Here is a 55569-nt window from a genome sequence, read left to right as displayed (position 1 = left end):
CGCCCTGAGGAACCGTTACCCAACCACATTTTGCCAGCCGCGCCGCCAGCGCCAACCGACATGCCAGCGCCAAACGAAATGCCAGCGCCAACCGAAATGGAGGCCGATCATGCCCAAGATCGTTCCTGAAGACAAAGCCCGGCAGGGACGCTGGGGGTGGCACACCTTCCGTATCTTGATCGCTGCGCTGCTTTTGGCGTTTATCGCCTGGGGCATCGCCGAGATCTATGGCAACATGATAGACCGGACGCCGACAACCGAACAGGGCGAGCTTCCCAGGAATGAGCAGGGCGAGATTCCCAGAGGCTGAAGCCTTCCGATCGACTGTGCCGGGATGCATCACGCTGCCCTCGCCTGGACGGCGCGCGCCGGGACGAGAACGTTCAGCGCACCAGGATGAATTTCCATCGTCGTTTCGCGGTCAAGCCTGACCAGTTCGCCATCCATGACGGCGCGAAATTTCTTCGCAGCCGAGTGGAGTTTCAAAACAGCCCGGTCAGCCTGGTGGATCTCCACATGCTCGCTGTCGCGCCATTTGCCGCGCGCCATGTCGAAGAGGACCCTGACCAGTTCGCCACGCCGCCGCGCCACCGTGACATAGATGCCGAGCACGCCGCCGGCGGGATTGTCGGCATAGGGCAGATGACCCTCACCGAACAGATTGTTGGTGATGCCGATGCCGGTGGTGCGCGTCACGATCTCGGCCTCGCCGATGGTCAGCGTCACCTTCATCGCCGAAGGGTTGTTGATCGCCGCCCAGGCAGCCTTTGCCGAGGCCCGCATCTTTCCCAACCGCGAGCCATACTCCATGGCTTGGCGAAGCTGGACCATCCTAGCATGCATGCCGATCGAGAATTGATGCACGAATGGCTTGCCGTTGGCGGTTGCCATATCGACTGCAATAACCTCACTGTCGGCAAAGGATTTCACGGCCGCGTCAAGGGTTTGTGGAATGCCGAGCCCGCGCGCGAACAGGTTCATCGTGCCAGCCGGTAAAATGGCAAGCGCTTTCTTGCTGCCCATCAACCGAGCCGCCGCGGCCGAAATGGTGCCGTCGCCGCCACCGGCCAGCACAATGTCGACACCATGCCTGGAAGCGATGCGGTCCAGCGTTGCGACAATGTCCCTGCCGGCAACGATTTCGATATCGATGCGGTGGCCTGCTGCCTCCAATGTCTGGCGCATTCGGTCGGTGAAGGCGGAGAGATCAACCGTTCGCAGGGTGCCGCCCTCCTGGTTCAGCACCGCCGCAAATCGCATTCCCCCGCTCCGATTTTTCTTGGCTACCATTGGATAATCATCGGCCGTAACAGACCGAGCCATGGGCCGAAACGGGGCGGTTGAAAAAAAGTTCCGCAGCTCTAACGAAAATACAGGAGCCAATCTCACCCGGCCAAACGCATAATTGAGCGCGATTCGGGTGGTTTTTTCACAACGCTCGCCCTGGTGTCGGAACAACGGCGCGGTCACGACGTTGTGAATGTGTAACGCCGCGACCGATCTCCCCTGCTCGCGGCCAGAGATAACGCACGAGGAGGATTACGATGATCCGCACCCTTTTATCCACCACCGCACTGGCAGCGTTGATTGCGACCGGTGCGTATGCGCAGGAAGCCACCACACCGGCGCCCACCCAGGACCCGGCGGTCCAGGAGACCGCTCCGGCGGCTCCCGTTGCGCGGGCCGAGGGCAGCCTGATGACCAATATCATTGGTGAATCCGTCTATAACGGCACCGGCGACGATGCCGAGAATATCGGTGAGGTCAGTGATGTCGTCTTCGATGAAAACGGTCAGGCGAAATCCGTCGTCATCGGCGTCGGCGGCTTTCTTGGCGTCGGTGCCAAGAATGTCGCTTTCGACTACAACAAGCTGCAATGGGCCGAACGGAATGGCGACCGCTGGCTGATTGCCGAAACCACAAAAGATGAGTTGACGGCTCAGCCGGACTTCGATCGCAAGCCCTATGATCCGGCTCCTGCGGCCACCGACACCACGGCTACGGCTCCCGCTCCATCGACCTCGACGGATACAACGGCGCAGAATGCTCCGGCGGCTCCAGCCGATAGCGCCGCAGCTCCGGCCGAACCTGTGAAGAGTGCCGACGGCAACCTTGCCACGAATATCATCGGCGAAACCGTCTATAACGGCACTGGCGACGACGCTCAAAACATCGGCGACGTGAACGACATCGTTCTGGCCAAGGATGGCAAGGCCGAGTCGCTGATCATTGGCGTCGGCGGCTTCCTTGAGGTTGGCGAAAAGAATGTCGCCTATCAGTTCGACAAGGCCAAGTGGGCGGAGAGGGACGGCGACCGCTGGCTGGTCGCCGAGACCACGAAGGAAGACCTGGAGGCGCTGCCGGAGTTCGACCGCGAGCCCTATGATCCCGCCCCGGCGACAACCGCATCGACTGACGCGGCGACGCCGGCGCCAGTGACCACCACCCCTGCTGTCAATGCGGCTCCAGCCCCGGCGGAGAAGACTGCGGAAGCTCCGGCGGCAACGCCTGAACCCGCTGCTCCGGCTCCAATGGACAAGACAGCCGAGGCTCCGGCGACGACGCCAGACCCGGCTGCTCCGGCACCGGCGGACAAGACAGCCGAGGCTCCGGCTGCAGCAACGCCTGACCCGGCTGCTCCGGCACCGGCGGACAAGACAGCCGAGGCTCCGGCTGCAGCAACGCCTAACGCAACCCCCGACCAGACGAAGACCGCGGCGATCGACAAGTCGGCGCTGACCGAAATGCCGATCAACGAAATCCGCTCCGAGGATTTGGTTGGAACCACGGTCTATGGCGCCAACGATGTCAACGTCGGTGAGATTGGTGACGTCGTGCTGACCGGCGACAAGAAGGTCGACGCCGTCATCATCGACGTTGGCGGTTTCCTCGGCGTTGGCGAGAAGGAAGTGGCGATCGGCATGGACAACCTTAAATTCATGACCGACAAGGATGGCAATCGCTATCTCTACACGAACTTCACCAAGGAGCAGCTCGAGGCGCAGGCCTCCTATGACAAGGCCACATATGCGCAAAACCGCGACACCCAGCGCATGATGATGCGTTAGCTTGCGCCAACGATGAAAGAGGCCCGCGCCCGCCACCGCGCGGGGCGGTTTATGTTGGGGAAGGTGGGCGGCCGCGGGGAGTTGGGGCAGCGCCCGCGGCGGGTGGTGGTGTTGGGCCCCCCCCGCCCCCCGCCCCCCCCCCCCCCCCCCCCCCCCCCCCCCCCCCCCCCCCCCCCCGCGCGGCGGCCCCCCCCCCCCCCCCCCCCCCCCCCACACACCCCCCCCCCCCCCCCCCCCGGGGGGGGGCCTTTTCATGATGGGAAAGGTGGCAGGCCTCGGTCAGTTCGGCAAGCGCCAGCGACTGATCGAGATGTTCGGCCCGCCAGGCAAGCAGCCTTTCGGCCAGCTCCAGCCGGACCGGCAGATAGGCCGGATCGGCAGCGACATTGCTCAGTTCGTCCTGATCCTTCTCCAGGTCGAACAGCAGCGGCGGCAGGCCGCCGGCGAAATGTACATATTTGAATTGTTTCGTGCGGATGACCGCCAGATTGCACTGGCGCGGACCGATGCCGAAATAGCGCTCGGCATCAGCGTCGGCAACCGAGCGGAAATCGAACTCCCAATGCGCGGCCTCGCGCCAATTGTCCGGCTCCCCGGCATCCAGGAACGGCTTCAGCGATTGTCCGTCGAGATGCGGCGGGAATACCTCGCCAAGCAGATCGAGCAATGTCGGCGCTATGTCGACTGCTTCGGTGAAGCGGTCCACGCTGGCGCCGGCCGCCTTGCGGCGACGCGGGTCGCGGATGATCAGCGGAATATGAAAACTACCGTCGAAGAAGCCGCCCTTGCCCAGCATGAAATGGTCGCCCATCATCTCGGCATGGTCAGAGGTCAGCACGATGATGGTGTCGTCCCAGGCATCCGCCGCCTTGACCACCTGCCAGATGCGGCCAAGCTGCGCGTCGACTTCCGAGATCATGCCGTAATAAAGCGCGCGGATGCGGCGAAAATTGTCGTCGCCCCAGTCGCGCACCTTGCCCTCTGCGCCGGGGCGGAAATTTGCCCGCTGCTGCTGCCCAAGTTCATAGGCAAGGTAGGGGTGGCTCTGCGCCTCGGCCTGCCAGTTCGCGGCGCGGCGGAAGGTTGTTCCGTCGGCTGGATGATACATCTTGTTGTAAGGCTCCGGCACGATGAAGGGCGGATGCGGGCTGAGGAAGGAAAGATGCGCAAACCACGGTGTACCGCGCTCCTGTTCGCCGAGCCAGCGGACGAATTCGCCGGTCAGGAAGGCGGCTGGGGTCTCGTCCTTCGAGTAGACGGGCGGTGAGGTGGTCACGGCGCCGTCCGTCGTGGCAGCAACGATTTCGTCCGCTGGGCGATGGATATCGGGAAAACCGGCGCTGCCGCGCGCCTTGAGCCATGACAGCCACGGTTTCTGGTGCTCCGGCAGGAGTTGGCGCACGGTGAAGCCGGGCAGCACGCCTTCATAGCTTTTCAGCCGCGGGTCGCCTGGCGTCAGCGTGCGCGGATCGGGCGACACGTCGGTATAGCCGAACAGCGTCGGATCATAGCCGAGACTGCGTGCCGAGAGTGCGATGTTGCCATGGCGAGCGTCGAGCGGCGTGCCGTTGCGGCAGACGCGGTTGTTCATCTGGTAAAGGCCGGTGTAGAGGCAGGCGCGTGCCGGCGAGCAGGGCGCCGCCCCGCCAAAATGCTGTCGAAACAGCACACCCTCGGCGGCGAGCGCATCGGCATTCGGCGTTCGCACCACCTTGTGGCCTGCCGCCGACAGGCAGTCGCCGCGCCACTGGTCGCAGGTGATCAGGAGAACATTCGGGCGTCTGTCTTTTCTGACCAATGCTGGTGTCCTTCATTGAAAACCTGTCGCGAATACCTGCCGATCACGGGAGCCGAATTTTTGTTGCGACACAAGCCTCAGGTGTTCGCAAAATGGTGAACAAAAGTCGCTTTATTGTTCACTTATAGAGCACAGTCTATTCTGTGTTTGCGGCCTTTGCCGCCGGCTGACGGCTCCTCATATTGGCGTGGACCGCGGCATGGGCCGCACAGGACAAGGAAGGAGCAGGAAGATGCTCAACCAGATCAGGGGTCTGCATCACGTCACCTCGATGGCCAGGGATGCGCGCCAGAACAACGAGTTCTTCACAAAAAAGCTCGGCCTGCGCCGGGTCAAGAAAACCGTCAATTTCGACGCGCCGGATGTCTACCATCTCTACTATGCCGACGAGCTCGGCACGCCCGGTTCGGTGATGACCTATTTTCCGTTCCCCAACATCGGCAAGGGCCGCCACGGCGTTGGCGAGGTCGGCACCACGGTCTATTCGGTGCCCGAAGGCACGCTTGCCTATTGGGAAAAGCGTTTTGCCGATGAGGGCGTCGCCGGGCTGTCGCGCGAAGAGAGCTTCGGCGACAAGCGCCTTGGCTTCGCCGGTCCCGATGGCGACGGGTTTGCGCTGGTCGAGAACAAGGCCGACACCCGTGCGCCATGGGCGAAGGGCGATGTTCCGTCCGACGAGGCGATCCGCGGCTTTCACTCGGTGTCGCTCAGGCTGAAGGACGGCGGCGCCACGGAAGAGCTGCTGAATTTCATGGGCTATGAGGAAGTCGACACGTCCGGCACTGTAAAAAGGCTGGCGCTGAAGGACGGCAACGGCGCCAACATCGTCGATATCGAATTGCTGCCGGGCGCCGCTTTTGCCGATCTCGGCGCCGGCTCGGTCCACCACGTCGCCTTCGCTGTCGAGAACCGCGCCAAGCAGCTCGAAGTGCGCAAGGCGCTGATGGACACCGGCTACCAGGTGACGCCGGTGATCGACCGCGATTATTTCTGGGCGATCTATTTCCGCACGCCGGGCGGCGTGCTGTTCGAAGTCGCCACCAACGAGCCGGGCTTCGATCGCGACGAGGACGCCGCCCATCTCGGCGAGGCGCTGAAGCTGCCGTCGCAGCACCAGCATCTGAGGCCCTATCTCGAGCAACATCTGCAAAAGCTGGAAGACTAAAAGCGCATCGCGTTTGACCAGGTTGGGCGACGCGCTTTTAGTTTGGTTTTGTGCATGTCGTCATCGCAAAACCGCTGCGCACTTTTGCGCGACATGCATTAAGGACAAGGCCATGAGCAAGGACGCTTACACCTATAGGACACTGCCGGGTTCGCCTGATGGATCGCTGCTCTTCGTCTTCCACGGCACCGGGGCCGACGAGAACCAGCTTCTGTCGCTCGGGCGTGATCTCGCGCCGCAGGCGACTATCGTTTCGCCGCGCGGCGATGTCTCGGAAGACGGTGCTGCGCGCTTCTTTCGCCGAACCGGCGAGGGCGTCTACGACATGGACGACCTGGCGCGGGCGACGGACAAGATGATTGGCTTCGTCAAGGCGCATATCGGGGCGCATGTCGAGGCGTCAAAGCCCGCGTCGGTGCTTGGCCTCGGCTATTCCAACGGCGCCAACATCCTGGCCTCGGTGGTGTTCGCGGCGCCCTCTCTGTTCGACGCGGCGGTGCTGATGCATCCGCTGATCCCATTCGAGCCGGAAATCGAGGGAAGTCTCGCCGGCCGCCGCATCCTGGTCACAGCAGGCAGGCGCGATCCGATCTGTCCGCCCAACCTGACGTCGCGGCTAGAAGCCCATTTGCGCGCCGATGGCGCCGATGTCACAGTGGAGTGGCACGACGGCGGCCATGAGGTGCAGTCGAACGAGATCGAGGCGGCGCGGCGGTTCCTGTCCGCTACGCCGGCAGAAGCAGCGTAAGCAATGCCTGACCAATTGCCGGAGGTCGAACTGGAGGATCGCGGTTCCAAGGGCCGTTATCTCCTGCGCAGGCCTGACGGCGCCGAGGCGGAGATGACTTTTACCAAGGTCGGCGAGCACCAGATCATCATCGACCACACCGAAGTGCCGGATGCGTTTCGCGGCCAGGGCGCGGGACTTAGGCTCGTTACCCGCGCTGTCGAGGACGCGCGCGCGGCGGGCAAGAAGATCATTCCGCTCTGCCCGTTCGCCAACGCCCAGTTCCGGCGTCACCAGGAATGGGCCGACGTGCTGAAGCAATAGCGCCGGTCCTGGCGCCAGTGGCTCCCCCTTCTCCCCTTGTGGGAGAAGGTGGCCGAGCGAAGCTCGGTCGGATGAGGGGTGCTCCAGCTTGGCACCGACAGCACTCCGTCCAACACCCCTCAACCGTCTCGGCGCTGCGCGCCGATCCACCTTCTCCCACAAGGGGAGAAGGCAAGAACGCGCCCAAAGCCCTTCGCCTTCAATTCGGCGTCCCCTACCCGATCGTTCGAGCGCTCGTCTTGCCTAGTGGGTATTGCCTTGCCTAAGTAGGATATTGCCCGCCCGACCAATCGAACCGAAATGATCCCTTGATGACCGAAACCGATCTTGTTCCCGTCTTCGACGGCCACAACGACACGCTGCTCAGGCTCTATCAGTCGAAAGACGCGGATGTCGAAAAGCTGTTCATCGGGGGAACATCGGGTGGCCACATCGACCTGCCGCGTGCGAAACAGGGCGGCTTTGCCGGCGGCATGTTCGCAATCTTTCCGCCGCCGGTCGAGAAATCCAAGCGCAGTGCGGTTCCTCCCGCGCCAAGCGATATCGAGCCCTTGCCGCCCGAAATTCCGCGCGCCGACGCGCTTGCTTCCACCATCGCCATGGCCTCGATCCTGTTCAGGCTGGAACGAGCGTCGGCGCTCACCGTCTGCCGCAGCGCCGGCGATGTGCGAAACGCGATGGCGCAAGGGTCGATCGCAGCGGTGTTCCATATCGAAGGCGTCGAGGCGATCGACCCCGAACTGACCATGCTCGACGTGCTGCATGCGGCCGGCTTGCGCTCGCTCGGCATCGTCTGGAGCCGCCCGAACGCTTTCGGCCATGGCGTGCCGTTCCGTTTCCCGTCGACGCCCGACACCGGACCTGGCCTGACCGATGCCGGCAAGGCGCTGGTCAAGGCCTGCAACCAGCTCGGCATCATGGTCGATCTTTCGCACCTCAACGAGAAGGGGTTTCGCGACGTCGCCGAGATCAGCGACGCACCACTGGTCGCGACCCATTCCAATGTCCATGCGATCTGCGGCCATTCGCGTAACCTCACCGAATGGCAGCTCGGCGCGATCCGCGACTCGGGCGGCATGGTCGGGCTGAATTTCGCGACCGGGTTTTTGCGCGAAGACGGCAGGATGAATGCCGATACCAGTCTCGACGTCATGGTGCGCCATGTCGATTCACTGCTGCAGGCTTTGGGCGAAGACGGCGTCGGGCTCGGGTCCGACTTCGACGGCGCCATGATCCCGGCTGTGGTCGGCGACGTCACCGGCCTGCCGAAGCTGCTCGACGCGTTCGCCGCGCGCGGCTTCGGTCGCGCGCTGATCGAGAAGATCGCCTACCGCAACTGGATAAGCATGCTGGAAAAGACCATTGGCTAAAGCGGGTCGCCCGGCGGAGCAGCCAGCAACCTGCAATTCGATCGAGCGGGGTTTGATGATCTCGACAGGACCGTTGTCTCCGAAGCTCAAGCCGCGGATGATTGCGGACTTCGAGACCTTCAGGGCCGGCTCTTGAAGCGCCAGACCGTACGAACCGATGTCGCGATCGTCGGCGCCGGCTTTACCGGCCTGTCAGCCGCGCATGAATTGAGCAAGGCCGGCATCGATCTTGCGCTGCTCGAGGCGCGCGGCCGCGTCGGCGGGCGGGTCGAGTCCCAGTGGAACGGGCTTGGCGAGCGGATCGACAGCGGCGGTCAGTTCCTGTGCGAGGACATGCCGGAACTGATGGCCCTGGTGCGAACGCGCGGCAAGACGTTGGTCGAGACCTATGCTAAGGGCGAGTTCGTTGCCCAGCCGCTGACCGGCGCAAAGCAAGTCGAGCGAATCTACCACGCCTCGATGTCGATCCGCGACCGCATGAACGCGATCGCACCGGGCGATCCGGCTATCGCCGGCTTGACCGTCGCCGCATGGCTCGATCGCCAGAACGATCCCGGCGAGGCCAAGGCGGCTTTCCGCTCGATGATCGAGGGCCTGTGGTGCCAAGCGCTTGAAAAACTGCCGCTTTGGCACCTCATCGACAATGACCGCCGTATCACCAACGAGGTGTCGGAGCTGCAGTATTTCGTCCACGAAACCATGCAGTCCCTGGCGGATGATCTGGCTGGCGATCTCGGCAACCGCCTGCGATTGAACACACCGGTCAGAACGATCGAGCGCAGACCGGGACGCGTTCGTCTCGCGTCGACGACGGGCTCGATCACGGCTCGAATAGCGCTGATCGCCATGCCGCCGATGATGGCTTCGAAGCTGGACTTCGCGCCGCCGCTGCCGGCTGCCTTGCAAAAGGCTCTCGGCGTCTGGCAGAGCGGCGCGGTGATCAAAGTACAAATGCGCTATGCCACCGCGTTTTGGCGCGCCAAGGGCCTGAGCGGCATGGTGATGTGGCGCGATCCGCCCGCACTTTTTGCCTGTGACGCCAGCAAGGACGACGGCCACCCCGCGTTGGTCGTCTTTGTCGGCGGGCCGCTTGCCCTCCGCTGGCGGGAACTTGGAGATGCCGCGTTGCGCACCGAGGTTACGGCGCGGCTGCAGCAGGCGCTCGGCACGGATGCAGGCAAGTTCACCGATTTCAGCTGTCGCGACTGGACCGATGATCGCTGCAGCGGCGGCGGCTACGCCGATCTCATCATCGATACAAGCGCCACCGAGGCCGAACAAACTATCCTGGCCGGCGAGCCGCCGGTGTATTTTGCATCTTCGGAATTGTCGCCGTCGTTTCCGGGCTATGTCGAAGGCGCAATCGTGGCTGGGCGCATTGCGGCACAGAAAATCCTCAGGGAATTTAATCTGCAGTAATCACCAGCGCCCCATGGTGCAGGCGAGGGCGTCTCAAAGTGGCGACCGGACGTCGCCGGGCCGGAGCGGCGGCGCGATTTGATCCCGCGCCCCTGCGATGACCGGATGTGCCCGCCGAAATCCCGTTTCAAAGCTGTTACACGGTCAGTTTGCGTGCGTCGTTCGTCCGTTACAAGGTGCGACTAAGTTCGTTTCAACAAAAAAAGAAGATCGACGAAGGGAAGCGCGATGTATACGAAAATCCGGACTGCCTGCAATGACCGCCGTCTGCAAGCGCTGAAGGGCAAGGATCGGCGGCCGAAGCTGGCGCTGCGCCAGCGCGCCAACGACCATCCGATGGCGCTGTTCGTGGTGCTGGGCGCCGCCGCGTTCGCCGGCATGGCGTTCGCGCCGACTGTTGGTCCCGCCTTTGCTTCACTGAACCCGCCGGCAAACATCGTCAAGGGCGCCCCGACCACGACCAAGACCGCGCGGCTGCCGATGCCGGAGATCGATTTTGTCTGCAAGGGGCAGGCCTGGGGCGCCGAGAGTGCGGAGTGCCTGCGCGTCATTGCTGAGCAATCCGGCATTCACAAGGCCCGCGCGGTTCGCGTGATCGCCAATGCCGCGCCGCTGACCGATACGCCGAACGTTTTTTGATGCCCGAGCGACCCTCCAGCGCTCCAGGCAGGCTCCCGCCGCATCCTCGGCCGGGAGTCTTTTTTCTCTGGAAAGCCCCTTTGTTGAGCATCGGATTTTTTCAAAAACCGATTTCCACCAGTCCGAAGTCCTAGCTGCCCAATGCGGCCTGCTCGGCGATGGCCGACAGCACCCCGCGCACGTCCAGCGTGCTGAACGGCTTTTCCAGGATCTGCGGCCGCTGCGGCGCCGGCAATGCCTCGATTTCGGCTTTCGCGCCGATCAGGTCGCCGGTGACCAGAACGAAGCGCCGCGCCAGATCAGGCTTTTCGGCGAGCAGTTCGCGATAGATCGATATGCCGCTGGTGCCGGGCATGCGCAGATCGGAAAAGACGATGTCCGGCGGCATATGGCCCGACAAGGTCGCGGCAGCTGACGCCCAGGCCGGCACGATCCGCGACTTGATGCCCATCAACTCCAGAATGTCGGACAGCGAGGCGGCGACATCCGGCTCGTCGTCGATGATCAGGGCGTGGCGCAATCCGCTCGAGCGCGACGGGCTTTCGCCGGCGGCGGCCGCGCCGCCGGCGATCGCCGGCAACTGGACAACGAAACGGGCGCCTCTCGGCAGAACTTCCTCGAACCAGACATTGCCATTGTGCCGTTCGATGATCGATTTCGAAATCGACAGGCCGATGCCGGTGCCGACGCCGACCGGCTTGGTGGTGAAATACGATTCGAAGATGCGAGAGCGTATCGCTTCCGGCACGCCCGGCCCGTTGTCCTCGACCGAGAAACAGGGATTGCCGCAATCGCTGCGAAACGTGCGAACCTTGATCAGCCTGTCGCCGCCGATGCCGGCCAGAGCGTGCTGGCTGTTGATGAGGAAGTTGGCGGCAACTTGCGTCACATGGTCGGCGTCGGCCATGGCCAGCAGCGGGCCGCTGGCGAAATCGGTATCGATAATGATGCCGGTCGACCTGGCGCCGTAGGCGGTCACCTCGAGTGCCGCGCGGACCACCTGGTTGAGGTCGGTCTCGGCCTGCGACGCCGGATGCAGGCGGACCATCGAGAGGAAGCTCTTGACGATGCGGCCGCAGCGCTCTGCGGCGGCGCGCACCTTTTCGGCGCGCACCTTGGTCTGCGGGTCTGAAGCGAACTCGTGTAACAAAGTCGATTGGGCGACGACCACGGCAAGCGGGTTGTTGAGCTCGTGTGACACGCCGGCAAGCAGCGAGCCCATCGCCGCCATCTTCTCGTTCTGGTGCAGCTTTTCGCGCTGGCGGCCGATCTCCTCCTCGGCACGCAATTTGTCGCGGAGGTCGCGGATCGAGCCGAAGATCAGGCGGCGGTCGGCGACCCGCATCTCGGTTGCCGTCAATTCGATCGGAAAGACCTCGCCGGCAGCATTCTGGGTGACGGTCTCGATCCGCTGCCCGACCATCGGCGCGCCGCGGCCCGACATGTATTCGGCGCCCGACACATAGCCCTTGCGATAATAGTCCGGAACGACGGTGTCGAGCAGGTCCTTGCCGAGGATGTCGCTGCGCTGGTAGCCGAACATCTTTTCGGCGGCCGGATTGAACTCGATGATCGAACCGGTCTCGTCGATGACGATGATCGCGTCGAGCGAGGCCTGCAGCATGGTGCGGCGGATGACTTCGCTGGCGTGGGCATCGGAAAGCGATCGTTCGATGGCGTCGCCGATGGCCAGCGCCACGATGTGCAGCGTCGCCACTTCCTCGTCGGTCCATTCGCGCTCGTTCACGCAGTCGTTGACCGCCAGCGTGCCCCACAGATGGCCATGCGCAAAGACCGACACCGACAGGAACGACTTGATGTGCTGCTTTTCGAAGTCGGTTCTCAGAAAGCCTTCGAGGTCGCGCGTGTGTCCCGCGAAGATCTTGCCTTGCCGCTCGTCCTCCGCCAACCGTTCCAGCAGTGGGTCCGAATTGATAACCGACTGCATGATCACCGTCGGCGATGCCAGCTCGCCACCATATCGGGGGTCGATCCAGTAGGCCGCCACCGATTGGGCAAAGCCTTGGCCGGGCAGTTCGCGCAGCCGAAACAGGATGCCGCGCTGGCAATCCATGGCCCCGCACAGCGTTTCAAGGATGCTGCCCATCTCGCGCTGCCAGTCGCCAGCTTCGTGAAGCCGGCGAACGATGTGAACAGCGGCCATCGCCGCGCCCTGCCTGACGCCGTGCCTATCGCTGCGTGCTTCAGCCGTCATAATCAGCCGTCATTTCACAGTCGTGCCACCGAGAGTGGTTGGTCGCGCCGCTCAGTTGCCTTCGCCGGTCGGCAGCGAGAAGATATAGCCTTCGCCGCGGACTGTGCGCAGGAATTTCGGATTGGCCGGGTCCGCCTCGATCTTCTTCCTCAGCCTCATGATGCGGATATCGACTGCACGTGAGGATTCAGGATCTTCCGCGAAGCCGATCGCCTCGGAGATCGCCGCACGCGTCAGCAAGCGGTTGGCACGCGTCAGGAAGACCTCCAGCACGTCGAACTCGCTCTTGGCCAGGTCGATGACCGTCCCATTGGTGCCGGTGACGAACCGACCGTCGAGATCGGCATGGAAAGGTCCGAAGCTCATGGAACGGCGGTTGGCAGTTGTTTCGGCCTTGGCGGCCTGCGGCTCGGCCGGCTGCGGCACGCGGCGCAGCACGCTGCGGACCCGCGCCAGCACCTCGCGCAATTCGTAGGGCTTGACGATGTAGTCGTCGGCGCCGAGTTCCAGCCCGACGATGCGGTCGAGCGCGGTGCCGGCGGCAGTGGCATAGATGATGCCGATCGGCGTTTTCGAGCGCATCCAGCGGCCAAGCGACAGGCCGTCCTCGCCCGGCATGGCGATGTCGAGGATGGCCAGGTGAAACGACTGCGTTTCCAGCAAGGTTCGCGCAGCGCCGGCACTCTCGGCCGTAGCGACATCGTAGCCGCTGGCGTCGAGATACTCGGCAACCGCGTCCCTCAGATCCGGCTCGTCCTCGACGACGACAATTCGTGCCCGCACGATGCTCTCGCTCCCACTTTCAGCGGAAAGTAGATTGGGTATAAACATCATGTCCAGCACTCATCTTGGGTTGCCGGTTGCAGGGTAGAAAAAAATGACTGCACGATCCATCATCGCGCTTGTTTCCGTCGCCGAAGTGGTCGCAACCGATCTGGCCGACCATCTCGAACGGCGCGGTCATGACGTTCGCGCAGTGCGGCAGCCGTGGGAGGCCGAATCCTTGCTTTCCGGAAACGGCATCGATGTCGTTGTCGTCGGCGACAGCCTCAGCCAGGCGGAAGGGCGTGATCTGCTCAAGCGCCATGGCGGCGAGGGCGGGCCGGATTTCATCCTGATCTGCCGGCCGGCCGATCTCGTCGACAAGGTGCTGGCGCTCGAGCTCGGCGCCGCCGACGTCGTCGAGAGCCCGCTCAACGTCAGGGAACTCGCCGCCCGTATCGGCGGCTTGCTGGCACGGCGCGGCCGGAACGCCGGGGAATTGGTCGTGCTGGAGAACGCGACGGTCGACCTCCGGTCGGCCATGGTCATGCATCGCTCCGGCACGGAAGAACAGTTGTCGCCGGGTCAGGTGGCGCTGCTCAGATTGTTCCTGGCCAGTCCGCGCAAGGTCTTGACGCGCGACGATATCATTGCCGCCGCGCCCGCCGAAAATGCCGATGCCTTCGATCGCTCGATCGATTCGCGCATCGTGCGACTGCGCCGCAAGCTCGACACCGAAACCATCACCACCATACGGGGTGCGGGCTACCGGTTCGATCCGCCGACGCAGTTCGCCGACTGAGGCCGCGGCCCTCAACGTACTGTCCACAGGCCCAGGCGCTCAGCGCACCACGAGAAGCGACGGACCTGACGGCATTTCGCTGGCCGCGACGAATTCGCTGGCATGGGCACGATCCCTGAGAAGCACGGTGGCGAGGCCGGCAAAGCCGAGCAGGCCCTGTGCGTAGAGCAGTGCGGAAAGTACCGAAGCTGCAAATTTCGTGTTCATCGTTTTCGTCCCCCAAATTTGGTTTCAGGTTCGCTTCAGGGAAAACCCCGAAGTGCCCGCGCCGCCATCGGAGCCCCCCGTTGCGGCGCGGGCCTTCGGTCCTCTCGGCTGCAAGTTGCCGGAGGTGCCGCGCATCTTCTTCAGCCCAAAACCGACCCGCCAGAGGGCCTTGAGCCGGTTATGCGCAGGCTGGAGACGATCCAGACCGTGGCGAAAACAGTGCGGCATGCAAATCAACACTGCGGCTATGCTTATCCTGAACAGCCAGGAGATCGCGTTAGACTGCATGTTCATCTTCGTTTGTGCCGGCTGTTTGCGTTGGGTCAACTCTGCGGGCGGCCTGTATCCAGATCATGCCGCTCGAGTCCGCGCTTTGTTGCCGATTGGTTTCGAGCCAAGTCAAATTTCTTTCATGTGAGGCAAGATCGCACTTTCCCCAGAGACGACAGAGTACCTTTTCGCGGGTCCGAGCTCGACCAGGCAAACCGTCCTGTCCTTGGTTTCACCCCCGCAAATGCCTCGGATGGGCCTCCGGCCGTTAACCAGAGGAAACAGTTTCGAAACAGAAACGTCGGCCGTGCGAAATCAATTCGAAACGTGACCCAACGACAAGCCCAGCCATCGAATTGGAGCCGGGCCATACCCGGCAGACAGGGGGATATCATGTACACTGCCATTTCCGCCAAGCTCATCAACATCGCCGCCGCCGTCACCGCGGGCACGGTTCTTCTGTTCGGCGCCGGCAACGGCGTTGCCGATGCTGCCAATCGGGCCGCCAATCGGGCGGCCAATCAGATCGTGGCGCGGATTTCGCTTTCGCAGCAGACGATGGAAGTCCTCGTCGACGGCCGGCCGACCTTCGCGTGGAAAGTCTCGACCGGCGGTAGGGGGCATCTCACCCCGACCGGGTCGTTCAAGCCGACCCGCATGCACCAGATGTGGTATTCGAGGAAATATGACAACGCGCCGATGCCGCATTCGGTCTTCTTCAAGGGTGGCTACGCCGTGCATGCGACCAATTTCGTCAGGCGCCTCGGCCAGCCGGCTTCGCATGGCTGCGTGCGGCTGCATCCGGACAACGCCGCCGACTTCTACCAGCTTGTCGAGATGTTCGGTCCGACCAACACCAGGATCGTCATCGTCAAATAGATAAAGAAGGCGATTCGGACATCACTGCCCAAGAAAAAAGGCCGGAAGTTTCCGGCCTTTTTGTCAATCAATCAACCGGCACCGGCATCAGCTTCGGGTCCGGCTTCTCGGCGTGATGCGGCAGGTCCTTGCTGGCGATGAAGGTGTAGAACATCGGCACCACGAACAGGGTGAACATGGTTCCCACCAGAATGCCGGTGAAGATCACCAGGCCCATCGAATAGCGCGCTGCGGCGCCAGCGCCGCTGGAAATGATCAGCGGCACCACGCCGAGCGCCATCGCCGCCGTCGTCATCAGGATCGGTCTTAGCCGCACCCTGGCCGAGGCGACGATCGCATCGCGCCGCCGCATCCCGTGGAGCTCGCGCTGCTGGTTGGCGAATTCGACCAGAAGAATGCCGTGTTTGGTGATCAGGCCGATCAGCGTGATCAGCCCGACCTGCGTGTAGATGTTGAGCGTTCCCAGCCCCAGATTGAGCGGCACGATTGCGCCGAAGATCGACAGCGGCACCGACATCATGATGATTAACGGATCGCGGAAGCTTTCGAACTGCGCCGCCAGCACCAGATAGATGACGAGAACAGCTGCCGCGAAGGCGATGATGATCGTGTAGCCCTGTTCCTTCTCCTGTCGCGACTGGCCGGTATAATCGATGAAGAACGTGTCGGGCAGGCTTTCTCTGGCGATGTCCTCGATGGTCCTCAGCCCGTCGCCGGTGGTCAGCGTGGGCAATGGCAGAGCGGAAATCGTCGCGGAGTTCAACTGGTTGAACTGCTCGATCACGGCCGGCGAGGCGTTGGTCGAGATCTTCACCACCGCCGAGAGCGGCACCATCTCGCCCGACGCGCTGCGGACGAAATACTCGGCCAGCTTTTCAGGGTTGTCGCGGAAGTTCTGCGGCACCTGCGGAATGATGTCGTAGCTGTTGGACTCGCGGTCGAATTGCGCCACCTCGGCGCCACCGACCAAAAGGGTCAGCGTCCGGCCGATGTCGGCGATCGGCAGGTTGAGCGCCGCGGCGCGGTCGCGGTCGATCGTCACCGTCACTTGCGGCGCATCGAAGGACATCGAATTCTGCACGGCGAGGAAGCGACCGGAGGCCTGCGCCTTGTTCTTGATGTCCTCGGCCGCCTCGAACACCTGGGAGGCATCGCCGGTCGAGCGCACCACCATGGTGACCGGCAGGCCGCCGCCGGAGCCGGGCAGCGTCGGTGGGGCGAAGACGAAAGCCTCGACGCCCGCCACCTTGGTAAGGCGGGCGGTGATGTCTTCCTGAAGCTCCTTCGAGCTGCGCTCGCGCTCGGCCCAGTCCTTGAATGCGAAGCCGACGAAGGCGCTGTTCGTCGGGCCCTGAAAGGCGACGGCGGAGAACCGCGCCCTGGTTTCGGGAATATCATTCATCAGCCCGAGAATCTGGTTCACATAGGTCTCGGTGTAGTCCGACGTCGCGTAGCGCGGCGCGTTCACAAGAGACAGCAAGAAGCCCTGGTCTTCTTCCGGCGCCAGTTCGCCGGCGGTCTTGGTGAACATGAAGCCGGTAGTGGCGACCAGTGCGATGACGATCATCAGCGTCACCGGACGATATTTTAGCGAGCCGCTGACCAGCCGCTCATAGACGTTTTCGACGCGCCTGAACGTGTTGTCGACAATGCGCTGGAAGCGGCTGTGCGAGCCGGCCCGCAGGATGCGTGCCGACATCATCGGCGTGACGGTGAGGGCGACGACGCCCGAAAGCACCACTGAGCCGGCAAGCGTCACCGCGAATTCGCGAAACAGTGCGCCGGTCAGGCCGCCGGTGAAGGCCAGCGGCGCGAACACGGCGGCCAGCGTTATCGTCATGGCGATGACGGCGGACGAGATCTCCCGCATGCCGTTGAAGGCCGCCTGCATCGGCGACAAACCGTCTTCCTCCATGTGGCGGTGGATGTTTTCCACCACCACGATGGCATCGTCGACGACGAGGCCGATCGCCAGCACCATGGCCAGCAACGACAAGAGATTGATCGAATAGCCCAGCGTAAACAACAGGAAGCAGACGCCGATCAGCGACAGCGGAATGGTCACGATCGGCATCAGCACCGAGCGGAACGAGCCGAGGAAGAGCAGGATGACGACGATGACGATGGCGACCGCTTCGCCGATGGTCTTGAACACCTCCTCGATCGAAGCGCTGATCTGCTCGGTCGAATCGTACACGATCTGGATCGTCATGCCTTGCGGCAGCGTCTCCTGGATCGTCGGCACGATTTCGTGGATCGCCTCCGCTGTCGTCAGCGGATTGGCGGCCGGCGTCGGGAAGATGGCGAGAAAGATGCCGGGCTTGCCGTTGAAAGTAACCCTGGTGTCGGTGTTCGCCGCGGCGAGCTCGACGCGCGCCACGTCGCGCAGCCTCACCACATTGCCGTCTGTGGAACGAAGCGGAAGAGCGGCGAAAGCCTCCGGCGTCTGCAGCGTCGAGCGGACGGTGATCGAGGAGGCGACGTACTCGTTTTCGGTATTGCCGGGTGCTGAGAGGAAATTCGATGCGTTGATGGCGGTCAGCACGTCCGACGCCGTCACGCCGCGCGCCGCCAGTTTGATCGGGTCGATCCAGACGCGCATCGAATATTCGGCGGCCCCGAAAATCTGCACGTCGGCGACACCCTCGACCGTCGACATGCGCGGCCGCACGACGCGCTCGATATATTCGGTGAGCTGTTCCGGCGTCATGTTCGGATTCTGCATCGAGATATACATCATCGCGAACTGCTCGCCGGTGCCCTTGACGATCACCGGGTCTTCGGACTCGTCCGGCAGGTCGCCGCGCACGCTTTGTACCTTCGACAAGACTTCGTTCAGCGCGACGTCGGGGTTGGACCCGAGTTTCATCTGCACCGTCACGGTGCTTGAGGACGGCCGGCTCGCCGACGTGACGTAATCGATGTTTTCGGTCGAGGCGACGGCACGGGCGATCGGCGCGGAAATGAACCCCTGGATCAGGTCGGCGCTGGCGCCGGGATAGGCTGTGGTGATCGTGATGGCCGTTTCTTCGACCTCCGGATACTGCCGGATCGAGAGGCTGAAGATGCCCTGGAAACCCAGAAGCAGGATCATCAAGGCGAGCACGGTCGAAAGGACCGGACGGCGAATGAAGATGTCGGAGAAGCTCATTTCTGGGCTGCCTGCTGGTTTGCCGGCTTGGTCGGATCGATGGTGTTGTCGACGGCAACGGACATGCCGTTGGAAAGGCGGTTCTGGCCGGCGGTAACGACTTCGTCGCCGGGCGCGATGCCATCCAGGATCTCAACCAGGCCGGCATTACGGCGGCCTGGCTTGACGAACACCTGGGCAAGCACGAGCTGCGGCTTCTGTTCTTCCGCCGTCGGTTCGGCCGGCGCAGCAGCCGATTGTTCCTCGGGTTTTGCCGCGGGCGCTTCAGTCGCGGGCTTCGCACTATCCGTGGTCGGCTTTTCTTCCGCGTTGGCCGCGGCGGCAGGGGCGGCGCCATTGGCTGCCGCTGGCTTCGCTGGACGCACCACAAAGACGAAGTCACCGTAGAGGCTGGAGGTCAGCGCGGTCTGCGGCACCGTCAGCACGTTGTTTTCCTCGGGCAGTTCGACGCGCACCTGCACGAACTGGCCAGGGGTCAGCTTGCCTTCGGGGTTGGCGACCTCGGCCCTGACCGTCACCAGCCGGCTGGTCGGATCGATCTTCGGGTCGATACCGCGGATGGTGCCGGCGAACGGCAGCTCGCCGTCACCAATGCCCAGCCGCACCGTCTGGCCGATCTTCAGCAGCGGAAGCTGCTGTTCGGGAACCGAGAAATCGGCCCGCATCGTCTCCAGATCCTGCAGGGTCGCTACGGAAGTGCCGGGTGAGAGATACTGGCCGAGGTCGATCCTGGGGATACCGACGGTGCCGCCGAAGGGCGCTGTCAGCAGCTTCTGCTTGAGCACCGCCTGCAGCCTGTTGACCCGCGAAGCGGAAGCCAATGCGGCTGCCCGCGCCGTATCGAGCGTCGATTCCGAGCCGACATCGCGTTTCTGCAATTCAAGGGCGCGTGTCAACGCCGTCTGGTCGAGCGCTGCTTGCGCCTTCGTCGCATCGAGATCGGCGCGTTCGGCGGCATCGTCGAGCTGAAGGAGACTCGCGTTGGCTTCAACCTTCTGATTGGCGTGAAAAAGGATGTCCTTGACGATGCCGGCGGTTTCGACGGTCAGGTCGACGCCGCGGACCGCGCTGACAGTGCCGATCGCCTCGACGCCCGGCGTCCACTCCGTCGGCTTGACGATTGTCGTCGACACGGTCGCGGCCGGCGGTTTCATCGTGGCGAAGAATTGCTGCATTGCATTGTCGCGGAACAAATTGAAGCCGACGATGCCGCCGCAGACCAGCACGAGCAGAATGAAGGCAATGATAAAACGCTTGATCACGAACAGTCCCCTTGGCCATGGCCCGGCACAACAGTCGGATGACCCAAACACATATCTGTGACTGGTCCCGATATCAAATGACGGCGACCTTACTGTACCGTCTGGACGGTCTTGTCAATTCCGCGTAGGCTAATGTATGGGGGAACGATTGATGAAAGCCCGCAGAGCAAATTCGCGTGATAAAATTCTCGCCGCCGCCGCTGATGTGGCACGCGAGACAGGGCCCGGCAGCCTGTCGCTGGACGCCGTCGCCAGCCGGGCCGGGGTGTCGAAAGGCGGCTTGCTGTACAATTTCCCGACCAAGGCGAAACTGATGCAGGCGCTGGTTGAGGATTATCTGCGCGCCTTCGAGCAGGCGCTGGACGCCGCCCGCACTGCCGGCGTCAGCGGCGAGAGCCCGCTTGCGACCTACATCAAGCTTTCGGCCGAACATGCCGCGGAATCGAAACCGTCAGCTTCCTGGATATTTTCGGCGATCGCCGAGGACCCCGATTTCCTGACGCCGATAAAAGCGTTCAGGCGGCAGGTTTTCGAGCGGCTCAAGGGAGAGACGCCGGACCTCAAGGCGCTGTTGGTCTGCTACCTCGCCATCGAAGGACTTCGCAGCATGAATCTCTTCGATTCGGACGTCCTCTCACGGGACGAACGTCGGTTGCTGGTATCGTCCTTGCTGGAGATCGCGGGGTAGATTGCCGCGCAGTGCCGCAGGATAAACCTATTGTGACAGGTCATATGGTTGAGCTTGGTCCGGCCAGGGTGAGGGAACTTTTGTCCGGCTGGCGATTTTGGATGTATGGTGAGAAGCCGAACGGCCAGAAAGGCATTCCCCGATGACAACAAAACGTTTTGCGATCCGCGCTCTCGTTTTCGCAATCGGGTGCAGCATGTCTGTCGCGGCCTTGGCTGGAGATCGCGATGATCGGCCTGACCGTGATCGCTACGTCCCCGCCGAAGGCAACATCATCGACATTCTGTTCGGCGGCCCGCGCTACTATGATCGGCAGTTGTTCACGACAGCCGCAGGAGCCTGCTCCTACCACAGGGTCGGACCCGACGCGAATGCCTTGAACAAGATCAACGATCACCATTGCGGGAAGTAGGCGGCAGGCTGCGCGCCCGCCAAGCTCAGTCGGGCGATGCAGCGGCGCAGAATGAAGACTGCAGCGATCCTTGGCGGCCCCCTCTGTCCTGCCGGCATCTCAAGGGTTTTGCACCATGGCGCATTCGGCCACTGGTCAAGTAGATACGCCCGGTTCGCCTTCCCACAGGATCAGGCTGGCCGCGCCGATCAGTCCTGCGCGGTCGCCAAGCTGCGCCGGCACGATCGGTACATCCCTGTAGGCCGGCATCGCCCGCTGCTCGACGGTCGCCCTGATGGTTGGAGCCAACAGGTCGAAGCCATTGGCGAGGCCGCCGCCCATGACGATCAGGTCCGGCGAATAGAGGTGAAGCAGGTTGGTGAAGCCGATGCCGAGCCACTTCGCCTCCGCCTCGATCAATTCGAGCGCGCTGATATCGCCGGCACGTGCGGCTTCGACGACCTGCCTGGCCGAAACGTCGCCGTCAGCCGAAAGGCGCCTAAGCAGGGAGCCGTCGCCCGGCGCGGTCAGCGCCGTGGCACGCCGCCCGAGCGCGGTACCGGAGGCGACCGCCTCGAAACAGCCGACGGCGCCGCAGAAGCAGCGGTCGCCCTCGCCGGTGATGGTCATGTGGCCGATCTCGGCGGCAAGCCCGCGCCGGCCGTGATAGATGTGGCCGTCGGCGACGACCCCGCCGCCGATGCCGGTCGACACGGTGACGAACACCAGGCAGTCGCTGCCTCGGCCGGCGCCGAAGCGCCATTCGCCAAGGGCGGCCGCGTTAGCGTCGTTTTCCAGCCGCACCGGCAGGCCGAAATGCTTGCCAAGAATGTCGATCAACGGCACGTCGTGCCAGCCGGCCAGCGTCGGCGGCGCGATCACGATACCGGCCTTGGGATCGAGCGGTCCCGGCGCGCCGATGCCGATCCCGGCGACATCCGCCTGTGGGCGCTGTCTCAGAAGAGCCCCGGCCAGTGCGATGATCTGGCCGATCACCGCATCCGATCCCGCGATCGCCATCGTCGGCGCCGAGACCTGCGCGACAACGCCGCCGTCGCTCTCGACCAGCGCGCCGCGCAGCTCCGTTCCGCCGACATCGAAGGCGAGGGCCAGTCTTGTCATCAGACGGCGACCTTCAGCCCATGCAGCCAGCGAATGCGCTGCGCGAGGTCGGGGTCGCCGAACGCCAGCGATCCGAGCACCACCGTCTCGGCGCCAGAGGCGCGCAGGCGGGGCACCGTCTCGTGGCGGATGCCGCCGTCGGCAGCCAGGATGATGTCGGTTTCGCGACCGGCTTTTCTCATCAGTGCGCGCGCTTCGATCAAACGTGGGCAGGCCTGCTCGGAAAGGCTCTGGCCCTTGACGCCGATGGATGTGCCGAGAAGCGTCACAAACGCCACTTGCGACAGAAAAGGCGTGACCGCGGCCACCGGCGTTTCCAGCCTGAGCACCACGCCGGCCTCGGCGCCGAGCGCATGCGCCAGCCGCACGGCGCGCAGGCCGGCTTCGCCGTTTTCGGCGTGGACACTGACCAGGTCGGCGCCCGCCTCGATGAACTGACGCGTCTGCTCCTCGACGATCTCGGCTTCGACCATCAGGTGCACATGGATCGGTTTTGCCGTCAGCCCGGCGATCCGCGCTACCAGATCCGGGAAGAACAGGAAGCCGGGAGTGAAGCGGGCGTCCGCGACATCGATGTGGTGTAGGTCAACATGATGTTCTATGCGCTTCAGGTCGCGCTCCATATTGGCAAGGTCGGCCGACCACAGCGAAAACTCGCCGAGCAGCCGGTTGCGCGGCAGGGCGGCGATGGCAGCGGGGCCGGACAGGAATTTGGTCGTCATGACGGAACGAGGCTCCGGAAGTTCGAGTAGGTCTGAAGGAAGGTCGTGATCTCAGCCTGCAGCTCGGCGAAATGCCTGACGCTGTCGAGCGCCTTGGGATGGATTTCGGCAAAGGTCGCGCCGGGAATGGCTGCGGCGAGCATATGGGCGGCCGAGAGCGGATGCACCGCATCCATGGCATTGCCGATGACGAGCGTGGGGATGCCAAGGGCAGCGGCGTCACTCGCTGAAACTCCCGGGCCGTCGGCGGCAATGTCGGCGAGGACCTGCGCGAACGGCGCGGCGTCCGGCCGGTCGAGATACCCGAACAGCGAGGCAAGGTTGTCGGGCGCGTCGCGCTGCAGGCGCGCGGCGGTTTCCGATTGCGCGAAGATCGCCCTCGCCTTGTCGGGGCCGTGGTCCAGGATAAGCCTGGCAACCTCGGCGATCGGCCGCAGGTTCACCGGCGCGTCGTCGAAAATCCAGGCCGGCCGCACCAGGAGAAGACCCGCGACGCGGTCCGGATGACGGCAGGCCAGGCGCATGGCGATCGCCGCGCCCATGGAAATGCCGCCGGCGACGAAACGATCGAGGCCGGCCTGATCGGCGGCGGCAACAACATCGTCCGCGAACATCTCCAGGGAAAACGGCCGGCGGCTGCCCAGTCCGGACGCGCCGTGCCCGCGGCATTCCAGCGTGATGCGCCGCAAGCCCGGCCCGGAAGGGAAGGCCTGGGCGACCTGCGCGTCGCCCCCGCCCAGCCCATGCTGAAAGATGACCGCAATGCCGTCGCCACTATCGGAAATCCGAAGCTTGGCGTCATCGCGAAGCAGCGTGGCCAGGCGCGCCATCACACCAGCCCTTTGAGGAAGCGGGCAACGCCGGGGGCCTCTTCGGCCGAGAGGCCATGCGTGACCAGCGCCCCGTCAAAGCCCGATGCTTTCAGCCTGGCGACGAAATCCGCAAAGTCGACGACACCCCGGCCGGCCGTCGTGAAGCGGCCGTCAGCGAAACGGTCCTTGGCATGCGCCATGGCGACGTGGCCCGCAGTGCGTTCGACGGCGGCGGCGACGATGGCGCGTGCTTCGGCCGAGCTCGCCTGCTCGAACAGGTTGGCCGGATCGAGCACGATGCGCAGCCGTGTCGACCCCATCTCGGCGATGAGGCGCATCGCGTCCGACGCCGAGGTGACGATGTTGGCCTGTTCGGGCTCGATGCCGAGATCGACGCCGTGGCGCTCCGCGAGCTGCAACGCCTTTTCCATCTCGCTCGCCATGTCGTCCCATGCCGAGGGCTCGGTATTGTCGCGATGATATGCCCACTGATCGTCCGCGTTGCGCGTTCCCGTGCACAAGGTGACCAGCGGAACGGAAAGGTCTGCCGCGGTCTTGATGACCACGCCAAGCCGACGCAGGCCGTCGTCGCGCACAGCTTTGGCGGGATGGGCCATGTTGTAGGTTCCCGAGAGCGCTGCAAGGACGACACCGCAAGCATTCGATGCGGCCGCGATGGCATCAATGGCGTCTTTTTGCACCGCATCCGGCATCGACGGCAGCCCGGCGCAGGCAAGGTTGAACTGGGTGACGGCAAATCCCGCGTCGCGGACCGCTGCCAGCACGCCAGCCGGCTCGCTGCCGGGGAAGGTCTTGGCGAACACCCCGATCTGCATCAGACCGCTCCCGTTACGGAAGCGATCTCGACGCGATCACCGGTTTCGACCGAACGGGCGATCGCCACCATGGCGCGGATCGAGGCAAGTCCGTCCTCGACGTTGGCGCCGCGCATCGGCTTGCCGTCAAGGATTGTCTCGGCGAGGCCTTCGAGCTGGCGCCTGAAGAAATGCCCGTCGGCGCCGAGCGGCCTTCGCGACGTTGCATCCTTCTCGTGAAAGATATCGACCTCACTCGCCCGGAAATACCAGGGATTGAAGGTCTTCGCGATCACCGAGCCGTGTTCGCCATAGAGCTGAAAACCCTCGTGCCAGTCCATGCGGACAGCCACGGTGAGGTCGAGATGGCCAAGCGCGCCATTGGCGAACTCGGTTTCGACGAACCAGCAATAGGCGCCGAAACGTTGGTTGAGGCGGGCGCGCACGGCAACGATCTCGCCGCACAGGAAGCGCGCGGTGTCGACGAGGTGCGAGCCGTGCGCGAGCATGAAATACTGTCTGAGATCAGCCTTCGGATTGCCGCCCGGCTTGCGCGCCAGCTTGCTGGTGACCGGCAACGGCTGGACCGCGTCGGTGTTGGTGTAGCGGTGCGTGGAATCGCAATACCAGGCTTTTAGCGCCAGGATCTCGCCGATCTCATCGCGGACGAAATCGCGCGCCGCTTCCAGTGCCGGGTCGAAGCGCTTCATATGGCCGACCTGCAGCACCGTGCCGGAGCGCCGGACCGCATTGGCGAGCATCTCGCCTTCCTCGACCGAGACGCCGATTGGCTTTTCACACAGCACGTGCTTGCCGGCCTTGAGCGCCTTGATCGACATCGGCACGTGATAGGCGTCGGAGGTCGCCACGATCACCGCTTCCAGTTGCGGGTCGGCCAGCATCTCATCGTAATCGCCATAGACTTTTTCGGGTTCATAGGTCGCGGCCATGCGCGCCAGAAGATCGGGGGCGGCATCGCAGATCGCATAGAGATCTGCGTTGCCGGCCTTCACGCAGGATTCGAGATGCGCGAATTGCGCGATCGGCCCGCAGCCGAGCACGCCGACACGAAGGCGACGGTCTTGCTTCCGGATCATGGTCTCTTCCTCACGCGCCGTAGCCGCGCATCGTCTGGCGGTTGGTCTTGACCGCGGCGGCCGGATCGCCGGCGGCGGTCTCGGATTCCTCTTCCAGCACCAGCCAGCCGTTGAAACGAGGTGCGGCGCTGGCGATATCGATCACCGCTTGGGTGTCGCAGACGCCCTTGCCGAGCATAGCCCAGGTGCCGCTGGCGTCGACGTCTTTCAGATGCACGTAGCGGATGCGGTCGCGGTAGGTGGTAAGCGTATCGATCATGTCTTGATGGCCGCGCAAGATGTGTCCGGTGTCGGGCACCCAGCCGACAAGCGCGGGATCGATCAGTGCGAAGATCCAGTCGTAGTCGGCACGGTCGAACAGCAGCGTGTTGTGGTGGGAGCTGGGATGGACAGCGATTTCGACGCCCGCCTTGCGTCCAAATTCGCCGGCCTTGTTGTAGAACTCGGCAGCAATAGGGAACTTGTCGTCGCGCGGGCCGTCGGACACGACGGTGGCCGAGCCCATCGAGACCAGCGCGCCTGGAAAGACAGCGGCAAAATCGATCCAGCGTTTCGCTGTCTCGAGGTCGGCGCCGATGCTCTCCTTCAGCGTAAAGCCGCTCTTCGAGCCGAAGGCGAAAGAAACAAGGGTGAGGCCGGCCGATCTCAGCGCCGTGGCGAATTCCGCCGGCCTGTCGGCATAGCGGCCGATCATCGTGTCGGTGATCTCGATGCCGGCATAGCCGCCATCGGCGATCACCTTAAGCAGATCGTCGGGACCACCGGTAAAACGCTCTCCGAGCATTTCCCAGGTGAAGGTCTGGCAACCGACTTTCAGGTCTTTCATGCTTTCATTCCTTGATGCCGCACTGCGTCAGCCCTTTGTTGATGTGGCGCTGGATGAACAGCACGAGCACGATTCAGCGGCGCTATGAAGACGCCCGAGGCCGCGGCGATATCGCCTGCCAGCAGAGAAGGTCCAATCCATCGATTTCGACGCGCGGCCTTCCCCATCGGTTCTCCGTGGGAGGGACATCCTACTTGACCGAGCCCGCGGTCATGCCGGCGAGGAAGAACCTCTGGGCAACGAGGTAGATGAGCAAGAGCGGTAGCGAGCCCAGCACGCTCATCGCCATCATCTGGTTCCATTCGAAGGCGTGCTGCCCCATCAAAAGTTGGATGCCGATCGGGACGGTGCGCATGGACGTTGACTTCGTCAGCGTCAGCGCAAAGAGAAATTCGTTCCAGCACAACAGGAAGGTGTAGACCGACGTCGCCACGATACCAGGCAGTGAAATCGGGACGATCACCCGCCAGAGTGCGGTCCAGCTGGTGCCGCCGTCGACAGCCACCGCTTCATCGAGATCGCGGGGCAAGGTGTTCAGATATCCCGTCATCAGCAGGATCGCGTAGGGCAGCGTAAACACCAGGTAAGTCAGGATCAGTGCGACGTAGGTGTCGAAGATGCCAAACGAGACGACAAGCCCGAAGAAGGGGATCAAAAGCGTGATCGGCGGAATCGTCTGCGTGCTGATTATGAGTGTGTTGAGGCTGCCCTTTCCGCGGAAATTGAAACGGCTGAACCCATAAGCCGCCAGCAAGGCGATCAGGACCGTCAGCACGGTCACCGCTCCGGCCACGAAGTAGCTGTTGAAGAAGAAGCGCAGCTTTACCGGGTCGCCAAGGATGGCCGCATACGCTTCCAGCGTGAAGGCCTTCGGCAGGACGGTTGGTGGCAGGGCAAAGATTTCGGTATTCGACTTGAACGAGCTGCTCAGCATCCAGTAGATCGGGAAGGCCGCGAAAAAGAGCCCTGCGGCAAGCGCGACATGGAGCGCGACGGTGATCAGTCTGTCTTTCGGTGTGTGCCTTTTCCTCATGGTGACTACCGAGCCTTTTGATAGCGGATGTAGAACAGCGTCAGGCCGAGAGAGATCAGCAGGATGACCACGGCGCTCGCCGACGCCTGCGACAGGTTGTAGCTCGAAAACGCCAGCTTGTACGTGTAGGTGCTGAGGACCTCGGTCGAGTAGATCGGACCGCCGCCCGTCGTTATCCAGATCAATGGAAAGACCTGCATGGTCCAGATGAAGTCGAGCAGCGAGATGCTGATGATGATCGGCATCAGCTGCGGGATGGTGATGAAGATCAGCTTCTGGTAGGCCTTCGCCCCGTCGATATCGGCGGCCTCGTAGAAATCCTTGGGAATGCCCTGCAAGCCTGCGAGCAAGCTGACCATGAAAAGCGGGTAGCCCGCCCAGATATTGGCGAAGGTGACGGCGTGCAGCGCGGTCGCCGTCGAGGAAAACCACTCGACCTTGGAACCGATGATGCCCATCTGCATGAGAACGCTGTTCACGACACCGTTCGGCTCGAGCAGGAGGCGCCAGATCACGGCGATAATCACCGCGGTGAACAGCCAAGGCAGTATGTAGAGCACGCGCAGAATGTTGCGCAGCGTCGGATTGATGCGGTCGCTGTTCAGCATGAGTGCGAAGACCATGCCGATGGTCATATGGAAGATGACACTCATGCAGGTGAAGTAGAGCGTGTGCCACAGCGAGGCCCAGAACACCGGATCGGCAAAGATCGCGTGGTAGTGTTTCAGTCCGGCAAAGGATGGGTCGCGACGCAGCACCGCGCTGTTCTGGAACGAATAGCCAATCACCGTCACCATCGGCAGTAGCATCAGAAGGCCGATGATGAGGAGCGAGGGTGACAGATACAGATAGGGTGCGACCGCTCGTTTCAGTCGATGGTGGGAGCGCTTCTGCCGAGTCATGTGCCACCCTTGGGATGTGCCTTCAAGAGGAAGGTGCGCTTCGGAAAGAGGTCCATCTCAAATTGCCGATCCGTTGTTGACGGGTGGCCTGCCCTAAGTCAGGCTACCCGGTGGAAGATAGCAACGGGGAACAGGTCGCTCAGAATTTCGCCATCCAACCCTTTTGAGCGTTGGCTGCGGCTTCTTCCGGAGACTGCTCGCCGGCGAGCATCTTCTGGGCTTCCACGTCGAACTGGGTCATCAGGTCTTCAGCCACCGGCAGACCCGTGAACTCGTTGGCGAGATAGCCGGTCTTGAAGATTTCGAAAGCCTTGGCGAAAGCCTTGTCCGAGGTCACGAAATCGGGCTTGGCATTGACGTTGCCCGGGAAGGCGTTTGCAAGCGTCACGAGCTTGGCGTTCACCTTTTCACTCATCAGATATTGGACGAGCTTCCAGGCTTCCTCCTGATGTTTTGAGGCCGCAGAGATGCCGATGCCCCAGGAGGCGTAGGGAAGGCCGCGCTTGCCGTTGTAATTCTCCACGACTGGGACGGGGATGAGGTCGAAGTTCAGCTTGGGATTGCGTTTGCGAATGAGGTTCACATGCGCGAGCGAGTCGATCATCATTCCGACCCGATCGTTCACGAATTCCTCGACCTTTTCCTGCTCGGTCTTGGTGGCAATGCCGGGCGAAATGACGCCGGCGTCGTTCAGCGATTTGACGAAGGTGAGCATATCGACGACCGGCTTGCCCTCGAGAGCCGGCTTGCCGTCAGCCATCATCGATTGACCCGAGGCCCAGACCCACGACATCAGGTCGTTCTGGACACCGGACGGCGTTTGCAGCGACAAGGGCAGCACCCAGCCATACTGGTTCTTGTCGGCATGGGTCATCTTCTTGGCGGCTTCGAGAAACTCCGCGCGGGTCGACGGCAGCTTGGTCACGCCTGCCTGGGCGGCGAGATCCATGTTCACGAAGACCGGATAGACGAACGAAGCCACGGGAAACATCACCGCCTTGCCGTCCACCTTGATGATATCCGCGACCTGGGTCTGGTCGAACTCGCTCGCATCCATCATCGGGTTCATGTCGGCCAGCGCATTCTGCGCGTTCAGATTGTTCACCCAGGCGCCGTCGAGACCGACGACGTCGCTAAGCGTTCCAGTTGCAGCACCAACCGAGATCTGGTCTCGCGTGGTCGCATAGGGGCCGCTGACCAGCGTCACCTTGATTCCGGGGTTTGCAGCTTCGAAGTCATTCATGATTGCCCTGAGCGAGCCGGCCGGCAATTCGGGCTCCCACCATTGGGTGAATTCCAGCGTCGTGTCCGCCATGGCGCCGGTTGCGCCAAGCAACCATGCGGCCGCGGCTATTTTCAGCATCGCGGGTTGTATCCGAAACATCATTTTCTCCTCCTTCTTTAAGATCGACCGCACAATGCGGACGATCGTCTGCTCTACTCAGAAGCCTTCTTGCGTTTCGCAGGCGCCTCGCTCTCCCCTGCGGTCTGCCGCAGATATTCAGATCGCCAGATGCGTCTCGGGATCGAAGAAATGGAACTTGGCATCATCCAGGGCCAACCGGATTTCCGAGCCGGAGTGGACGGCGCTGATCGGCTCGAATCTCGCCACCGCGTTCGATGCCAGGCCAAAATCGTCCACCGCGTCCGGATCGCCGGAGTCCACCCGGACCGCGTCGATGTTCAGATGGACAATATGTTCGGATCCGAGTTCTTCGATCGAGGTCACCTTGGCCGGTATCGTCTGATACTTGCGACCGGATTCGAGGCTGCTGTCATAAAGATCCTCCGGTCGTATGCCGAACACGACCTTGCGTCCCGCAAACGACCTCAAACCCGGCCTGCGCACGAAGGCTGCCTCCTGCAGCCGGATGGCGAAGGTGCCGGACATCAGTTCGTCGCCCGTCAGGGTCGCCTCGAAAAGGTTCATCGAAGGAGAGCCGATGAAGCCGGCAACGAAGGCGTTCACCGGCGATTCATAGAGCCTCTTGGGTGTATCGACCTGCTGCAGCACGCCGCCTTTCAACACCGCGACCCTGTCCCCCATCGTCATCGCTTCGATTTGATCGTGGGTCACGTATATGGTCGTTACGCCGAGCTGCTTTTGCAGACTGGTGATTTCGGCGCGCATTTGCACGCGCAGTTTCGCGTCCAGATTGGAAAGGGGTTCGTCCATGAGAAAGGCGGCCGGCTCGCGCACCATGGCGCGGCCCATGGCAACCCGTTGACGCTGTCCGCCTGAAAGGTTCGCGGGTTTGCTGTCCAGCAAAGACGTCAGCTGAAGGGTTTTGGCGATCTCGTCCACGCGCTTCTTGCGCTGGGCCTTCGGCTTGCCTGCCAGCCGCATCGAAAAGGCGATGTTTTCGAACACCGTCATATGCGGGTAGAGCGCGTAGCTTTGGAAGACCATCGCGATGTCGCGGTCCTTGGGCGGCATGTCGACGACGTCGACTCCGCCGATCCGAAGGCTGCCGCTGGTGATGTCCTCCAATCCCGCGATCATTCGCAACGCGGTGGATTTGCCGCAGCCGGACGGCCCGACGAGAATCAAGAACTCGCCGTCCTCGACCGATAGGTTCAATTGGTCGATTGCGCGAAAATTGTTACCGTAGGTTTTGCAGATATTCTCAAGAATGACTTCTGCCATATTCCTCCCTCCGCAAGTATAAGCCGCTGATTTTTATAACCCTCCTCGGAGCATGTTCACCTGCGAAATATTTCATCGTATAGTTTCTAGCTATGTTCCAGTATTGACATGCGTTTTTTTCAGTTCGACTGCTGACGGCGCGTTCGTCGATGCCAGGAGTTCCGTAACCTGGTCGTCGGTCGGAAGCGCCTCGCGCCCGCCACGGCCCGTTATCGAAAGGGCTGCCGCCGCGGCCGCGAATGCCACCCGGCCTGCGGTGCCGGCTCCGCGCGTCAACGCATGGGCATAGGCGCCATGAAAGCAGTCACCCGCACCGGTCGAGTCGACGACCACAATCCTGTGCGGTGGCAGGTGCCAGAGACCTGTCTCTTCACGCCCGCGATAGTACACGCCCCTGCCACCGTCGGTCAGAACCACTGCGGACCGCGACGGCAACCACAATGCATCGAGCATCTCGGCGGGCGATCGGCACCCCGTGGCAGTCCGCGCAAAGCCGAGTGGAAGAATGAGATGGTCGCAGAGCGCGATCAGCCGCTCCGTGGCTGGGCCGCTGCTCCATTCGATATCGCCGAGGATCGCAAGGCCGAGATCGCGAGCCCGAGCCACGACATCCAGGGACCGGATCGCGTAGCTATCGACGATCAGGACGGTCGCGCGGCTGAGGATATCGTCCGGAAAATCCGGAGCGGTGCCCAGCATCGCATCGTCGTCATACGCGATGAACCGTTCCCCGTCCGAGCCGACGGTGATCCGCGAGCGCACCGGGCGCGCGTCGGGGTGGCGCGGCGCGAATGCGGTTTCAACACCGCTCGCAACGAGATCGCGCAGCACGGCGTCGTCCGCGGCACTGCCCAGCCATCCGGCGAACCCGGCGGTTCCGCCGAGTCGCACGACGGCGGCCAGCGCCGTCGCAACATTTCCCCCGAAAGCGCGGGCACTTTGCAGAACCTTCCCCTTGCCCGCCGACAACGGCTGATCGACGTAGACGATGTCGTCAATCGCAATAGCGCCGAAGCCGAGGATCGCGGGGACGGTGGGCATCGTTCAGGCACCCGCCTTCGCCAGGGCGTCTTGCGCCGAAAGGCCGTCATGGATGACGCCCCGAAAGGCAAGCGCTGCCTTCTCCGGATCGCCATGCCCCCAAAGATTGCGGCCTACCACGGCGCCGCGTGCGCCGGCACGGATGGCGTCCGCCGTCTGCTGAAGCGCGCCGAGCAGCGTATCGGTCTTTGGACCGCCCGCGATCACAACCGGCACCGGGCAGGTCCGGACGGTCTCTCGGAACGACTCGAAATCGCCCGTGTAGCCGATCTTGATCACGTCGACGCCGGACTCGTAGCCGATGCGCGCCGCATAGGCGATCTCGTCGGGGGTGAAGACGATTTTTGCTCCGTCGGTGAAATCGCGAGGGTAGATATGCGCCACCACAGGCATGCCGTAGCGGGCCGCTGCATTTACCGAATCGGTCAGCCAGCGTATGTATTTGCCCTCGGTCGCGCCGCGTACCGGAATGGCCACGGCCAACGCATCGGCCCCCGCGCGCACCGCATCCTCGGGCGTTGCGATCAACTCGCTGATGCGATCGTCCGGAGTGAAGCAGCCCGCCTGAATCACCAGGGAAGCTTTGCCCGCATATTGCGGCCACAGATGGCGCGCGGTGCCAGGCTGGATGCTGACGTAGTCGGGTTTGCCCACCATGACGCGTGCGAGCGCACCCGGCAGGTCGGCAAGGCCGCCTTTGCGCACGTCGCCATAGCCGACGAAGTGGTCGACCGCGCCGCCAAAAAGTTTCCCCGATGGATGCGAGAAGAGGCGCGCAAGACGCACCTTGGTTCCTAGGCTCATGAGTCAAAATTCCCCAATCGTTTGATTTCAAAATCCTGGACCCAGTGTTTCCGAAAGAAACAAGAAATACAATCTTTCGAAAGCTTTCGAATTTGCATATTTTTGGTAAGCTGAGCCGAGGCCAGAGCGGTTGCTTGGCGCAGGGAAGGGCAGGGCAATGTTGTCGGAGCAGAGACGCCAATCGATCCTGGGTGAGGTGCAGCGCAGCGGACAGGTGCGCACGAAGGACCTGTCAGACGGGTTTGGCGTGTCGGAGGTCACGGTGCGTTCCGACCTCGAGATACTTGACCGCAAGGGACTACTGACCAAGACCCGTGGAGGGGCGGTGACCCGGACCACCGATTCGACTACGGCCGCGTTCGCCCGGCGGATGCAAACGAACCTCGACGCAAAGAAGCGCATCGCCCGGGCGGCGCTAGACCTGTTCGAGGACAACCAATCGGTCATCTTCGACGGCGGCTCGACATTGATGCAGGTTGCCATGCAGTTACCGCCGCTCAGCAATGTCGTGGTCGCGGCCACGGCCATGAATATCGTGCAGCATCTTATGCATCGTCCCGGGCTCGACGTTCATATGATCGGCGGCCGGGTCTATCCCGACACGGTGAGCACGCTGATCACCGATGCCGATACGGCTCTCGGCGGCTTGGTAGCGCATCAGGTCTTTGTTGGAGCGCATGCGATAGACTCGTCACTGGATGTGGTCGACGTGAACGAAGACATGGCGCGAACGAAGCGAAACCTCGTTCGCATGGCCCGGCGCGTTGTCCTCCTCGCCGATTCGAGCAAATGGGGCGTCAGCGGGACCTCCAAGGCATTTTCGCTGTCGGCCGTCGATGTGGTGATCACCGACGATGGCCTGCCCGGTCCAATACGCAGCCAGCTTGAGATGACCGGGGCCAAGGTGATCTATGCCTGAACCCAACTCTGTCCCTGACCGCGACGGAAAGATCCAATGCGCGCATGACCCACGGGATTCGCATCGGCTGTTGGCCGTCAGTCATGTTCTCCTCCTCAAGGCTGGCGCCTCCAATGTTGCGCCATCATTTTCGCATGTTCTATAATAATTTTACGCGCGTCAACATTTAAAATGCTGTAAAGCGGCTTTCGAATGTGATCCGTTGCTGGTGCAATAATTCAACCAGAGCGTTGCGACGTCGGGAGGTAGAGTGGAAAATGCCAGGAAAATCAGGAGCTAAGCTCGGCATCGGCGTTGTCGGGTGCGGCAATATCTCGATGACCTATTTGCGCAATGCGGCCCTGTTCGGCGAGGTCGAGCTACGCGCCTGCGCCGACATATCGCCCGATTTGGCGGCCCTGCGCGCCAGCGAATACGGCATCCGGGCGGTCAGCGTCGATGCGCTTCTGGCCGACCCGGAGATCGACCTCGTCCTCAACCTGACCATCCCGGTCGCGCATTTCGACGTTTCGCTTTCAGCGCTTACGGCGGGCAAGCACGTCTTCACCGAAAAGCCGCTGGCGACCTCGGCCAAGGACGGCAGGCGGCTTGTCGCCGAGGCGGCGGAGCGCGGGCTGCTGCTGGGCTCGGCCCCGGACACCTTCCTTGGCGCCGCCGGACGGCGGGCACGCCGCCTCATGGACGAGGGTGCGATCGGCCGGCCGGTGACCGGCACCGCTTTCATGATGGGGCGCGGCATGGAGCACTGGCATCCCAATCCGCAATTCTATTATCAGCCCGGCGGCGGACCGGTCTTCGACATGGGTCCCTACTACCTGACGATGCTGGTCAATTTGCTCGGGCCGGTGGCCCGCGTGATGGCGATGGCGACGCGGGGCCAGGAGGAGCGGCTGATCACCGCCGAAGGCCCCTACCGGAACACCAGCTTCAAGGTCGGCACACCGACCAACATCCTGTCGCTGCTGGAGTTCCGCTCAGGCGCCACCGTCACCTTCGGCGCCTCGTGGGATGTCTTCAGGCACTCCAACCACCCGATCGAGCTGCATGGGACGGAAGGCTCGCTCAGGCTGCCCGATCCGGATACGTTCGGCGGCACCGTCTCGCTGTCGGAACGAGGGGCCGACTGGGCCGACTTCCACAGTGAGAGCGAATTCTATGGCGCGCGCAATTGGCCCTTCGCCGCGCCCGACCGCGCGAATTACCGCATGCTCGGCGTTGCCGATCTTTCGCGCGCGCTGACAACAGGAAGAAAGCCGCGGGCGTCCGGCGACCTTGCGCTTCATGTGCTGGAAATCATGGAGGCGATCCTCGCTTCGGGTGAGAGCCGCGAGTCCGTTGCCGTCAACGCAACGGTCGATCAGCCGCCGCGCTTCCAGGACGCCGAAGCGGCGAGCCTGCTCGCCTGATATCGGAGGGCTTACGATGACGACATTGCTTTCACCCTTGCTCGATCCGGAGGCCCGGCATGTGCTCGACCTTGACCGGCAGGCGGCCGCCCCGCCATTCGAAGCCGGCACGCCTGAAGAGGCGCGCCGCGCCTATGAGGAGGGCGTTCCGGCACTCCAGGGCGAGCGCGAGCCGGTCGGCTCATTGACCGAGCGCACCATCACCGGACCCGGCGGCCCGTTGACGCTCAGAATCTATCGCGGACAGGGCGCGGTCGGAGCCGCTGCCCCGGCGCTGCTCTATCTGCATGGCGGCGGCTGGGTGATCGGCAATCTCGAGTCGCATGACGAGATCTGCCGCTGGCTTGCGAATATGGCGGCCTGCGTCGTCGTCTCTCCCGACTACCGGCTGGCGCCGGAACACAAATTTCCGGCGGCCATCGAAGATTGCCGCGCCGTACTTTCCTTCATGCAGGACGGCGCGGGCGATCTCGGCATTGACGCCGAACGGATCGCTGTCGCCGGCGACAGCGCCGGCGGCAATCTCGCTACCGTCCTTTGCCTGCTTGCGCGCGGCGACAAGAAGCCGCCGGGGGCGCAGCTGCTGTTCTATCCGAACACGGACGCCTCGCAGGCGGCGGACAGCTATCGCCGCTTTGCCGACGGTTATGGCCTGACTTTGGCGACCATGGCCTGGTTCCGCGACCACTATATCAACCATGCTGGCGATATTGATGACTGGCGCGTGTCGCCGCTCAAGGCCGCAAGCCTTGCCGGCGCAGCGCCGGCTTTTGTCGCTATCGCCGGCCATGATATCCTTGCCGACGAAGCCGAGGCCTATGCGAAGCGTCTGGAAGATGACGAGGTGCCCGTCGTCCTGCGGCGCTGGCCCGGCCAGATCCACGGCTTCGTTTCGATGGGCCGCCATGGTCCGGCGGCGCGGCAAGCGGTCGGCGCGGCAGTTGCCGCATGGCGCGGCTTCGATCCTGTGTTTGGAAACGCTCAGGCCGACTGACGCATGACCAGCGTCGCGTCGAGACTGACCTTGCGTGCAACTGTCGCGTCGTCCTCATCCAGCAAGGCCAGCAGCGTCTCGACGCTGCGTCCGGCCATCGAAGCGAAGTCCTGCGCCATGGTGGTGAGGGCAGGGCAGGTGTAGCGGCTCAGCGGATGGTCGTCATGGGCTGCGACCCGCAGGTCGCAATCGCCCTTGCGGCCGACCTTGCGGCCTTGCGAGTAGGCGGCTGCCATCACGCCGAAGGCGAGACGGTCGTTGGCGCACAGAATGGTCTTGCCCGGCAGACCGCCACGCGCGAGCATCGCTTCCATCTGCTGGTAGCCGATCCGTTCGAAATCCCAAGTGTAGTCATAAGGGGTGCCGATGAGCACCGGCTCATGCCCGAGCCGCTGCATGGCGCCGACATAGCTGTTCAGGCGCTCGCGCGAATTGTGGTTGACGTGCGGGATGTCGAAATAGACCGGGGCGTCACCGGAGCGGCAGAGATAATCGACGATGGTCGAGACGCTCTGGCTGTTGTTGTTGCCGACGAACGGCGTGTCGCCCTCGAGATAAGTGTCGAAATAGACGATCGGTATGGTCTGTGTCAGCTTCTCCAGCGTGCGCTCGTCGGAGCGCAGGCCGAGCGGCGCGATCAGCGCGCCGGAAACTTTTAGCGAAAGAATGGTTCGCGTCGCTTCCACTTCGAGCTCGCGCGAGCCGTGCGAGGAGATCACGATCGGCCAGTAGCCTTCGTCGCGCAGGCTGAGTTCGATGCGGCTGACCATTTCCGAATAGAAGGGATCGGCGAGCGTCGGCACGACAATGCCGATGCTGCGGGTCCGCTTGCGGTTGAGGTTGCGTGCAAACAGATTGGGCTGGTAGTCGGACGAGCGCAGCGCCACTTCGATCCGCTGACGTGTCGCCGGCTTGACGCTGGTCGGATCGTCGAAATATTTCGACAGTGTCGGCCTGGAGACGCCGCAAGAGCGAGCAAAATCCTCCATCGTCTTGTGCGTCATCGACATCAAAGCCCTCGAATGCAAGGCGAAACTTTACAGTAAAATTGTATAGTTTCCATGCGTAAATTTATTAATTGACGCGAAAAAGCACAAGCCGTATTCACTTGCAGTAGGGCGAATTTGAGGGATTCCGCGAGATGAAGAAGCTGGTCGGTGCCGGCGAGATTCTGGTCGAGATCATGGCCGAGCGGATCGGCCAGAGCTTTCTCGAGCCTGGTCCGCTGCTTGGACCCTACCCGTCAGGCGCGCCCGCGATCTTCATCGGCCAGGCGGCGGCGCTCGGCCAGCCGGCCGGTCTCATCGGCGCCGTCGGCGACGACGATTTCGGCAGGCTGAACATCGATCGGCTGCGGGCACTGGGCGCCGACGTGTCGGCGATCGCGGTTCACACGGGCCATGCGACGGGCACGGCCTTCGTCACCTACCGGGCCGACGCCAGCCGGCATTTCGTCTTCAACATCCGCAACAGCGCCGCCGGCCTGATCGAGACAAACGCGGCGGCGACAAAGCTGCTCGCCGGTGCCGATCATGTTCATGTCATGGGCTCGTCGCTGTTTTCCGACCGCGCCATCGCGGTGGCGCTATCGGCGATCGAGACGGTCAAGGCCAGAGGTGGAACCGTGTCCTTCGATCCGAACATCCGCCGCGAGATAGTGCAGGCATCCGGCATGCGCGAAGCACTCGACCAAGTGCTGGCGCGAACCGACATCTTCCTGCCGAGCGGCGAGGAGCTCTTCCTGTTTTCATCCGCCAGGGACGAGAAGGGCGAAGTCGACGAACTGCTGGCCCGCGGCCTGTCCTGCATCGTCCTGAAGAAGGGCGCCGCCGGCGCCGTCTATCATGATCATAACGGTGCGGTCGCCTCGTCAGGCTTTGCCGTCGACGAGGTCGATCCGACCGGCGCGGGCGACTGCTTCGGTGCTGCTTTCGTCTCGTTCTGGCTGCGCGGGGCGGCTCCTGCCGACGCGCTGCGGATCGCCAATGCCTGCGGTGCGCTTGCCGTCACCCGCAAGGGGCCGATGGAAGGCATTTTCCCGCTTGAAGCGGTCGAGGCCTTCATCGCCACGGGGAACACGCAGTGAGTGGCGCGACGCGAAGGTTTGCGAACATTGCGGCCCGGCGCGCCGCAGGCGAGAGAAGCGGCATCGCCTCGGTCTGCTCGGCGCATCCGCTGGTCATCGAGGCTGCCCTGCGCCATGGTGCGGCGCGGCGCGCGGATGTGCTGATCGAGGCCACCTGCAACCAGGTCAACCACGACGGCGGCTACACCGGGATGACACCTGCGGGGTTCCGCAGCTTCGTCGAGGCGCAAGCGCACAAAGTCGGCTTCCCCGTCGATCGCCTGATCCTCGGCGGCGATCATCTCGGGCCGAATCCCTGGAAGCACATGGCTGCCGCCGCCGCGATGAAGAAGGCTGCGGCGATGATCGATGCCTATGCGAGCGCCGGCTTCACCAAGATGCATCTGGATACGAGCATGGCCTGCGCCGACGATCCAGCCGTGCTTGCTGATGAAACGATCGCCGCGCGTGCGGCCGAACTTGCTGAAATCGCCGAGGCGGCGGTCGAGCGGGCAGGCGGCGAAAAACCGGTCTACGTCGTCGGCACCGAAGTGCCGGTGCCGGGCGGGGCGCTGGAGGCGCTGGACCACCTGCATGTGACGGCGCCCGGGGATGCCTTGCGCACCGTAGAAATCCACGCCCGAGCGTTTTCCCGCGTCGGCCTCGAAGCCGCTTTTGGCCGTGCGGTCGGTGTCGTCGTCCAGCCCGGCGTCGAGTTCGGCAACACCGAGATCGTGCCCTATGCACCGGCCAAGGCGACTGAACTGGTGGCTGTGCTCGACCGTATGCCGCAATTGGTTTTTGAGGCGCATTCGACCGACTACCAGCCGGCCGAAGCGCTCAATGCTCTCGTTCGCGACGGTTTTGCCATCCTCAAGGTCGGCCCCTGGCTGACCTTCGCGCTTCGCGAAGCGCTGTATGGGCTCAGCCATATCGCCGACATCCTGGCGCCGGACTTTTCGCGCGAAAGCCTGCCTGCCGCGATGGAACGCATCATGCTGGCGTCGCCGGACAATTGGCAGCAATACTATCCGGGCACGCCGGACGAGCAGCGCATGCAGCGGCATTTCTCGTTCAGCGACCGCATTCGCTATTATTGGCCGACGCCGGAGGCGCAGCGCGCAACACGGACGCTGCTGGACGTATTGGGCGAGAAGGATATACCCCGGCCGCTGATCAGCCAGTATCTGGGGCAACTCGGCGCCGAGGTTGCCGTACGCCGGGTCAAGCCCCTCGCTCACGAAATTCTGATCGGCAGCATCACCCGTGTCCTCGATATCTACGCGGACGCGACGGGACAGTAGGGATTGCGCTGCCAGAAAGACGGCAGCCGCCCAAATCCGCCTCATATATTCGTCCGATGTCGACGCCGTTTCGAAAAGGTGGTCGCCGGAATTTACAACTAACATGTTAGTGTGGTAGTACTGATTGCACGCCGACATCTGGAGAAAATAGTGGTCTTGCGCTTTGGTCTTTCGGTTGCTCTCGCCACGCCTTTCGATGCGTCCGGGCAAATCGCCATCCTTCCCATGGTCACGCAGGCCCGGGCTTGCCTTGGCGCCGGCTGCAGCAGCGCCACGCTGTTCGGCACCACCGGGGAAGGCGCTTCCGTGGGCACGGCAGAGCGGCGGATTGTTACCGAGGCCATGCTGGCCGCCGGCATTCCGGCGCATCGGCTCGTTGCCGGCGTGCTGGTCGATGCAGCCGAAGACGCCGCCGAACAGGCGCGGCATGCCTTGCAGTGCGGCGTCCGCAACATCCTGCTGGCTCCGCCGAGTTACTTCAAGAATGTCGGCGAGGACGGGCTGTTCGGATGGTTTTCTGCCGTCTTCGCTGCGCTCGGGCCGCTGGCTCGCGGCATCCTCCTCTACAACATCCCCTCTGTCACCATGGTGCCGCTCCCGCTTACCCTGATCGGTCGGCTGTGTGCGGCCTTCCCCGGCGTGATCGCCGGTGTCAAGGATTCGGGTGGCGACTGGAGTTACAGCGAGGCGCTGCTAAGAGCCCATGGCGACATGGTGATCCTGATCGGCGACGAGCGGCACCTGGCCAGAAGCGTGCGTCAGGGCGGGCAGGGCGCCATTTCCGGCATGGCCAATTTCGTAACCGGCGAAATCCGCGCCATGGCCGAGGATGGGCGCGACGATGCCCGTGTCGAGAGCTTCGTGCTCGAATTGCTTAGATATTCGGTCATCCCGGCGGTGAAGGTCATGGTGGCGCGCAAAACCGGCGACGAGCGCTGGCTGGCGGTCCGTCCGCCGCTGGAGCCGATCGGTTCGCAGGGGCGGCAACAGCTTGCTGCCGCCTATGACAGGCTGTTTGCGACAGAGCCGGCCTGACCGGCAAAGGGAAGCGCGCTGAAATGGACGACAGCAGCGAACCGGCAACCCTCAGGGAAAGAGCTTATGCCAGCTTCACGCGGCATTTGCTGGCCCGCGATCTGCGGCCGGGACAGTTCGTGTCGCAGCGCGAACTGGTTGCCTTTACCGGGCTGCCGCTTGGCGCCATCCGCGAGATCGTGCCGCGTCTCGAGGCCGAAGGGCTTTTGACGACCATCCCGCAGCGCGGCATGCAGATCGCCCATATCGACATCAACCTGATCCGCGAGGCCTTCCAGTTTCGCCTGTTCATGGAGCGTGAGGCGGTGGCGCTGTTCACCGTCAACGCCTCCGACGCCGTGCTTGCCCGCCTGCGGCGCGAACATGAGGACATGCTGGCTCAAGCCTTGTCGCAGACGCCCACGCCGGAAATGGAAGCCAAGGCCCAGAACATCGATTGGGCCATGCACGACACCTTCATCGATGCGCTGGGCAACGAGATCATCGCCAAGGCGTATCTGGTCAATTCGGTAAAGATCAGGCTGATCCACCAGGAGCGTTTCCGCATCGATGGGCGCGTCGTGCCGGTAATGCAGGAGCACCTGACGGTGATCGAAGCGCTCGAGAGCCGCGATCCGCAAAAGGCGGTCGAGGCGATCAGCCGGCATATCGACAATGCGCGCCGGTTGGCGCTCCAGATCTGAGGACATATGGTTCGCGGCTGCCGCGACACTATCCACAACGACAGCAACCCAAGGGAGGAAGAAATGTCGTCCAATCCGTTCAAGCCAACGAGAAGGCAAGTCCTTGCAGGAACCACGGCGCTCGCCGCCGCGGGCCTGGCCGGCCTTCGCCCGAGCTTTTCCGCCAGCGTCGACTGGAAGCGCTTTTCCGGCACCACGCTCGATGTCAATCTGGTGAAAAGCCCGCGCAGCGACACCATCCTGAAATACATCGCCGAATTCGAGGAACTGACCGGCATCAAGGTCAATGCCGAGGCGACGCCGGAACAGCAGCAGCGGCAGAAGACAGTGATCGAGCTCAGTTCCGGCAGACCGAGCTTCGATGTCGTGCATTTGAGCTATCACGTGCAGAAGCGCCAGTTCGAAAAGGGTGGCTGGCTGGCCGACATTGCCGGCTATCTCGCCGATCCGACCCTGACCGATCCCGGCCTGGTCGAAAGCGATTTCGCCGAGGCCGGCATGCTTTTCGCCAAGGACAACCAGGGCGTGCTGCGTTCGCTGCCCTTCTCGGTGGACTACTGGATCGTCTACTGGAACAAGGAGCTGTTCGAGGCCAAGGGCCTCAAATACCCTGAATCGTTCGACCAACTGGTGGCCGCCGCCGAAGCGCTGACCGATCCATCGACCAACACGTTCGGTTTCGTCGCCCGCGGCCTCAAGAATGCCAACACGCCGGTGTGGACGTCGCTGATGCTCGGCTACGACATGACGCCGCTCGACGACAAGGGAAAGCTGCGCACCGAAACGCCCGAGGCGATCGAGGCCGCTGCCCTCTACCAGAGGCTGATGACCAAGTCCGCCCCTCCGGGCGTCACCGGCTTCAATTGGGCGGAAGCGCAGTCCGCCTTCCTGCAAGGCAAGATCGGCATGTGGTTCGATGGCGTCGGTTTTGCCCCGCCGATGGAAAATCCCGAAAAGTCGCGCGTGGTCGGCAAGGTCGGCTACGGCGTCATGCCCAAGGGGCCCAAGGCGCATGCCTCCGGGACGTTTGGCGACGGCCTCGGCGTGACCGCCTCCAGTGAAAAGAAGGAGGCCGCCTATCTGTTCTGTCAGTGGGCGGTTTCCCCGGCGATGGGCGCACGCCTGCTCCAGGCCGGCGCCGGCGTGCCTTTCCGCAAGTCGGTGCTGGAAGACCCAAAGGTGCGCGAAGGCGTCACCATGCCGGCAAGCTGGCTCGATGCAGTGGTTCAGTCCGGCAATATCAGCAGGCTGGCGCTGCCGGTGATCATCCCTGTCACCGAGTTCCGCGACATCTACGGCGTGGCGTTGACCAACATGATTGCCGGTGCCGATCCTGCCGAAGAACTGAAGAAGGCCACCGCGCAGTTCCAGCCGGTTCTCGACAGGAGCGAGCAGGGCTGATGTCCGCCATCGCCCCTGAACGCACCGGGGTGACGACGCAAGCCATCGAAGGGAGCCAGACGATCCGGCTGGCTCCCAACTACTGGCCCTTCGTCGTTCCGGCGCTCGTCGTCGTTAGCGCCGTGATCGTCTTTCCCTGGGCGTTCACGCTCTGGATGAGCGTCAACCGCTGGACGCTCGGCCAGTCGCGGAGCTTTGCCGGGATGGAAAACTATCTCCGCCTGGCCAGCGACCCGCGATTCTGGGAATCGCTTGTTCATACGCTGACCTACACCTCGCTGTCGGTGGCAGCGCCGATGTTCTTGGGCACTGTCGCCGCCCTGATCTTCGACGCCAGGTTTCCGCTGCGCGGCCTGCTGCGCGGCGTCTTCGTCATGCCGATGATGGCAACGCCGGTTGCCGTGGCGCTGGTCTGGACCATGATGTTCCATCCCCAGCTCGGGGTGCTCAACTACCTTCTATCGCTGGTCGGCATCCCGGCGCAGGAATGGATATTCAACGCCAACACGGTCATCCCTTCGCTGGTCGCGGTCGAGACCTGGCAGTGGACGCCGCTGGTGATGCTGATCGTGCTGGGCGGGCTGGCCTCGGTGCCGCGCGAGCCGTTCGAGAGCGCCGAGATCGACGGCGCCAATGCCTGGCAGCAATTCCGCTACCTCACTTTGCCGATGATCGCGCCGTTCCTGATGATTGCGTTGATCATCCGCACCATCGATGCGCTGAAGAGCTTCGACATCATCTATGCGATGACCCAGGGCGGACCGGGCACGGCGTCCGAAACCATCAACATCTATCTCTACAACACCGCCTTCTCCTATTACGACATCGGCTATGGCTCGGCCATGGCCGTGGTGTTCTTCATTGTCATCGTGGCGCTGTCCTTCATCCTCCTGATGCTGCGACAGCGCTCGCAGTGGAACGACGCGGAGGGCAAATAGATGAGCTCACGGTTGCTCAACCAGATCGGCCTGTTTTTCGCGGCTCTGGTCATCGTCTCGCCGGCGATTCTTTTCTTTCTCTGGATGATCTCGCTTTCGCTGAAATTCGAGATCGACAACGGCGCCTATCCGCCGATCCTGATCCCCGAACGCTTCGCCTGGTCGAACTATGTAAAAGTGTTCGAGGAGAACAATTTCCTGCTCTATCTCTGGAATTCGGTTCTGGTGACCGGCACGGCGACACTGCTGGCGCTGCTGATCGGCGTACCGGCCGGCTATGGCATAGCGCGGCTCAAGGCCGAAAAATCGGCGGTCGTCATCATGATCGCCCGCATGACGCCGGGACTGTCCTATCTCATCCCGCTGTTTTTGCTGTTCCAATGGATCGGGATACTCGGCACGCTCTGGCCGCAGATCATCATCCACCTGGTGGTGACGGTGCCGATCGTGGTCTGGGTGATGATCGGCTATTTCGAAACCACGCCGATGGAACTGGAAGAGGCGGCCAATATCGACGGCGCCAGCTCCTGGCAGGTGTTCCGGCTGGTCGCCCTGCCCATCGCCAAGCCGGGCATCGTTGTCGCCTTCATCCTGTCGGTCATCTTTTCGTGGAACAATTTCGTCTTCGGCGTGGTGCTCGCCAGCCGTGAGACGCGGACGCTGCCGGTCGCCGTCTACAATATGCTTTCCTACGAGCAGGTGAGCTGGGGGCCGCTCGCCGCCGCCGCACTGGTGGTGACGCTGCCGGTGCTGGTGCTGACCATGTTCGCGCAAAAGCAGATCGTCGCCGGACTGACCGCCGGCGCGGTCAAGGGCGGCTGAAGACGAACTCTAGCTCGACATCAATTTTTCTCCCGGAGAAATCCAATGGCATCGGTAACCATCAACAACGTGCAGAAGGCTTTCGGAGCCACCAAGATCATTCACGACGTCAGTGTCGATATCGCCGACGGCGAATTCGTCATCCTGGTCGGCCCGTCGGGATGCGGAAAGTCGACGCTGCTGCGCATGATCGCCGGACTTGAAACGATCTCGGGCGGGAAGATCACCATTGGCGAACGCATGGTCAACAATCTGCGGGCGCGGGACCGCAACATCGCCATGGTGTTCCAGAATTACGCGCTCTATCCGCATATGACCGTGGCCGACAATATGGGCTTTGCGCTCAAGATCAAGAAAGCCGATCCGGCCGATACCGCCGGCCGCGTCAGGAATGCCGCCAATATCCTCGGCCTGGAAAAGCTGCTTGAGCGCTATCCGCGTCAGCTCTCCGGCGGCCAGCGCCAGCGCGTTGCCATGGGCCGCGCCATCGTGCGCGACCCGCAGGTTTTCCTGTTCGACGAGCCGCTCTCCAATCTCGACGCCAAGCTGCGCGTCCAGATGCGCGGCGAGATCAAGGCGCTGCACCAGCGGCTCGGCACCACCACGATCTACGTCACGCATGACCAGATCGAAGCCATGACGATGGCCGACAAGATCGTCGTGCTGCATGACGGCCTGGTCGAGCAGATCGGCGCGCCGCTCGACCTCTACGACCAGCCGGCCAACCTCTTCGTTGCCGGCTTTATCGGCTCGCCCGCCATGAATTTTATTGCCGGCCGCATCGAGGAAGGCGTGTTCCGCAGCGCTGGTGGGCTGATCCTGCCGCTGCCGGAAGGCGCCCGTCCGACCGACGCTGCAGGACGCGAACTTGTCTACGGCATCCGTCCCGAGCACATCCGCGCAACTGCCCAGGGCATGCCGGGCACGGTCACGCTTCTGGAAGCCACGGGTTCGGAAATCTTCGCCAAGGTCGACTGCGCCGGCGAGGAAATTGCCTGCCTGTTCCGCGAGCGGCTGCCGCTCAAGCAGGGCGCGCCGATACGGATCGAAGTCGATCGCGCCTGCGCCCACCTGTTCGAAGCGAAAACCGGCCGGCGTATGTGATTGGCGTGGCCTGCGCGGCGGGTTCGCCGACGCCAAGACGATACTCACGCAAAAGCGTCGCAGTACCAATTGCGGCGCCTGTCGCCACACGCGTTTCCACCGACGTGCAACAACCGATGGTACTGGACAGAACGGTGTTGCGCGAACTATCGGCCCTTCGAGAGCCTTGTGAGAAGCGCGACCAGCTCCGACTGCCGATGCGTCTGCGTCTTCGCGAAGACCGATTTCAGCTGGTTGCGCCCGGTCTCATAGGAAACGCCAAGTTCGTCGGCTGCCGCTTCAACGCCGTGTCCCGCGCAAATCTTTCTCGCCAGCCTCGCTTCGGACGCTGTCAGCCTGAAGCAGGACTGCAGCACGGCTTCAGCAGGAGGAGGTCTCGCGTCAGGATCAATGAGGATGACGATTGCCTGGCACGGCGCCAGCGCGTTGTAGGAGACTTTCGGCAGTCGCAACGGATAGGCAAGAAGCGGCCGCCCTTGCAGTCTGGGCAGCGGCACGGGTGGCATCGATGCGGCAGTGTCCGGCGAACACAGCAGCGCTTTCAGCGATCGGTCGAGAGCATCGGTCGCGGTTCGGTCAAAGGAGACCAGACGTCGGCGCGTAATCTGCAGACCCCGCCCCAGAAGCCTTTCCGCCGGAGCGTTGGACCGGAGGACATTGCCACTTCTGTCCAACATGACCGCAGGCGTTTCGGTGGCGCTAAACGCATCCAGTGCCGCGTCGGCCCTCCCGAAACCTATTGCCCGCGCAACTGCGGCCACAGAGCCCAGCTGTTTCGAAAGGTCCGCCAGCTGTCTCATCTCGTCTGGCGTAAACGGACCCTGTTGGATCGACCGTTGCAGCGACAGCGCCCAGAAGTCGTCTCCGGCGGCGATCTTGACGGCCGCGCACCATCGCAGGCCGAATGGCGCGAGGAATTCCTGGTAGTATGGATGCTTGGCGATATCGTCTGACGTCAGCAGGTCGAACTCCGAGGTGACCCCTTTCCGATCGAGGAAGTTGATGAGGCGATACCGCTCGTCGCGGTCAATCCAACCATCGCGGACATAGGTGTCGAGAGCAGGGGCCATGGTGTGGCTGCAAGGCACGAGTGGCAGGTGCCCTTTTATGTCGAAGAGCAGCGCTCCGGCGCTCCCGGTGGCCTTTTCTGCCACCTCCATCGCGGAATCCCAGCGTGATGGATCGAGGGCTGCCTCGACAAAGGCAACACCGATCGCGTCAAAATCGAAAGCAGCGCCCACCGCCAGCCCCTTGGTAGGCACCCATCTAAACACACCGAATCTCGAATAGCGAGTCGGGCCGCCCTCAGGGCCGCCCGCGATCGTGATGCAGCTTGGCGGTGCTTGCCGCCAGGAGAACTAGTGTTTTCTGGGCAATGTTGAAGAGCGATGCCTGAACCGGAACGGCGACCTCATCTGCTTTGGCGACCTTATCGCCGCAGCCCGCTGTGTTGCTGGCTCCTGCCACTGCTCCTCCGCCGCGGCGGTGAACTGCGGAGCCTGCATCCGCCCAATGCACTCAGTCTTCAGCTTGCGTCTGGGGTTTGCCAGGAAGTCGGCGACGACCTCCGATCCGCAAGGGTCGGAATCGATCACATCGTGCCCAATCCCGCGAAGCACGACGACCTGCCCAAAAGGAAGGCTTTTGGCCGCACGATATGCCCAGTGAGTTGGTGTTGCCGGATCATACTCGCCCGACAACAGCAGGGTCGGGATATCCAGGCGGCGGGGATGCTTTTGCGAAACCGTCATTCCCTGGGGAAACCAGAGCGGGCAAACCCAGGTATAGTCGGCCTCTCCGATCCACTTCGTCCAGTATTCGAAGCGCTTGTCAGGCAGCTCGGATCTGTTGGTCTCAGAGCAAGTGACCGAAAAATCCATGCCCTGCGCAATCTCGGTATCGTCATGCTCAAAGATCATATCCGCAAGCGGTCTGAAATCGTTTTCGTATGTTTTCTCGACTAGCTTTGGAAGATCTTCAATAGCGTAACTATCATATAGCAACCCGAATATAAGCTCAAGAAAATCTGCGCCGGAGACATATCTGTACTGAGCGGGAGCGTTTTCTCCGTCATCGCTCCGCAAAAGCACCGGCTGTTTGTCCAGCTGCTTTACGATCGCTCGCACCGCGTCTCCCAGCCCGCGCATGCAATTTTTTGATTTTTGGCAATCTCGTTCCAGCAGTCGCAAGGAACGATCCAGATTTCGCCCATCTTCCTTGAGGTAGTCGATATCAAGGGGAAGAACGGAATCCAGAATGCTCGCCGAGACGCCCTCTGGATGCTCGTTCATCACTTCCAAGGCAACTCTTGTGCCGTAAGAGACGCCGTAGAGTACCCACTTCTTTATGCCAAGAGCCATGCGAACGTCGTTGACGTCTGCTGCATTTTCGGCGGTGTTGTAGGCGAAGAGGTCAATGCCCTTTGCTATCAGCGCGCTTCGGCACGCGACCACCTCATCTCTCATGAGCTTGTCAAAGCTGATTTCAGCATCGACGCTTAGCGAAATGGAGTTCCAATGATCGGCCTTGAAGTATCGCGAACAGCTGAGCCTGGGAATTGACTTTCCTATCCCTCGTTGGTCGACCACGACCACTCGGCGCCCGATCATCCAACTTTGATCGCTTATGAACTGCCACCATGCCGCTATGTCTTCCCTGTCGCCGATATCAGTGGGCTGGCCAGGCCCGCCCGTGAGAAACACAACGGGCTCATGCCGCTCGCGGTCGGGCTCGAAGACCACCACCGATAGAGTGATTTCAGTCTCAGAAGCTTTTTTGCGGTTTTCAGGGACATTGAGAGTCCCGCAGGTCATTCCACGGTCGCGCGGAACCTCGAACCAGCAATTCGTTTTCTTGAACTCTCCGGCATGGATATCCCCGCTCCACGCGCAAAAGAGAAGTACAGCTGACGCGAGCTTAAGGAGTACTCGATCCAGATTGATGAACATACGTCGAAAAGAGGCGCGCATGTTGCCCTCCAGCATGAAGCAAGGCCTGAAGCATTCGCTCGCCACCCACTGAGCTTTGACATCAGCGCGGTCGTAGGAATGATCGTAGTTTCCCCCTGCCCCACCAATTGCCAAGTGCGATTTTGCTCGCAGCAAGCTACCCCTCATCAATAATAGAGTGGTTCCATGGGCCGCGCATGACCCATTTGGGTATAGGATCATGGCGACCGTGGCGTCAGGGCAGTTGTCACCGTTGCCGTACCCCTGAGCCTGTGGAGCGCGCCGACTTACTCCGTCGGGCGGCGGCAGCAATCCAGGGCTATCGTGACGAGATCGCCGTCGCGTTCGGGTTGGCGCATGCCGACGAGATCGTCGGCATGCACGCGATTGCGAATCCCACAATGCGCTTTGCCTGGAACGCTATCGCGACGGGCACAAGAAGAATGCCGCAGCGATGGAACGACCAACAATTATCGTGATCACAACCGTTTCACGTTAACCGTTAGGAAACGACGGGCTTGTTAAATGAGTTTCCCCAAGGGGCATAAATATGGCACTTCACCTTTCGGCGGATGCGGTTCCTGTGGCGGCGGCCCCACAGAAGTATCTTTTTGGTCCGGTCGCTGACTTTCTCATGCTTGGCGGGAGCGCGTTCCTCATCCTGCCGGTCTTGTTTTTTGTCCCTCTTAAATACGAAGGTTTCGTGGGCGCAACGATGTTGTTGCTGGCTCATCTGATAAACCATCCGCACTTTGCCCACTCGTATCAACTTTTCTATCGCAATTTCGGGCGGAAGGTGCGCGGAGACGGATATGACAAGAACCTTCAGGTCCGTTACATCTTCGCGGGCATTGTCGTCCCGCTGATCATGGGCGGCTTTTTTGCTTACGGTTCAATAGCGGGGAATGCGCGCCTGCTGGGGTATGCTGGCAATGCGATGGCCTTTTTTGTGGGCTGGCACTATGTCAAGCAAGGCTACGGCGTGCTGATGGTGGACGCCGTATTGAAGCGCAGGTTCTTCAACGAGCAAGACAAGAAAGTGCTGCTGTTCAACGGCTATGCCGTATGGCTGTTCGCTTGGCTTCAGACAAACGCGGTGATCACCGAAAGGCAATTCTGGGGCTTGGACTACTACACATTTGCCGCCGCCTCATGGGTCACCAATATTGCCGTATTTGCCGCCGCTGCTTCCACGGCAGCCACGGTCGTGATGCTGATCAATCGCTGGCGCAAGCATGGTGGCACGCTACCGTACAACGGCGTCGTCGCTTACGTCGTGTCTCTATACGCCTGGATTCTATTTGTGAGGATAAACCCGCTCTGGTTGCTTGTGGTGCCGGCGCTCCATTCGTTGCAGTACCTGGCGGTGGTCTGGCGTTATCAGACCAATGTAGAGCTCGACCGTTCAGATGCTGTTATAGAACCCGAATTCAAGGTCCTGTCCATTATTGGCCCGATGTATAGGTTGCGAGTGCTGGGCTTTATCATCATTGGCAGTATTCTTGGGATTCTCGGTTTCTGGCTGGTCCCGATCGCGTTGTCTGCTTTGATTCCTTATAATAAAGAGGTGCTCGGCTCGTCGCTGTTCCTCTTCATAGCGTGGATATTCATCAACGTGCACCACTACTTCCTGGATAACGTTATGTGGCGACGAGGCAATCCAGAGGTATCAAAATATCTGTTCCGCTAGTCACTTGCCGCGGCAAGCTTATGATGGCCACAGGTAGCCGGCCGGACCGCTCGCCACATCGGGCGTAAGCATCCGAATTGCACTGCTCGGGCCTATTGCAACGTCCGCGAAAGCGTCTCTCCGATGCCGCAGGCGCTGGTGGTGGTGGTGCCGTTGCTGATCGGTGGCAGCGGCCTCGTCCTAATTTCAGTGCTGCTTCTGGTTTTCGCTCTTGCCACGGCTATGGTCGTGAAAAATCCGCTCATGCTGCCCGCGGTGGCTTCGCCATAGCCCGACAGAATCACGCCGCCCGCCAAACCGCCACCCGCTCTAACCCGATACACCCGAGTTATAACGCCGCGTCCGCCACCGGTTTTGCCCCGGTTACGGCGATGGCTCGCTAAGTAATTGAAAAGCGTGGTGATCCCGACAGGAATCGAACCTGTGACCTACAGATTAGGAATCTGCCGCTCTATCCTACTGAGCTACGGGACCACGCGGCCGACACATAACCGCTTCGGATCGTTTCGCCAAGAGGCAAGGTTGCGGCAAGCTTGACGCAATCGGCCGGTCGCGAGTGGACCGCAAAGATGAGCCGGAAACAGCGGAACTTCGGACCACCGCCGCGCTTTAGTGTGCCGAAGGAGAGACCCGCATGAGTGCCACGAAAGAATTCTTCGAAACCTGGCTCCAGGAGAACGTCGGTAACCTGCCCGCGGAAAGCGAAGTGAGCGTGGCCGTCCTGGTTCAGCAATTCGAGCAGGATGCCGATGCGGCCGGCTATGGTCACGAGGTGCGCCAAGACGAGATCGGCGACATCGAAGAGGCCATTGAGAAAGCTCTGAGCAAGGCCAGGACAGGCGAACAGCCGCCGGCTGCCGATCCGGCCGAAGAGAGTGATCTGGCGCCCGTCATGGAGGCGCTGGAGGTCGACGACCCGAAGAGCGGGCCGTAGCGGTCCCAGGCAACATCGGATGGCAGCCGACCAGCGGTTGCGGCTCTCCCCTTCCACTCTACATGACCCGGCATGATAGATGCCAAACACATCACACTCGGCGTCGTGATCGGCGTGGCTATCGGCGTCGCATTGGACAATATTATTGCGGGTATCGGAATCGGTATCGCCCTGGGCATTGCCCTGGGTCTTGCGCGGAGGCGGTCCGGTCGGAAGCGACGATCGGAGCATCGCCACGTCCCGGGCCCGACCGCCTTGTAGCCATCCCAAATCACGGCGCACCCCTCGGATCAAGCCGCAGGGCGGTTTTATGGCCGATGCATCAGGCGGCCAGCGCCGTCTCCGCGAGCTTCACCCAATAGCTCATGCCGTGCGGGATGACCTCGTCATTGAAGTCGTAGGCAGGGTTGTGAAGACCGGCGGTGTCGCCATTGCCGATGAAGATGAAGGCGCCCGGCCGCGCTTCCAGCATGTAGGAGAAATCCTCGCCGCCCATCACCGGCTGGATGGCGCGTTGCACCTGTGCCTCGCCGGCGATTTCAGCGGCGACATCGCTGGCAAAGACCGTCTCCTCCGGATGGTTGAAGGTGACGGGATAATTGGCTTTGTAATCGACCTCGATCGTTGCGCCGAAGGCCGCGCCGACGCCCTCGCAGATGGCGCGCAGGCGCTGCTCAGCCTTCCTGGCGACCTCCTTCTTCAGCGTGCGCACGGTGCCGGCGATCTCGGCGCTCTCGGGAATGACATTGTAGGCGTCGCCGGCGTGGAATTTCGTCACCGACACCACGACAGCCTCGACCGGATCGGTGCTGCGCGAGGCGATCGTCTGCAGAGCGCCGACGAGCTGGCTGGTGATGACGATCGGGTCGATGGTGCCGTGCGGCATCGCCGCATGCCCGCCCTTGCCCTTGACTGTGATGGTGAATTCGGCGGTCGCCGCCATGATCGGGCCCGGCTTGATGGCGAATTGTCCGACCGGCAGGCCCGGCATGTTGTGCATGCCGAACACCTTGGAGATGCCGAAGCGCTCCATCATGCCGTCCTTGACCATCTCGTTGCCGCCGCCGCCGCCTTCTTCGGCCGGCTGGAAGATCACTGCGACGGAGCCGGCGAAATTGCGCGTCTCGGCAAGATATTTGGCGGCACCAAGCAGCATTGCGGTGTGGCCGTCATGGCCGCAGGCGTGCATCTTGCCAGGAATGGTCGAGGCGTAGGGTTTGCCGGTGATCTCGTTGAGCGGCAGCGCATCCATGTCGGCGCGCAGGCCGATGCTCGTGCCTTCGCCCAGTCGACCGCGGATGATGCCGACGACACCGGTCTTGCCGAGGCCGGTCACCACGTCGTCGCAACCGAAGGCCTGCAGCTTCTCGGTGACGAAGGCGGCGGTCTCGAAGACGTCGAAATTCAGCTCTGGCGTCTGGTGCAGATGGCGGCGCCAGCCGGCGACCTCGTCTTGCATTTCGGCGGCGCGGTTCAGGATCGGCATGATGTTCCATCTCGCTGTTGGAGCAGACGGCTTCAGCCTGCTGCTTTTGCAATTGTGCCTGCTGTATTAGAATTGTCATTCAGGCACTTTGCCATCTTGACGTCACATAGGCTAAATAGCACCGCAAGATAGTGATCCGGATAGAGGGACCGGATCACCATGCTGGCGATCGCGTAACAAATCTTACGGAGCCAGAGGCGACTGCGGCAAGAGGCGATTTCGGATTCCACATGCGGTACAGGCATTTCCTCAAACTAAAGCGCGTCGCGTTTGACCGGCCTCATGCGACGCGCTTTAGCGTTGTTGTTTTTATGCATGTCGTTATCGCAAAACCGCTGCGCACCTTTGCGCGACATGCATTGCTGGCGTGCGCTGTGGCGCTGCCGGCGCTGGCCGGTCCGGCTCTCGCCAATCCGACGATCGTGTTCGACCTGGAGAATGGCAAGATCCTCCAGCACCAGGAGGCTTTCAGGCGCTGGTATCCTGCCTCGCTGACCAAGCTGATGACCGCCTATGTGGCGTTCCGCGCGATTGCTGCGGGCGAGGTCCGGCTCGATTCGCCGATCAAGGTCACCAAGCGTTCCGCCAGCGAGCCGCCGAGCAAGATGGGCTTCAAGCCGGGCTCGGTCATGCGACTCGATAACGCGCTGAAGATGATGCTGGTCAAATCGGCCAATGACGTCGCCATGGCCGTCGGCGAGAACATCGGCGGTTCGCAGGCCGCTTTCGCCGAACGCATGAACGCCGAGGCGCGCCGGCTCGGCATGACCGGAACGCATTTCGTCAACCCGAACGGGCTGTTTTCGCCGGACCAGTATACGACTGCGCGTGATCTCGGCTTGCTGGTGATGGCGATCCGCACGGAATTTTCACAATATGCCCCATGGTTCTCGATCGAGGGCCTGGCCGTCGGCAAGAAGCATATCTCGAATTACAATCTCCTGATCGGCCGCTATCCCGGCGCCGACGGCATGAAGACCGGTTTCGTCTGTCCCTCGGGCTTCAACATGATCGGCTCGGCAACACGCGACGGGCGCACGCTGGTGGCAGTGGTGCTTGGCGAGAAGTCGGCCATCACCCGCGCCGAGACCGTCGCCAGGCTGCTCGACCACGGCTTTGCCACGCCGACACCGGGCTGGCTGACGGTGGCCGCGCTGCCTTCCTATGGCGACACCACATCGATCAACAACCTGAATGACGAGATTTGCAGGAAGAAGCCGGCTAAGGAGCAGTCGGAAGCTCCCCCCGTCGGCGATAAGAATGCGGCAAAATCTCCCTATCGAAAAAAACTCGATCACGCGCCGACATTGGTCGCAGTCGGCCTTGGCGGCGCCACCGGGCCGATACCGAAAGCCATGCTCGATGCATCGGGCCAGGAGTATGCCGACGTGCCGCTGCCGAGTTGGCGGCCCGACCTGCCGCCGCCGCCCGGCGCCGAGCCGGCAGTGATCGGTTCCGCTACTGCGGCCCAGGAGCCCGCCAAGGCGGTGAACTAGTCTGATGAGCAGCGGCTTTCCCATCGCCGTCTCGGTGCTGACCGGTTTTCTCGGCGCCGGCAAGACGACGCTGCTCAACCGGCTGCTCAGGGATCCCGCGCTCGCCGACACCGCGGTCATCATCAACGAGTTCGGCGAGGTGGCGATCGACCATCTCCTGGTCGAACAGGCCTCCGACGGGATCATCCAGCTTTCCGACGGCTGTCTCTGCTGCACGATGCGCGGCGAACTGGTCGACACGCTGGCCGATCTCGTCGACCGGCTGCAGACCGGCCGCATCGCCAGGCTTGCCCGCGTCGTCATCGAAACCACCGGCCTCGCCGATCCGGCGCCGGTGCTGCAGTCGATCATGGCCCATCCGGCGCTGGTCGAGGCCTTCCGGCTCGACGGCGTCATCACGCTAGTCGACGCGGTCAACGGCGATGCGACGCTAAACGCCCATGTCGAGGCGGTGAAGCAGGCGGCGGTCGCCGACCGCATCGTGCTGACGAAAACCGATCTGGCCACCGATCCGCGCGACGTCGAGGCCTTGCGGGCGCGGCTGCGGCAGATCAATCCGGGTGCCGAACTGCTCGATGCGGGTGACAGAAGGACCGATGTAGCGGCGCTGTTCGATTGCGGCCTCTACAACCCAGCCACCAAGTCCGCCGACGTGCGGCGCTGGCTGGGCGAGGAAGCCGCCCATGATCACCACCACCATGACGACCATGACCACGGCAACCACGACCACGATCATGACCATCGGCACGATTCCCGGGTGCGCTCCTACTCGCTCGTTCATGAGGGGCCGGTGGCGTTTTCGGCGATCGAGATGTTCCTCGACCTGTTGCGATCAGCACATGGCGAGCGCCTGCTGCGCATGAAGGGCGTCATCGAATTGCTGGAAGACCCGTCGCGGCCACTGGTCGTCCACGGCGTCCAGAAGATCCTGCATCCGCCGGCGCGGCTGCCGTCCTGGCCGGACGGCCAACGCGGCACAAGGCTGGTGCTGATCACGCTCGACATGCCGGAAGATTACGTCCGCCGGCTGTTTGCCGCTTTCACCAACCGGCCGTCGATCGACACACCGGACCGCGCAGCGCTGGAAAACAACCCGCTGGCCATCGCCGGGCGGTGAAGCGGCTGATCTCCCCCTCGAGGGAGGAGATTATCCCGCTCAGCCGCCGCCGCGCTCGACCAGAAAGCGATGGCCGCCTGATATCGCTGCCGTTTCGATCAATCGATGGCCGCTCTCGGTGCAGAAGGCTGGAATGTCGATGACGGCGAGGGGGTCAGTGGTTTCGAGCCATAGCCGGCTGCCCGGCCTCATTGTGGCCAACCGCTTTTTTGCCTTGAGCACGGGCAACGGGCAGTTCAGGCCTTTGAGGTCGTAGACAGGGGCGGGGG

At 62.6% G+C, this 55569-nt stretch carries 54 protein-coding genes and 1 tRNA gene; 30 read left to right on the top strand and 25 right to left on the bottom strand.

Going from position 1 to position 55569, the window contains the following annotated elements; genetic code table 11:
- Positions 1 to 109: 109 nt before the first annotated feature.
- Positions 110 to 310: a hypothetical protein gene (locus AC0L3O_RS30680; RefSeq protein WP_023797117.1), complete on the top strand. Its 201-nt coding sequence runs from the start codon at positions 110 to 112 to the stop codon at positions 308 to 310.
- A 29-nt stretch (positions 311 to 339) separates the two neighbouring features.
- Here the strand turns inward: AC0L3O_RS30680 and AC0L3O_RS30675 are convergent, their stop codons facing one another.
- Positions 340 to 1260, bottom strand: a complete 921-nt coding sequence (locus AC0L3O_RS30675) for a diacylglycerol/lipid kinase family protein (protein ID WP_473617475.1) — start codon at positions 1258 to 1260, stop codon at positions 340 to 342.
- Between the two features lie 284 nt (positions 1261 to 1544).
- Between AC0L3O_RS30675 and AC0L3O_RS30670 the strand changes: the two genes are divergently transcribed.
- Entirely contained in the window at positions 1545 to 3068 is a 1524-nt protein-coding gene (locus AC0L3O_RS30670; RefSeq protein ID WP_473617473.1) for a PRC-barrel domain-containing protein, read from the top strand.
- A gap of 49 nt (positions 3069 to 3117) precedes the next feature.
- Here the strand turns inward: AC0L3O_RS30670 and AC0L3O_RS30665 are convergent, their stop codons facing one another.
- Positions 3118 to 4866 carry an alkaline phosphatase family protein gene (locus AC0L3O_RS30665; RefSeq protein WP_473617472.1) on the bottom strand — a complete coding sequence of 583 codons (1749 nt, stop codon included), beginning with the start codon at positions 4864 to 4866 and terminating at the stop codon, positions 3118 to 3120.
- A gap of 232 nt (positions 4867 to 5098) precedes the next feature.
- On the opposite strand from AC0L3O_RS30665, the gene AC0L3O_RS30660 reads away from it, so the two are divergent.
- From AC0L3O_RS30660 to AC0L3O_RS30635, 6 genes are all read left to right on the top strand, one after another.
- A complete protein-coding gene (locus AC0L3O_RS30660) occupies positions 5099 to 6031 on the top strand; it encodes a VOC family protein (protein WP_473536170.1) in 933 nt (310 codons plus the stop codon).
- A 112-nt stretch (positions 6032 to 6143) separates the two neighbouring features.
- A complete protein-coding gene (locus AC0L3O_RS30655; RefSeq protein ID WP_473617470.1) occupies positions 6144 to 6779 on the top strand; it encodes an alpha/beta hydrolase in 636 nt (211 codons plus the stop codon).
- A gap of 3 nt (positions 6780 to 6782) precedes the next feature.
- Positions 6783 to 7082, top strand: coding sequence for a GNAT family N-acetyltransferase (locus AC0L3O_RS30650; protein ID WP_473617469.1), 300 nt, complete (start codon positions 6783 to 6785; stop codon positions 7080 to 7082).
- A gap of 311 nt (positions 7083 to 7393) precedes the next feature.
- Entirely contained in the window at positions 7394 to 8452 is a 1059-nt protein-coding gene (locus AC0L3O_RS30645) for a dipeptidase (protein WP_473617468.1), read from the top strand.
- A gap of 132 nt (positions 8453 to 8584) precedes the next feature.
- Complete coding sequence (locus tag AC0L3O_RS30640) at positions 8585 to 9871, top strand: flavin monoamine oxidase family protein (protein ID WP_473536171.1); 1287 nt, start codon at positions 8585 to 8587, stop codon at positions 9869 to 9871.
- A gap of 228 nt (positions 9872 to 10099) precedes the next feature.
- Positions 10100 to 10510 carry a hypothetical protein gene (locus tag AC0L3O_RS30635; RefSeq protein WP_023797126.1) on the top strand — a complete coding sequence of 137 codons (411 nt, stop codon included), beginning with the start codon at positions 10100 to 10102 and terminating at the stop codon, positions 10508 to 10510.
- Positions 10511 to 10640: 130 nt separating this feature from the next.
- Here AC0L3O_RS30635 and AC0L3O_RS30630 read toward each other — a convergent pair whose 3' ends face one another.
- Both AC0L3O_RS30630 and AC0L3O_RS30625 read right to left on the bottom strand, forming a co-directional pair.
- Positions 10641 to 12725 carry a GAF domain-containing sensor histidine kinase gene (locus tag AC0L3O_RS30630; RefSeq protein WP_473617467.1) on the bottom strand — a complete coding sequence of 695 codons (2085 nt, stop codon included), beginning with the start codon at positions 12723 to 12725 and terminating at the stop codon, positions 10641 to 10643.
- Between the two features lie 51 nt (positions 12726 to 12776).
- On the bottom strand, positions 12777 to 13556 hold the full coding sequence (locus tag AC0L3O_RS30625) for a response regulator (RefSeq protein WP_473536237.1): 780 nt from the start codon (positions 13554 to 13556) through the stop codon (positions 12777 to 12779).
- Positions 13557 to 13602: 46 nt separating this feature from the next.
- Between AC0L3O_RS30625 and AC0L3O_RS30620 the strand changes: the two genes are divergently transcribed.
- Positions 13603 to 14289 carry a winged helix-turn-helix domain-containing protein gene (locus AC0L3O_RS30620; RefSeq protein ID WP_473536173.1) on the top strand — a complete coding sequence of 229 codons (687 nt, stop codon included), beginning with the start codon at positions 13603 to 13605 and terminating at the stop codon, positions 14287 to 14289.
- Between the two features lie 39 nt (positions 14290 to 14328).
- Here AC0L3O_RS30620 and AC0L3O_RS30615 read toward each other — a convergent pair whose 3' ends face one another.
- Entirely contained in the window at positions 14329 to 14496 is a 168-nt protein-coding gene (locus AC0L3O_RS30615) for a hypothetical protein (RefSeq protein ID WP_023797130.1), read from the bottom strand.
- A gap of 663 nt (positions 14497 to 15159) precedes the next feature.
- On the opposite strand from AC0L3O_RS30615, the gene AC0L3O_RS30610 reads away from it, so the two are divergent.
- A complete protein-coding gene (locus AC0L3O_RS30610) occupies positions 15160 to 15645 on the top strand; it encodes a L,D-transpeptidase (protein ID WP_236369066.1) in 486 nt (161 codons plus the stop codon).
- Between the two features lie 67 nt (positions 15646 to 15712).
- On the opposite strand, the gene AC0L3O_RS30605 is transcribed toward AC0L3O_RS30610, so the two are convergent.
- Both AC0L3O_RS30605 and AC0L3O_RS30600 read right to left on the bottom strand, forming a co-directional pair.
- A complete protein-coding gene (locus AC0L3O_RS30605; protein WP_473617465.1) occupies positions 15713 to 18796 on the bottom strand; it encodes an efflux RND transporter permease subunit in 3084 nt (1027 codons plus the stop codon).
- Complete coding sequence (locus AC0L3O_RS30600) at positions 18793 to 20058, bottom strand: efflux RND transporter periplasmic adaptor subunit (protein ID WP_441338799.1); 1266 nt, start codon at positions 20056 to 20058, stop codon at positions 18793 to 18795. The genes AC0L3O_RS30605 and AC0L3O_RS30600 overlap by 4 nt, the downstream gene beginning before the upstream one ends.
- 151 nt (positions 20059 to 20209) lie before the next feature.
- Between AC0L3O_RS30600 and AC0L3O_RS30595 the strand changes: the two genes are divergently transcribed.
- Complete coding sequence (locus AC0L3O_RS30595; RefSeq protein WP_473617464.1) at positions 20210 to 20746, top strand: TetR/AcrR family transcriptional regulator; 537 nt, start codon at positions 20210 to 20212, stop codon at positions 20744 to 20746.
- Positions 20747 to 20942: 196 nt separating this feature from the next.
- On the top strand, positions 20943 to 21158 hold the full coding sequence (locus AC0L3O_RS30590) for a hypothetical protein (RefSeq protein ID WP_306454928.1): 216 nt from the start codon (positions 20943 to 20945) through the stop codon (positions 21156 to 21158).
- Positions 21159 to 21293: 135 nt separating this feature from the next.
- Here AC0L3O_RS30590 and AC0L3O_RS30585 read toward each other — a convergent pair whose 3' ends face one another.
- From AC0L3O_RS30585 to AC0L3O_RS30530, 12 genes are all read right to left on the bottom strand, one after another.
- On the bottom strand, positions 21294 to 22259 hold the full coding sequence (locus tag AC0L3O_RS30585) for an ROK family protein (RefSeq protein WP_473617463.1): 966 nt from the start codon (positions 22257 to 22259) through the stop codon (positions 21294 to 21296).
- The gene (locus tag AC0L3O_RS30580; RefSeq protein ID WP_128246044.1) at positions 22259 to 22981 is read right to left on the bottom strand and encodes a ribulose-phosphate 3-epimerase; all 723 of its coding nucleotides are present in this window, start codon (positions 22979 to 22981) and stop codon (positions 22259 to 22261) included. The genes AC0L3O_RS30585 and AC0L3O_RS30580 overlap by 1 nt, the downstream gene beginning before the upstream one ends.
- Entirely contained in the window at positions 22978 to 23811 is an 834-nt protein-coding gene (locus tag AC0L3O_RS30575; protein ID WP_473617461.1) for an alpha/beta fold hydrolase, read from the bottom strand. Before AC0L3O_RS30575 ends, AC0L3O_RS30580 begins: the two co-directional genes overlap by 4 nt.
- Positions 23811 to 24629, bottom strand: coding sequence for a sugar phosphate isomerase/epimerase family protein (locus AC0L3O_RS30570; RefSeq protein WP_473617460.1), 819 nt, complete (start codon positions 24627 to 24629; stop codon positions 23811 to 23813). The genes AC0L3O_RS30575 and AC0L3O_RS30570 overlap by 1 nt, the downstream gene beginning before the upstream one ends.
- Positions 24629 to 25705: a Gfo/Idh/MocA family protein gene (locus AC0L3O_RS30565; protein ID WP_473617459.1), complete on the bottom strand. Its 1077-nt coding sequence runs from the start codon at positions 25703 to 25705 to the stop codon at positions 24629 to 24631. The genes AC0L3O_RS30570 and AC0L3O_RS30565 overlap by 1 nt, the downstream gene beginning before the upstream one ends.
- A 10-nt stretch (positions 25706 to 25715) precedes the next feature.
- Positions 25716 to 26531 (bottom strand): sugar phosphate isomerase/epimerase family protein, encoded by an 816-nt coding sequence (locus tag AC0L3O_RS30560; RefSeq protein WP_128168765.1) that lies wholly within the window; start codon positions 26529 to 26531, stop codon positions 25716 to 25718.
- Between the two features lie 190 nt (positions 26532 to 26721).
- Entirely contained in the window at positions 26722 to 27564 is an 843-nt protein-coding gene (locus tag AC0L3O_RS30555) for a carbohydrate ABC transporter permease (protein WP_128168764.1), read from the bottom strand.
- Positions 27565 to 27569: 5 nt separating this feature from the next.
- A complete protein-coding gene (locus tag AC0L3O_RS30550; protein WP_027153440.1) occupies positions 27570 to 28466 on the bottom strand; it encodes a carbohydrate ABC transporter permease in 897 nt (298 codons plus the stop codon).
- Positions 28467 to 28605: 139 nt separating this feature from the next.
- Complete coding sequence (locus tag AC0L3O_RS30545; RefSeq protein ID WP_023797146.1) at positions 28606 to 29853, bottom strand: ABC transporter substrate-binding protein; 1248 nt, start codon at positions 29851 to 29853, stop codon at positions 28606 to 28608.
- A gap of 114 nt (positions 29854 to 29967) precedes the next feature.
- Positions 29968 to 31113, bottom strand: a complete 1146-nt coding sequence (locus tag AC0L3O_RS30540) for an ABC transporter ATP-binding protein (RefSeq protein ID WP_473617457.1) — start codon at positions 31111 to 31113, stop codon at positions 29968 to 29970.
- A gap of 90 nt (positions 31114 to 31203) precedes the next feature.
- Positions 31204 to 32154, bottom strand: coding sequence for a PfkB family carbohydrate kinase (locus AC0L3O_RS30535; protein ID WP_023797148.1), 951 nt, complete (start codon positions 32152 to 32154; stop codon positions 31204 to 31206).
- Positions 32155 to 32157: 3 nt separating this feature from the next.
- Positions 32158 to 32958 (bottom strand): beta/alpha barrel domain-containing protein, encoded by an 801-nt coding sequence (locus tag AC0L3O_RS30530; RefSeq protein WP_023797149.1) that lies wholly within the window; start codon positions 32956 to 32958, stop codon positions 32158 to 32160.
- 157 nt (positions 32959 to 33115) lie between these two features.
- On the opposite strand from AC0L3O_RS30530, the gene AC0L3O_RS30525 reads away from it, so the two are divergent.
- The 3 genes from AC0L3O_RS30525 (at position 33116) to AC0L3O_RS30515 (ending at position 36277) form a co-directional block, all read left to right on the top strand.
- Complete coding sequence (locus tag AC0L3O_RS30525; RefSeq protein ID WP_023797150.1) at positions 33116 to 33877, top strand: DeoR/GlpR family DNA-binding transcription regulator; 762 nt, start codon at positions 33116 to 33118, stop codon at positions 33875 to 33877.
- A gap of 257 nt (positions 33878 to 34134) precedes the next feature.
- Positions 34135 to 35283, top strand: coding sequence for a Gfo/Idh/MocA family protein (locus AC0L3O_RS30520; RefSeq protein WP_473532536.1), 1149 nt, complete (start codon positions 34135 to 34137; stop codon positions 35281 to 35283).
- A gap of 16 nt (positions 35284 to 35299) precedes the next feature.
- Positions 35300 to 36277, top strand: coding sequence for an alpha/beta hydrolase (locus tag AC0L3O_RS30515; protein WP_473532535.1), 978 nt, complete (start codon positions 35300 to 35302; stop codon positions 36275 to 36277).
- On the opposite strand, the gene AC0L3O_RS30510 is transcribed toward AC0L3O_RS30515, so the two are convergent.
- Positions 36265 to 37287 (bottom strand): LacI family DNA-binding transcriptional regulator, encoded by a 1023-nt coding sequence (locus AC0L3O_RS30510; protein ID WP_473617456.1) that lies wholly within the window; start codon positions 37285 to 37287, stop codon positions 36265 to 36267. The genes AC0L3O_RS30515 and AC0L3O_RS30510 overlap by 13 nt on opposite strands.
- 131 nt (positions 37288 to 37418) lie before the next feature.
- Here AC0L3O_RS30510 and AC0L3O_RS30505 point away from each other — a divergent pair, with 131 nt between their 5' ends.
- The 8 genes from AC0L3O_RS30505 to AC0L3O_RS30470 all read left to right on the top strand — a co-directional run bounded on the left by AC0L3O_RS30505 (position 37419) and on the right by AC0L3O_RS30470 (position 45629).
- Entirely contained in the window at positions 37419 to 38363 is a 945-nt protein-coding gene (locus AC0L3O_RS30505) for a sugar kinase (protein ID WP_473617454.1), read from the top strand.
- Positions 38360 to 39646 (top strand): D-tagatose-bisphosphate aldolase, class II, non-catalytic subunit, encoded by a 1287-nt coding sequence (locus tag AC0L3O_RS30500; RefSeq protein ID WP_473617453.1) that lies wholly within the window; start codon positions 38360 to 38362, stop codon positions 39644 to 39646. Before AC0L3O_RS30505 ends, AC0L3O_RS30500 begins: the two co-directional genes overlap by 4 nt.
- Before the next feature lie 150 nt (positions 39647 to 39796).
- Positions 39797 to 40681: a dihydrodipicolinate synthase family protein gene (locus AC0L3O_RS30495; RefSeq protein WP_473617451.1), complete on the top strand. Its 885-nt coding sequence runs from the start codon at positions 39797 to 39799 to the stop codon at positions 40679 to 40681.
- Positions 40682 to 40704: 23 nt separating this feature from the next.
- Positions 40705 to 41364, top strand: coding sequence for a GntR family transcriptional regulator (locus AC0L3O_RS30490; protein WP_023797157.1), 660 nt, complete (start codon positions 40705 to 40707; stop codon positions 41362 to 41364).
- 63 nt (positions 41365 to 41427) lie between these two features.
- Positions 41428 to 42765: an ABC transporter substrate-binding protein gene (locus AC0L3O_RS30485; protein ID WP_473536183.1), complete on the top strand. Its 1338-nt coding sequence runs from the start codon at positions 41428 to 41430 to the stop codon at positions 42763 to 42765.
- Positions 42765 to 43703 carry a carbohydrate ABC transporter permease gene (locus AC0L3O_RS30480; protein ID WP_287361537.1) on the top strand — a complete coding sequence of 313 codons (939 nt, stop codon included), beginning with the start codon at positions 42765 to 42767 and terminating at the stop codon, positions 43701 to 43703. Before AC0L3O_RS30485 ends, AC0L3O_RS30480 begins: the two co-directional genes overlap by 1 nt.
- Positions 43704 to 44525 carry a carbohydrate ABC transporter permease gene (locus tag AC0L3O_RS30475; RefSeq protein WP_023797160.1) on the top strand — a complete coding sequence of 274 codons (822 nt, stop codon included), beginning with the start codon at positions 43704 to 43706 and terminating at the stop codon, positions 44523 to 44525. It abuts the gene before it with no gap.
- 45 nt (positions 44526 to 44570) lie between these two features.
- Positions 44571 to 45629, top strand: coding sequence for an ABC transporter ATP-binding protein (locus AC0L3O_RS30470; RefSeq protein ID WP_287238216.1), 1059 nt, complete (start codon positions 44571 to 44573; stop codon positions 45627 to 45629).
- Between the two features lie 146 nt (positions 45630 to 45775).
- Here the strand turns inward: AC0L3O_RS30470 and AC0L3O_RS30465 are convergent, their stop codons facing one another.
- Together AC0L3O_RS30465 and AC0L3O_RS30460 are read right to left on the bottom strand one after the other, a co-directional pair.
- Positions 45776 to 46903, bottom strand: a complete 1128-nt coding sequence (locus AC0L3O_RS30465; protein WP_473617450.1) for a helix-turn-helix transcriptional regulator — start codon at positions 46901 to 46903, stop codon at positions 45776 to 45778.
- Positions 46904 to 46987: 84 nt separating this feature from the next.
- The gene (locus tag AC0L3O_RS30460) at positions 46988 to 48733 is read right to left on the bottom strand and encodes an alpha/beta hydrolase (RefSeq protein WP_473617449.1); all 1746 of its coding nucleotides are present in this window, start codon (positions 48731 to 48733) and stop codon (positions 46988 to 46990) included.
- Between the two features lie 116 nt (positions 48734 to 48849).
- On the opposite strand from AC0L3O_RS30460, the gene AC0L3O_RS30455 reads away from it, so the two are divergent.
- The 3 genes from AC0L3O_RS30455 (at position 48850) to AC0L3O_RS30445 (ending at position 50537) form a co-directional block, all read left to right on the top strand.
- Positions 48850 to 49056, top strand: a complete 207-nt coding sequence (locus tag AC0L3O_RS30455) for a hypothetical protein (protein ID WP_473617447.1) — start codon at positions 48850 to 48852, stop codon at positions 49054 to 49056.
- Between the two features lie 71 nt (positions 49057 to 49127).
- Complete coding sequence (locus AC0L3O_RS30450; RefSeq protein ID WP_473617446.1) at positions 49128 to 50267, top strand: hypothetical protein; 1140 nt, start codon at positions 49128 to 49130, stop codon at positions 50265 to 50267.
- A gap of 123 nt (positions 50268 to 50390) precedes the next feature.
- Positions 50391 to 50537, top strand: a complete 147-nt coding sequence (locus tag AC0L3O_RS30445) for a hypothetical protein (protein ID WP_287283892.1) — start codon at positions 50391 to 50393, stop codon at positions 50535 to 50537.
- A 127-nt stretch (positions 50538 to 50664) separates the two neighbouring features.
- On the opposite strand, the gene AC0L3O_RS30440 is transcribed toward AC0L3O_RS30445, so the two are convergent.
- A tRNA-Arg gene (locus AC0L3O_RS30440) sits at positions 50665 to 50741 on the bottom strand.
- Between the two features lie 160 nt (positions 50742 to 50901).
- Here AC0L3O_RS30440 and AC0L3O_RS30435 point away from each other — a divergent pair.
- Together AC0L3O_RS30435 and AC0L3O_RS30430 are read left to right on the top strand one after the other, a co-directional pair.
- Complete coding sequence (locus AC0L3O_RS30435; RefSeq protein WP_023797167.1) at positions 50902 to 51201, top strand: DUF768 domain-containing protein; 300 nt, start codon at positions 50902 to 50904, stop codon at positions 51199 to 51201.
- A gap of 72 nt (positions 51202 to 51273) precedes the next feature.
- The gene (locus tag AC0L3O_RS30430) at positions 51274 to 51462 is read left to right on the top strand and encodes a glycine zipper domain-containing protein (protein WP_473617445.1); all 189 of its coding nucleotides are present in this window, start codon (positions 51274 to 51276) and stop codon (positions 51460 to 51462) included.
- Positions 51463 to 51523: 61 nt separating this feature from the next.
- Here the strand turns inward: AC0L3O_RS30430 and AC0L3O_RS30425 are convergent, their stop codons facing one another.
- Entirely contained in the window at positions 51524 to 52687 is a 1164-nt protein-coding gene (locus tag AC0L3O_RS30425; RefSeq protein WP_287341960.1) for a M20 aminoacylase family protein, read from the bottom strand.
- 311 nt (positions 52688 to 52998) lie between these two features.
- Between AC0L3O_RS30425 and AC0L3O_RS30420 the strand changes: the two genes are divergently transcribed.
- Together AC0L3O_RS30420 and AC0L3O_RS30415 are read left to right on the top strand one after the other, a co-directional pair.
- The gene (locus AC0L3O_RS30420) at positions 52999 to 54183 is read left to right on the top strand and encodes a D-alanyl-D-alanine carboxypeptidase family protein (protein WP_473617444.1); all 1185 of its coding nucleotides are present in this window, start codon (positions 52999 to 53001) and stop codon (positions 54181 to 54183) included.
- Between the two features lie 4 nt (positions 54184 to 54187).
- Positions 54188 to 55300: a CobW family GTP-binding protein gene (locus AC0L3O_RS30415; RefSeq protein WP_473536188.1), complete on the top strand. Its 1113-nt coding sequence runs from the start codon at positions 54188 to 54190 to the stop codon at positions 55298 to 55300.
- 39 nt (positions 55301 to 55339) lie between these two features.
- On the opposite strand, the gene AC0L3O_RS30410 is transcribed toward AC0L3O_RS30415, so the two are convergent.
- On the bottom strand, positions 55340 to 55569 hold a 230-nt coding region (locus AC0L3O_RS30410), incomplete at its 5' end, for a sulfurtransferase TusA family protein (protein ID WP_287174413.1).

It is taken from the genome of Mesorhizobium sp. WSM4810 (assembly GCF_055811235.1).
The sequence above is the reverse complement of the archived record's forward strand: the minus strand, read 5'-3'. Positions and strand labels throughout refer to the sequence as shown.

Excerpts from the sequence above, each read along its gene's own strand:
- AC0L3O_RS30680 (WP_023797117.1), top strand. The coding sequence starts at position 110 with ATGCCCAAGATCGTTCCTGAAGACAAAGCCCGGCAGGGACGCTGGGGG.
- AC0L3O_RS30675 (WP_473617475.1), bottom strand. The coding sequence starts at position 1,260 with ATGCGATTTGCGGCGGTGCTGAACCAGGAGGGCGGCACCCTGCGAACG.
- AC0L3O_RS30670 (WP_473617473.1), top strand. The coding sequence starts at position 1,545 with ATGATCCGCACCCTTTTATCCACCACCGCACTGGCAGCGTTGATTGCG.
- AC0L3O_RS30660 (WP_473536170.1), top strand. The coding sequence starts at position 5,099 with ATGCTCAACCAGATCAGGGGTCTGCATCACGTCACCTCGATGGCCAGG.
- AC0L3O_RS30655 (WP_473617470.1), top strand. The coding sequence starts at position 6,144 with ATGAGCAAGGACGCTTACACCTATAGGACACTGCCGGGTTCGCCTGAT.
- AC0L3O_RS30650 (WP_473617469.1), top strand. The coding sequence starts at position 6,783 with ATGCCTGACCAATTGCCGGAGGTCGAACTGGAGGATCGCGGTTCCAAG.
- AC0L3O_RS30645 (WP_473617468.1), top strand. The coding sequence starts at position 7,394 with ATGACCGAAACCGATCTTGTTCCCGTCTTCGACGGCCACAACGACACG.
- AC0L3O_RS30635 (WP_023797126.1), top strand. The coding sequence starts at position 10,100 with ATGTATACGAAAATCCGGACTGCCTGCAATGACCGCCGTCTGCAAGCG.
- AC0L3O_RS30630 (WP_473617467.1), bottom strand. The coding sequence starts at position 12,725 with ATGACGGCTGAAGCACGCAGCGATAGGCACGGCGTCAGGCAGGGCGCG.
- AC0L3O_RS30625 (WP_473536237.1), bottom strand. The coding sequence starts at position 13,556 with ATGTTTATACCCAATCTACTTTCCGCTGAAAGTGGGAGCGAGAGCATC.
- AC0L3O_RS30620 (WP_473536173.1), top strand. The coding sequence starts at position 13,603 with ATGACTGCACGATCCATCATCGCGCTTGTTTCCGTCGCCGAAGTGGTC.
- AC0L3O_RS30615 (WP_023797130.1), bottom strand. The coding sequence starts at position 14,496 with ATGAACACGAAATTTGCAGCTTCGGTACTTTCCGCACTGCTCTACGCA.
- AC0L3O_RS30610 (WP_236369066.1), top strand. The coding sequence starts at position 15,160 with ATGTACACTGCCATTTCCGCCAAGCTCATCAACATCGCCGCCGCCGTC.
- AC0L3O_RS30605 (WP_473617465.1), bottom strand. The coding sequence starts at position 18,796 with ATGAGCTTCTCCGACATCTTCATTCGCCGTCCGGTCCTTTCGACCGTG.
- AC0L3O_RS30595 (WP_473617464.1), top strand. The coding sequence starts at position 20,210 with ATGAAAGCCCGCAGAGCAAATTCGCGTGATAAAATTCTCGCCGCCGCC.
- AC0L3O_RS30590 (WP_306454928.1), top strand. The coding sequence starts at position 20,943 with ATGTCTGTCGCGGCCTTGGCTGGAGATCGCGATGATCGGCCTGACCGT.
- AC0L3O_RS30585 (WP_473617463.1), bottom strand. The coding sequence starts at position 22,259 with ATGACAAGACTGGCCCTCGCCTTCGATGTCGGCGGAACGGAGCTGCGC.
- AC0L3O_RS30580 (WP_128246044.1), bottom strand. The coding sequence starts at position 22,981 with ATGACGACCAAATTCCTGTCCGGCCCCGCTGCCATCGCCGCCCTGCCG.
- AC0L3O_RS30575 (WP_473617461.1), bottom strand. The coding sequence starts at position 23,811 with ATGGCGCGCCTGGCCACGCTGCTTCGCGATGACGCCAAGCTTCGGATT.
- AC0L3O_RS30570 (WP_473617460.1), bottom strand. The coding sequence starts at position 24,629 with ATGCAGATCGGGGTGTTCGCCAAGACCTTCCCCGGCAGCGAGCCGGCT.
- AC0L3O_RS30565 (WP_473617459.1), bottom strand. The coding sequence starts at position 25,705 with ATGATCCGGAAGCAAGACCGTCGCCTTCGTGTCGGCGTGCTCGGCTGC.
- AC0L3O_RS30560 (WP_128168765.1), bottom strand. The coding sequence starts at position 26,531 with ATGAAAGACCTGAAAGTCGGTTGCCAGACCTTCACCTGGGAAATGCTC.
- AC0L3O_RS30555 (WP_128168764.1), bottom strand. The coding sequence starts at position 27,564 with ATGAGGAAAAGGCACACACCGAAAGACAGACTGATCACCGTCGCGCTC.
- AC0L3O_RS30550 (WP_027153440.1), bottom strand. The coding sequence starts at position 28,466 with ATGACTCGGCAGAAGCGCTCCCACCATCGACTGAAACGAGCGGTCGCA.
- AC0L3O_RS30545 (WP_023797146.1), bottom strand. The coding sequence starts at position 29,853 with ATGATGTTTCGGATACAACCCGCGATGCTGAAAATAGCCGCGGCCGCA.
- AC0L3O_RS30540 (WP_473617457.1), bottom strand. The coding sequence starts at position 31,113 with ATGGCAGAAGTCATTCTTGAGAATATCTGCAAAACCTACGGTAACAAT.
- AC0L3O_RS30535 (WP_023797148.1), bottom strand. The coding sequence starts at position 32,154 with ATGCCCACCGTCCCCGCGATCCTCGGCTTCGGCGCTATTGCGATTGAC.
- AC0L3O_RS30530 (WP_023797149.1), bottom strand. The coding sequence starts at position 32,958 with ATGAGCCTAGGAACCAAGGTGCGTCTTGCGCGCCTCTTCTCGCATCCA.
- AC0L3O_RS30525 (WP_023797150.1), top strand. The coding sequence starts at position 33,116 with ATGTTGTCGGAGCAGAGACGCCAATCGATCCTGGGTGAGGTGCAGCGC.
- AC0L3O_RS30520 (WP_473532536.1), top strand. The coding sequence starts at position 34,135 with ATGCCAGGAAAATCAGGAGCTAAGCTCGGCATCGGCGTTGTCGGGTGC.
- AC0L3O_RS30515 (WP_473532535.1), top strand. The coding sequence starts at position 35,300 with ATGACGACATTGCTTTCACCCTTGCTCGATCCGGAGGCCCGGCATGTG.
- AC0L3O_RS30510 (WP_473617456.1), bottom strand. The coding sequence starts at position 37,287 with ATGTCGATGACGCACAAGACGATGGAGGATTTTGCTCGCTCTTGCGGC.
- AC0L3O_RS30505 (WP_473617454.1), top strand. The coding sequence starts at position 37,419 with ATGAAGAAGCTGGTCGGTGCCGGCGAGATTCTGGTCGAGATCATGGCC.
- AC0L3O_RS30490 (WP_023797157.1), top strand. The coding sequence starts at position 40,705 with ATGGACGACAGCAGCGAACCGGCAACCCTCAGGGAAAGAGCTTATGCC.
- AC0L3O_RS30485 (WP_473536183.1), top strand. The coding sequence starts at position 41,428 with ATGTCGTCCAATCCGTTCAAGCCAACGAGAAGGCAAGTCCTTGCAGGA.
- AC0L3O_RS30480 (WP_287361537.1), top strand. The coding sequence starts at position 42,765 with ATGTCCGCCATCGCCCCTGAACGCACCGGGGTGACGACGCAAGCCATC.
- AC0L3O_RS30475 (WP_023797160.1), top strand. The coding sequence starts at position 43,704 with ATGAGCTCACGGTTGCTCAACCAGATCGGCCTGTTTTTCGCGGCTCTG.
- AC0L3O_RS30470 (WP_287238216.1), top strand. The coding sequence starts at position 44,571 with ATGGCATCGGTAACCATCAACAACGTGCAGAAGGCTTTCGGAGCCACC.
- AC0L3O_RS30450 (WP_473617446.1), top strand. The coding sequence starts at position 49,128 with ATGGCACTTCACCTTTCGGCGGATGCGGTTCCTGTGGCGGCGGCCCCA.
- AC0L3O_RS30445 (WP_287283892.1), top strand. The coding sequence starts at position 50,391 with ATGCCGCAGGCGCTGGTGGTGGTGGTGCCGTTGCTGATCGGTGGCAGC.
- AC0L3O_RS30435 (WP_023797167.1), top strand. The coding sequence starts at position 50,902 with ATGAGTGCCACGAAAGAATTCTTCGAAACCTGGCTCCAGGAGAACGTC.
- AC0L3O_RS30430 (WP_473617445.1), top strand. The coding sequence starts at position 51,274 with ATGATAGATGCCAAACACATCACACTCGGCGTCGTGATCGGCGTGGCT.
- AC0L3O_RS30425 (WP_287341960.1), bottom strand. The coding sequence starts at position 52,687 with ATGCCGATCCTGAACCGCGCCGCCGAAATGCAAGACGAGGTCGCCGGC.
- AC0L3O_RS30420 (WP_473617444.1), top strand. The coding sequence starts at position 52,999 with ATGCATGTCGTTATCGCAAAACCGCTGCGCACCTTTGCGCGACATGCA.
- AC0L3O_RS30415 (WP_473536188.1), top strand. The coding sequence starts at position 54,188 with ATGAGCAGCGGCTTTCCCATCGCCGTCTCGGTGCTGACCGGTTTTCTC.